This window comes from Halolactibacillus halophilus (assembly GCF_900115605.1).
GTDB lineage: Bacteria > Bacillota > Bacilli > Bacillales > Amphibacillaceae > Halolactibacillus > Halolactibacillus halophilus.
Genome location: NZ_FOXC01000020.1, coordinates 1 through 48,355, shown reverse-complemented (window position 1 = coordinate 48,355; position 48,355 = coordinate 1). Strand labels below are relative to the sequence as shown.

The 48,355-nt window shown below is 39.7% G+C and carries 39 protein-coding genes; 29 read left to right on the top strand and 10 right to left on the bottom strand.

The features are described from left to right. Positions 1–914, bottom strand: a 914-nt coding sequence (locus tag BM098_RS08215; protein WP_143423393.1) for an IS200/IS605 family accessory protein TnpB-related protein, incomplete at its 3' end; no start/stop codon positions are given. Between the two features lie 562 nt (positions 915–1,476). On the opposite strand from BM098_RS08215, the gene BM098_RS08210 reads away from it, so the two are divergent. From BM098_RS08210 to BM098_RS08190, 5 genes are all read left to right on the top strand, one after another. Further along, positions 1,477–2,811 carry an ABC transporter substrate-binding protein gene (locus tag BM098_RS08210; RefSeq protein ID WP_089832254.1) on the top strand — a complete coding sequence of 445 codons (1,335 nt, stop codon included), beginning with the start codon at positions 1,477–1,479 and terminating at the stop codon, positions 2,809–2,811. A gap of 71 nt (positions 2,812–2,882) precedes the next feature. Continuing rightward, entirely contained in the window at positions 2,883–3,776 is an 894-nt protein-coding gene (locus BM098_RS08205; RefSeq protein WP_089832263.1) for a carbohydrate ABC transporter permease, read from the top strand. Positions 3,777–3,781: 5 nt separating this feature from the next. Then, on the top strand, positions 3,782–4,627 hold the full coding sequence (locus BM098_RS08200; protein WP_089832253.1) for a carbohydrate ABC transporter permease: 846 nt from the start codon (positions 3,782–3,784) through the stop codon (positions 4,625–4,627). A 55-nt stretch (positions 4,628–4,682) separates the two neighbouring features. Next, positions 4,683–5,330, top strand: a complete 648-nt coding sequence (locus tag BM098_RS08195) for a YesL family protein (protein WP_089832251.1) — start codon at positions 4,683–4,685, stop codon at positions 5,328–5,330. Positions 5,331–5,424: 94 nt separating this feature from the next. After that, positions 5,425–8,193, top strand: a complete 2,769-nt coding sequence (locus tag BM098_RS08190; protein WP_089832249.1) for a glycoside hydrolase family 3 protein — start codon at positions 5,425–5,427, stop codon at positions 8,191–8,193. A 61-nt stretch (positions 8,194–8,254) separates the two neighbouring features. Here the strand turns inward: BM098_RS08190 and BM098_RS08185 are convergent, their stop codons facing one another. From BM098_RS08185 to ppc, 3 genes are all read right to left on the bottom strand, one after another. Continuing rightward, positions 8,255–9,259, bottom strand: coding sequence for an EAL domain-containing protein (locus tag BM098_RS08185; protein ID WP_089832248.1), 1,005 nt, complete (start codon positions 9,257–9,259; stop codon positions 8,255–8,257). A gap of 186 nt (positions 9,260–9,445) precedes the next feature. Further along, positions 9,446–11,311 carry a PTS fructose transporter subunit IIABC gene (locus BM098_RS08180; protein WP_089832246.1) on the bottom strand — a complete coding sequence of 622 codons (1,866 nt, stop codon included), beginning with the start codon at positions 11,309–11,311 and terminating at the stop codon, positions 9,446–9,448. Positions 11,312–11,707: 396 nt separating this feature from the next. After that, positions 11,708–14,461 carry a phosphoenolpyruvate carboxylase gene (gene ppc / locus BM098_RS08175; RefSeq protein ID WP_089832244.1) on the bottom strand — a complete coding sequence of 918 codons (2,754 nt, stop codon included), beginning with the start codon at positions 14,459–14,461 and terminating at the stop codon, positions 11,708–11,710. Between the two features lie 779 nt (positions 14,462–15,240). Here ppc and glpK point away from each other — a divergent pair. Next, positions 15,241–16,743, top strand: coding sequence for a glycerol kinase GlpK (gene glpK / locus BM098_RS08170; protein ID WP_089832242.1), 1,503 nt, complete (start codon positions 15,241–15,243; stop codon positions 16,741–16,743). Positions 16,744–16,818: 75 nt separating this feature from the next. On the opposite strand, the gene BM098_RS08165 is transcribed toward glpK, so the two are convergent. Next, positions 16,819–17,712 (bottom strand): aldo/keto reductase, encoded by an 894-nt coding sequence (locus BM098_RS08165; RefSeq protein WP_089832240.1) that lies wholly within the window; start codon positions 17,710–17,712, stop codon positions 16,819–16,821. 337 nt (positions 17,713–18,049) lie between these two features. Here BM098_RS08165 and BM098_RS08160 point away from each other — a divergent pair, with 337 nt between their 5' ends. From BM098_RS08160 to BM098_RS08150, 3 genes are all read left to right on the top strand, one after another. Further along, positions 18,050–18,232, top strand: a complete 183-nt coding sequence (locus BM098_RS08160) for a cold-shock protein (protein WP_062321466.1) — start codon at positions 18,050–18,052, stop codon at positions 18,230–18,232. A gap of 181 nt (positions 18,233–18,413) precedes the next feature. Further along, positions 18,414–19,175 carry a SurA N-terminal domain-containing protein gene (locus BM098_RS08155; protein ID WP_089832238.1) on the top strand — a complete coding sequence of 254 codons (762 nt, stop codon included), beginning with the start codon at positions 18,414–18,416 and terminating at the stop codon, positions 19,173–19,175. 224 nt (positions 19,176–19,399) lie between these two features. Next, positions 19,400–20,161 (top strand): SurA N-terminal domain-containing protein, encoded by a 762-nt coding sequence (locus BM098_RS08150; RefSeq protein WP_159430150.1) that lies wholly within the window; start codon positions 19,400–19,402, stop codon positions 20,159–20,161. A 121-nt stretch (positions 20,162–20,282) separates the two neighbouring features. Here the strand turns inward: BM098_RS08150 and BM098_RS08145 are convergent, their stop codons facing one another. The 3 genes from BM098_RS08145 to BM098_RS08135 all read right to left on the bottom strand — a co-directional run bounded on the left by BM098_RS08145 (position 20,283) and on the right by BM098_RS08135 (position 24,093). Continuing rightward, the gene (locus tag BM098_RS08145; RefSeq protein ID WP_089832234.1) at positions 20,283–21,320 is read right to left on the bottom strand and encodes an FUSC family protein; all 1,038 of its coding nucleotides are present in this window, start codon (positions 21,318–21,320) and stop codon (positions 20,283–20,285) included. Between the two features lie 131 nt (positions 21,321–21,451). Further along, positions 21,452–23,494: a penicillin-binding transpeptidase domain-containing protein gene (locus BM098_RS08140; protein ID WP_089832232.1), complete on the bottom strand. Its 2,043-nt coding sequence runs from the start codon at positions 23,492–23,494 to the stop codon at positions 21,452–21,454. A 5-nt stretch (positions 23,495–23,499) separates the two neighbouring features. Then, a complete protein-coding gene (locus BM098_RS08135; RefSeq protein WP_089832230.1) occupies positions 23,500–24,093 on the bottom strand; it encodes a class D sortase in 594 nt (197 codons plus the stop codon). A 178-nt stretch (positions 24,094–24,271) separates the two neighbouring features. On the opposite strand from BM098_RS08135, the gene BM098_RS08130 reads away from it, so the two are divergent. Then, complete coding sequence (locus BM098_RS08130) at positions 24,272–24,784, top strand: VanZ family protein (RefSeq protein WP_234987455.1); 513 nt, start codon at positions 24,272–24,274, stop codon at positions 24,782–24,784. 27 nt (positions 24,785–24,811) lie between these two features. Here the strand turns inward: BM098_RS08130 and BM098_RS08125 are convergent, their stop codons facing one another. Continuing rightward, positions 24,812–25,444 (bottom strand): YigZ family protein, encoded by a 633-nt coding sequence (locus tag BM098_RS08125; RefSeq protein WP_089832228.1) that lies wholly within the window; start codon positions 25,442–25,444, stop codon positions 24,812–24,814. Between the two features lie 383 nt (positions 25,445–25,827). Here BM098_RS08125 and BM098_RS08120 point away from each other — a divergent pair, with 383 nt between their 5' ends. The 19 genes from BM098_RS08120 (at position 25,828) to BM098_RS08030 (ending at position 46,922) form a co-directional block, all read left to right on the top strand. Beyond that, positions 25,828–26,991 carry a sensor histidine kinase gene (locus BM098_RS08120; RefSeq protein ID WP_089832226.1) on the top strand — a complete coding sequence of 388 codons (1,164 nt, stop codon included), beginning with the start codon at positions 25,828–25,830 and terminating at the stop codon, positions 26,989–26,991. A gap of 262 nt (positions 26,992–27,253) precedes the next feature. Further along, positions 27,254–27,928, top strand: a complete 675-nt coding sequence (locus BM098_RS08115; protein WP_089832224.1) for a response regulator — start codon at positions 27,254–27,256, stop codon at positions 27,926–27,928. Positions 27,929–28,273: 345 nt separating this feature from the next. Beyond that, the gene (locus BM098_RS08110; protein WP_089832222.1) at positions 28,274–29,116 is read left to right on the top strand and encodes a DegV family protein; all 843 of its coding nucleotides are present in this window, start codon (positions 28,274–28,276) and stop codon (positions 29,114–29,116) included. Positions 29,117–29,313: 197 nt separating this feature from the next. Beyond that, positions 29,314–30,864, top strand: coding sequence for a helicase-related protein (locus BM098_RS08105; protein WP_143423392.1), 1,551 nt, complete (start codon positions 29,314–29,316; stop codon positions 30,862–30,864). Next, positions 30,861–31,532 (top strand): ComF family protein, encoded by a 672-nt coding sequence (locus tag BM098_RS08100; RefSeq protein WP_143423391.1) that lies wholly within the window; start codon positions 30,861–30,863, stop codon positions 31,530–31,532. Before BM098_RS08105 ends, BM098_RS08100 begins: the two co-directional genes overlap by 4 nt. 156 nt (positions 31,533–31,688) lie before the next feature. Further along, positions 31,689–32,129: a TIGR03826 family flagellar region protein gene (locus BM098_RS08095; protein ID WP_089832218.1), complete on the top strand. Its 441-nt coding sequence runs from the start codon at positions 31,689–31,691 to the stop codon at positions 32,127–32,129. 175 nt (positions 32,130–32,304) lie between these two features. After that, entirely contained in the window at positions 32,305–32,565 is a 261-nt protein-coding gene (flgM, locus tag BM098_RS08090; protein WP_089832216.1) for a flagellar biosynthesis anti-sigma factor FlgM, read from the top strand. 156 nt (positions 32,566–32,721) lie between these two features. Next, positions 32,722–33,213 (top strand): flagellar protein FlgN, encoded by a 492-nt coding sequence (locus BM098_RS08085; RefSeq protein ID WP_089832214.1) that lies wholly within the window; start codon positions 32,722–32,724, stop codon positions 33,211–33,213. Positions 33,214–33,224: 11 nt separating this feature from the next. Next, positions 33,225–35,174, top strand: a complete 1,950-nt coding sequence (flgK, locus tag BM098_RS13725; protein ID WP_234987454.1) for a flagellar hook-associated protein FlgK — start codon at positions 33,225–33,227, stop codon at positions 35,172–35,174. Positions 35,175–35,182: 8 nt separating this feature from the next. Continuing rightward, complete coding sequence (gene flgL / locus BM098_RS08075) at positions 35,183–36,070, top strand: flagellar hook-associated protein FlgL (protein ID WP_089832212.1); 888 nt, start codon at positions 35,183–35,185, stop codon at positions 36,068–36,070. A gap of 208 nt (positions 36,071–36,278) precedes the next feature. Beyond that, positions 36,279–36,866 carry a DUF6470 family protein gene (locus BM098_RS08070; protein ID WP_089832210.1) on the top strand — a complete coding sequence of 196 codons (588 nt, stop codon included), beginning with the start codon at positions 36,279–36,281 and terminating at the stop codon, positions 36,864–36,866. 331 nt (positions 36,867–37,197) lie between these two features. Further along, on the top strand, positions 37,198–37,641 hold the full coding sequence (gene fliW, locus BM098_RS08065; RefSeq protein WP_089832208.1) for a flagellar assembly protein FliW: 444 nt from the start codon (positions 37,198–37,200) through the stop codon (positions 37,639–37,641). Beyond that, a complete protein-coding gene (csrA, locus tag BM098_RS08060; protein WP_089832206.1) occupies positions 37,642–37,860 on the top strand; it encodes a carbon storage regulator CsrA in 219 nt (72 codons plus the stop codon). A 158-nt stretch (positions 37,861–38,018) separates the two neighbouring features. Continuing rightward, entirely contained in the window at positions 38,019–39,167 is a 1,149-nt protein-coding gene (locus BM098_RS08055; RefSeq protein WP_089832204.1) for a flagellin N-terminal helical domain-containing protein, read from the top strand. Between the two features lie 578 nt (positions 39,168–39,745). After that, a complete protein-coding gene (locus tag BM098_RS08050; protein ID WP_089832202.1) occupies positions 39,746–40,084 on the top strand; it encodes a DUF8042 domain-containing protein in 339 nt (112 codons plus the stop codon). Between the two features lie 312 nt (positions 40,085–40,396). Further along, on the top strand, positions 40,397–43,735 hold the full coding sequence (locus BM098_RS13720; protein ID WP_261766437.1) for a flagellin N-terminal helical domain-containing protein: 3,339 nt from the start codon (positions 40,397–40,399) through the stop codon (positions 43,733–43,735). A 138-nt stretch (positions 43,736–43,873) separates the two neighbouring features. After that, positions 43,874–44,689 carry a flagellin N-terminal helical domain-containing protein gene (locus BM098_RS08040; RefSeq protein WP_089832198.1) on the top strand — a complete coding sequence of 272 codons (816 nt, stop codon included), beginning with the start codon at positions 43,874–43,876 and terminating at the stop codon, positions 44,687–44,689. Between the two features lie 88 nt (positions 44,690–44,777). Continuing rightward, the gene (locus tag BM098_RS08035; protein WP_089832197.1) at positions 44,778–44,945 is read left to right on the top strand and encodes a YjfB family protein; all 168 of its coding nucleotides are present in this window, start codon (positions 44,778–44,780) and stop codon (positions 44,943–44,945) included. Between the two features lie 285 nt (positions 44,946–45,230). Beyond that, positions 45,231–46,922 carry a methyl-accepting chemotaxis protein gene (locus BM098_RS08030; protein WP_089832196.1) on the top strand — a complete coding sequence of 564 codons (1,692 nt, stop codon included), beginning with the start codon at positions 45,231–45,233 and terminating at the stop codon, positions 46,920–46,922. Positions 46,923–47,083: 161 nt separating this feature from the next. Here the strand turns inward: BM098_RS08030 and BM098_RS08025 are convergent, their stop codons facing one another. Further along, a complete protein-coding gene (locus BM098_RS08025) occupies positions 47,084–48,001 on the bottom strand; it encodes a diacylglycerol/lipid kinase family protein (protein ID WP_159430149.1) in 918 nt (305 codons plus the stop codon). Positions 48,002–48,355: the final 354 nt, after the last annotated feature.

Below are 48,355 nucleotides of genomic sequence, written 5' to 3'. Positions count from 1 at the left end.
GCAATGACATAAGCGGCTGCCATGTGAATGGACACACCGAGTCGCTTCATATATTTCATCTTGCCAATTTGACTGGTATAAGCAGGGTTAACAACGTAGACAGCCACCCCCATTTTTTCGGTTCTTGACTTGATCGCTAGGATCATTTTTTGATAAGCAAACTGACTCATTTGGCGATTGGCTTTCCTATTCCCATAAGGACGCGACACTTTGGACCGCGTCGTATCCAAGTTTTCAATCGCGAGTGGCTTATGATGTTTAACAGCATAGTCAACGAGGGCAATAACCTCTGCTTCGATGATTTTCGCCCTCTGTCCACTGGTTTTACCCTCTAAGTTAAACGGAAGGGTAAAAGCATCCACACATTGACCTATGGCGTTGATATTGGCGACGGCGATATGATTCACATTCAAATCAACACCAACCATACCCGTTGATGTTGAGGTATTCAAATAGGGTGAAACCGGTACATCAATTAAGCATTTAACGATATAGTAGTCACCATGGTCCTCAAGCGACCATCCCATCGGCTTCCCATATTTCAACTTATCTTTCAGGTTCATTTGTGTCTGAATGGCATGATTGACATGATCTTGACCATAAGGAAAAACAACGTCAGAGAGATGAATGACACATTGGTCGATCGCTTTAAAGGTAAGGGTATGCGTCTCTGGGTGATAATGAAAGACAAAGTTACCTGATTTGGCATCTTTCCGTCCTGAAATAGTCATCTTACCGTAACGCGCCGCTGTCCAATCTTTTTGCCAACGCTTTTGCCAACGCTTAAGGTTCGCGTAATACGCCTTTTGTGTTAACCGGCCGCGCGCAAGTTTTTTACTCCCAAAACACACACCTGCCACTTTGCTTGCCAGTTGTGTCTGTTGTTTTTCATATCGATCTTTCTTAAAGTTCAACTCACCCTCTCTTTATTTTTGACGGTCATTGTTAGTACTCTAATTATATCACGCGGAATATATGTTTGTTACTTCAAAAATATTCAAAACAAGCGATTCATCACCCACCTAGTGCTGACGCACTTGAGGAAGGTGTCTTCTCGCTCTAAAGCGATAAAGTCTAATTTTAAAAAATGAAAAATAGTATTGACTTATAGTGTAAAATGGGTTATCTTTAACTGGAAAGCGCTTTCGTTTTAAAAATCCACAAAGTAATATTTATTATTATGGTTTCATCGTACTAAACGTTAGAAAAAAGAAACATGCACTGTTTATACAGCGGTCTCGCCTTACATAAGTCATGTAATTCGTGCGAACCATGTTGTGAGGGTTATTCATTTTGATGACGCTAGTATTTTATCAGATTATGTATTACCGGTGCGTTATGTAAAGCGGTTTAGGTACAAGTGTGCTATTTATTTAGCAACGTTATCTGATGAGTGTTGATTTAAAAGTGTATATATTTTTTGTTTGTATCGAAAGCGCTTTATTAATTAAAAACTAAGAAATGGGTGAAGCATGTATGAAAAAGGTGTTTGCATTATTAATGATGGCGTTATTAACATTGGGATTAGCTGCTTGTGGTGATTCTGAATCAGGAGGAGGCGATGGTGCATCGTCTGGTAAGAAGACATTAACGGTTTGGTCCTTTACTGATGAATTAGAACCAGCGATTGAAACATTTAAAGAAAAGTTCGATGTTGAGGTTGAATTAACGATTGTGCCAATTGAAGATTATCCAACACGTCTTCGTCCGGTACTTGAAAGTGGACAAGGGGCACCCGATATCTTCACCGGTGAGCTTGCGTTTATCAAGGACTGGATTGAACAAGGCTACTGGGAAACATTAAACCAAGAACCTTATAATGTTGATGACATTGAAGATGATTACATTGATTATGTGTTTGAACTTGGACGTAATTCAAACGGAGAAGTAAAAGCACTGTCATGGCAAACAACACCAGGTGGTATTTTCTACCGTCGTAGCATTGCCCAGGAAGTATTTGGAACAGATGACCTAGCTGAAATTGGGGAAATGTTCTCAACGCGTGAATCAATGTTAGAAGCAGGCGATCAGTTGAAAGAGGCTGGTTACCGTTTATTCCCTGACGAAGGTGCCATACGTTGGTTTGCGCAGGGTCAAGACCCACAACCATGGGTAAATGAAGACAATGAATTAAATATGACAGAAGGTCGCTTAAATTACTTTGATTATGCGAAAGAACTACGTGAAAAAGATTTAACAGCATTTGCGCCAGAATGGTCACCTTCATGGTTTGCTGCGATGGACGGACCAATCAACTATAACGCTGGTTGGGATGAGGTTGCAGAAGAAGCTGAAACAGAAGTTGAAGTATTTAGCTATGCATTACCTACATGGGGCTTACACAGTGTGTTAAAGGAAAATGTTGAAGAAACAGCTGGTGACTGGGCAGTTACAAGTGGTCCGAATCCATACTACTGGGGTGGAACTTGGTTAGGTATGTACTCTCAATCTGAAAACAAAGATCTTGCATGGGAATTCATTAAAATGATGACGCATGATGAAGAATTCTTAACGGATTGGGCAATGGAAACAGGTGATGTGTTATCATACCTCCCTGTCACAGACAAAATTAAAGATGAATTTAGTGAAGACTTCTTAGATGGTCAAAACAATTACACCTTCTTCTTAGAAGAAGCTCAAAAAATAAATCCAGATACTGTAACACGTTATGATCAACAACTGGATAGTATGTTTGGTACGGTTGTGTCAGAGTATGTTGAAGGTGTTAAAACAAAGGATGAAGCAATTGCAGAATTCTATAATTTAGTTAATAGCTCATACCCAGATATCATCACACCAGACGAACAATAAATAAGGATTGGACTCGTCTAGGGAGTAAGATACTTACTCCCTGACGTTTTTTTAAGAAGGGAGAGCACATGATGCAAAGCAAATTAAACAAGTACGGTTATCTTTTTATCTTGCCATTTTTCGCAGTATTTCTTACCTTTACTGTCTACCCGATTGTACTAACATTTTACTATAGTTTCACAAGTTACAGTGGCTTCGGTGATGCGGCTTTTATTGGAATGGAAAACTATCAACGCTTAATAAGTGATGATTATTTCTGGGAGGCTTTTTATAATACAATCTACATATGGGGAATTAACTTTGGGTTCCAGTTAGGCATTGCCTTACTGCTAGCCTTATTATTCTCTGATATTCGCCTTAAAATGAAAGGTTTAAGCTTTTTTAGAGCCGCCTTTTATTTACCCAACTTAATCACGATAGCCTCTGTCGCGTTACTCTTTGGTATCTTGCTCGGTTGGCATCACGGAACGATTAACCACTTATTACTTGACTTAGGTTTGATTAATGAACCAATCAATTGGTTAAACAATCCAACAACAGCACGATGGTCTGTTGCTTTAATCGGAGCATGGATGTGGTTTGGTAATACATTTATTATTCTAATGGCCGGAATTTCTGGTATTTCAAATGATTACTTTGAAGCAGCGTTGATTGATGGTGCTAATCGCCTCCAAATGTTTACAAAGATTACCTTGCCATTATTAAAACCAATTATGTTATATGTGTTAATTACATCATTAATTGGTGGCTTACAAATCTTTGATTTACCGATGTTACTGACCGATGGTCGCGGGTCACCACAAGGGTCACTGAATACAATGGTCTTGTATTTATACAATCAAGCCTTTAAATTTAATAATTACGGCTATGCCGCTGCCATTGCTTATGGGTTATTTATTATCACAGTGTGTTTCTCACTGATCACCTTTAAAGCGATGTACCGAAAAAGTGTGAAGGGAGAATAAATGATATGCGATCAGAAAAAAGCAATAAACAAAAAATAACTAAAGGTTTCTTCTACTTTTTACTCGCACTGCTCGTCGTGATTAGTTTTATTCCGTTTTATATGATGATAGTTAATGCGACGCGTTCAAATAGTGATATTTTAAAAGAAGGTTTTACGTTGATTCCCGGTACAGCTATTGCAGATAATTATAATGTGTTACTTGAATATATGAATCTTTGGCGCGGGTTTTTAAACAGTTTAATCGTTGCCGTCGCAGTAACGGTCCTAAGTTCTTACTTCTCAGCGCTAACAGCGTTTGGTTTTGCGATTTATAAATTTAAAGGATCTAACTTTTTATTTGTAATGATTCTCGTCTTAATGATGGTACCAGGTCAACTTGGCTTAATTGGTTTTTATGATATTATGCGTACGTTTAACTTACTTGATAGTTACGTTCCGTTAATTGTTCCATCGATTGCCTCGACCTTTACTGTGTTTTTCTTAAGACAATTCTTGTCTAGTGTCTTGCATAGCTCATTGATTGAAGCAGCTAGAATTGATGGGGCAGGGGAGTTCAAGATTTTTCACAAGATTGGAATTCCGATGATGATGCCAGCCATCTCAACAATGGCGATTTTCGCTTTCATCGGGTCATGGAATAACTATATTTTACCACTCGTTGTTTTATTCAGTCCGGAAAAATATACCTTACCGGTTATGATGGGGGCTCTACGAGGGTCACAAGTTGCTCAGAATTTAGGGGCAATGTACTTAGGTATTGCTATTTCGGTTGTACCGATTATGATTGCTTTTGTATTTTTATCAAAATATATTATCAGCAGTATTTCAGCTGGTGCTGTAAAAGAATAATCATGCAGGTGATATAATTCTTATCAATTTAAAGTAGAAAAAAGAAAAGAAGGTGATGGCTATTTCAACCCGTGGTTTTTATCTGAAACTCTATTACGGATTAGATCAATTTATGAAGCTCGCATACGTGAATTTTCTTGCAATCGTCTTTACGTTATTAGGTTTTGGTATTTTCGGAATCTTTCCGGCGTTTCTTGCCACTTTAACGGTCGTGAGAAAATGGTTATTAAAAGATGGGACGTTCCCGATTTTTACGGTCTTTTTTAAAACCTATAAGCAGAGCTTTCTAACAGCTAATCTAGCAGGGGTAGTCTTTAGCTTAATTGCCTTCTTTTTGTATATGAACTACCAGTTGATTGCACAGGCATCCGGGGCTTTACAACTGGTTGGCGGCATCACTTTGGGTCTGTATAGTCTACTATTTAGCGCAACTGTGTTGTATTTTTTCCCAGTTGTAGCACATTTTGAACATCGCTTTTTACAATATTTTAAACAGGCGTTTTTGTTGGGGATAGCGAATATTCATTTTGTCTTGCTTTTGATGGTGATGATCTACGGTCTATATCATCTGTTTGTCATGATGCCAGCGCTGGTATCACTGTTCTTTCCGGTGTTACTAAGTCTCATCATCATGGCGATGACTTTGCTATCGTTTAGTCAGATGAAAAAAAGGCGAGCACGCCTTATGAATCAACAAACTTGAAGCATCAACAAATAATGAACGCAGCTAACGATTTTGAGTGATTTAGATTACTCAAAGTCGTTCTGTTTTGTCTAAGACAAGGGAGGAACAAATAATGACACAATCAATAAGTAATCAAGAGCATTTTATCACATTAAGTCGTCAAGCAGCGGCTGAAGGTGCGGTACTAATAAAGAATGATGCTAACGTGTTGCCACTAAAACCACAGACCAAGATTGCTGTATTTGGACGCAGTCAATTTGATTTTTATCGCAGCGGGACAGGTTCAGGTGGTAGTGTAAACGTCCGCTATTCGGTCAATTTAGTTGATGGTTTAACTAAAAAAAATGTCATTCTTAATGAAAGGTTAAAAGAAACTTATGAAAAATGGCTACAAGACCATCCGTTTGATAACGGTGGTGGGGGTTGGGCAATGGAACCATGGTTCCAAGAAGAAATGTCTATCACCCCAGCCTTAGTCGCTGAAGCAAAACTGGAATCAGATGTTGCAATCGTTGTGATTGGTCGGACGGCGGGAGAAGACAAAGATAACCTTGACCAACCAGGAAGTTATCAACTGACAAAAGATGAGGAAACAATGCTTGATTTGGTTAGTCAAACGTTTGATCAAGTTGTTGTTGTATTAAATGTCTCGAATATTATTGATATGTCTTGGCTTGAATTATCTAGTTTTGGTGAACGCATCAACAGTGTTGTCTACGTCTGGCAAGGTGGTATGGAAGGGGGAAATGCGGCGAGTGATATTCTTGTTGGGGATGAGACACCGAGTGGAAAATTGACCGATACGATTGCTTATCGGTTACATGATTATCCTGCCGCTAAAAATTATGGCGGAGAGGAAAAAAACCACTATGAAGAAGATATTTATGTTGGTTACCGCTATTTTGAAACGTTTTGTCCGGAGAATGTTTTATTCCCGTTTGGCTATGGTTTATCCTATACGACCTTTGACTATACGATCCAATCAGCCGAAATAAAACGAAACTGTCCGTCTGAACTGATTGAAGTCACAGTTAAGGTTACTAATACAGGTGCGACCTATAGTGGGAAAGAAGTAATTCAGCTATATATGGAAGCCCCACAAGGTCAATTAGGTAAACCGGTATATAGCTTAATCGGCTTTAATAAAACAAAAAAATTAGCACCAGGTGAAACAGAAATTATAACGCTTCACGTGCCAATTGAACAACTCGCCTCGTATGATGAGGTCGGTCTAACCGGTGAGAAAGCAAGCTTCGTGTTAGAAGAAGGTGAATACCGATTCCATATCGGAACAGATGTAAAAACAATCAAACCGGTCTTATTTAATGAAAAAAGCGAGGTATTCATAAAGCATACGGTCATTGATCGCTTAGAGGAAGCGGCACGTCCGGTGGAAGCGCTTATGCGAATGAAGCCGGGTGAAAAACGAGGCGACGGCACATACCAACTTGTGTATGAGCCGGTACCAATGCGTACGATTGACCTTGACGAACGAATCAACACCCGTCTACCAAAAGAAATCGCTGCACCAAAAACGCGCTACACACTACAAGACGTTGCTAATGCACAGATTGACATGGATACGTTTATCGGTCAATTGACTAATGACCAACTCGCTACGATTGTAAGAGGGGAAGGTATGAGTAGCCCGTATGTTACCCCAGGGACCGCATCAGCATTTGGGGGTGTTGGTGATGATTTACTTCATTATGGCGTACCAATTGCTTGTACTGCTGATGGCCCGTCTGGACTTAGAATGGAAAGCGGCGTGCATTCAACTCAAGTACCAATTGGAACGGCACTTAGTGCGACATGGAACATCGACTTAATCGAAGCGCTTTATACGTGTGAAGGGATTGAAATGTATGATAACCAAGTCGATTTACTGCTTGGACCTGGAATGAATATTCGCCGTCATCCACTAAATGGCCGGAATTTTGAATATTTTTCAGAGGACCCACTTGTGACAGGTGCCTTTGCGGCTGCGGTCACAAAAGGAATTAAAAAAGCAGGTGTTGAAGCGACACTGAAACACTTTGCCTGTAACAACCAAGAAAAACACCGTCACAATGTTGATGCGGTTGTATCTGAACGCGCACTTAGAGAGATCTATTTAAAAGGATTTGAGATGGCCGTCAAAGATGGACAAGCACGTGCGGTTATGACGGCGTACAATCCTATCAACGGACACTGGGCAGCTTCGCATTATGACTTAGTTACCACGATACTACGGCGTGAATGGGGCTTTAACGGGATCGTGATGACAGATTGGTGGGCGAAGATGAATGACTGTGTTACGGGCGGAGAAGCAAAAACAACACAGACAAATCATATGGTCCGCTCAGGAAATGATGTCTATATGGTCGTAAATAATTATGGTGCAGACATTAATTCAGCAGGAGACAATACGCTTCAGTCGTTAGAAGACAATACATTAACCCGAGCTGAACTTCAACAAGCGGCCAAGCGTATTATTCAACTGTTAATGACACTACCAGTATTTAAGCGAAAACAAACGATTACTGAACAAGCCGTTATTGTCACACCTCAAGAACATGAATCGATTGGAGCTAAATCACTCGACTTACCTCTTGACTTTCAAACGACAAATGAACAACGTATTCAAGTTGAAGCACCAGGTGAGTACCGGATTATTGTAACGCTTATGTCACCACAATCCAATTTAGCTCAAAGTGCATGTCGATTGATGATAAATAATCAGTATGTAACGACAATTCAAACGAATGGAACGGATTCTCATGTGATCAAACAAAAGCTCGTTAAAGTTGCGTTAGATAAAGGTACGTATTCAATTACGCTTCAAGATAAGGGTGAGATGCTACACATTCATACGCTACAGTTTCAGCGTTTGAATCAATAACCGAATTAAGAGGATAAAAACAATCGTGCCCCTGACATAGTCCTGTCAGGGGCACGATTGTTTAAAGCGCAACTATATCAATTGAAGATTTTATAAGTGGTTCACTTTCTGGTTTACCAAATAAGTAACCTTGAAACAAATCAAAGCCGGCTTGTTTTAACCAGTGAAACTCTTCAATAGTTTCAACACCTTCTGCCAGTGCCATTGCACCGAACGCATCGCGTAAATTTAAAATTTCTTTTGCGACGCGCTGCTTTTCAACGTCCGTATCAACGTCACGTACAAACGCCAAATCAAGCTTAATGTAAGGGGGCTTGAGTTCTTTTAAAAAGTTAAGCGTATTGTAACCACTGCCGACATCATCAAGTGCATACTGAAAGCCGTGGTCTTGATAATATTTAAGGATTGACTGCAAGTGATCGGTGTCTTTTACTTGTTCAGTCTCAACGACTTCAAATACAAACCGCTTACTATCAATCTCAAGCGCATGAGCAAGGTCGGTCGTTGTTTTTAAACAAAATTCCGGTGAATAAATCGCTGTCGGAATGAAGTTAATAAATGCTCTTTGATTCGGTAATAACCGCTTCACTTGGCGTACCGCGTGAATTCGACAAATCCGGTCTAAGGCGAAAGTGCGCCCCCTCATTTTAGCAGCGGGAAACATCACATCAGGGAAGATGCGGTTGCCGTCTTTATCAACGAACCGAGACAACATCTCATACGCAAAAATCTCACCATCTGGCTTAATGATTGGTTGAAAATGCATCCGAATGTAGGGCTCAAATAATAGATCATCAACCCAAGAGGCGTCTTGATAATCTTTAAAATCAGCAAGCGGTAACCAATCATAGTTATTGATTTGAAATTCAACATCGGTTGTTAAATCCATCGCCTCAAGAAAATCGACCAATTCGCGTGCGCCTTGTTCATGGGTCGTTAAGCGGTGGTCATGAATGTTCATTGGAAAATCCCGTTGGGTAAGGTGTTTATGAATGAAGTTAAGGATCGTGTCATTAAGTGAAAAGGTAATGTTTTGTCCGGCAATCGTACAATGGGGACAGGGCATAAAAGTGTCCTCCTTTAATATATTCGATAAATATTACTAGACTTATTGTACCATAGTTGCGTAACACCTGTATAAAATATGTATAAAAATAGCACATAACCATCAAGTTACGTGCTTTAATCGTGAGAAAAAAAGAACGCAACAGTTGATTAACTGTTGCGCATTGATTAAATTAATGTATAAGCGCTAGGACTTAATTGGTTTTTTTAACATACCGAGCATCATCGCCGAGATGACAGACCCAATTAAGATTGAAACAATATACATAACCGCACTACCTTCGACAAGTGGAATAACGAAGATCCCACCGTGTGGTGCTGGAAGACCTATCTCAAAGAACATTGATAGCGCACCAGCGATACTAGAACCAACAACGAGTGATGGAATGACGCGTCCTGGGTCAGCGGCAGCAAATGGAATCGCGCCTTCGGTGATAAAGCTGGCGCCCATAATAATGTTAGATACACCAGCATCACGTTCTTCTTTAGTGAAGCGGTTCTTAAAGACAAATGTTGCGAGTGCAATCCCGAGTGGCGGCACCATACCGCCTGCCATAATCGCCGCGTGTGGGGTTAAGAAGCCTTCAGCGATCATCGCAATACCAAATGTATAGGCAGCTTTATTGATGGGACCACCCATATCTACAGCCATCATCCCACCAAGAATTAAACCGAGTAAAACTGCATTACCTGTTCCAAGGGATTGTAACCATTCACCAAGGGCTGTATTAAAAGCACCAACTGGTTTTTCAACGACGAAGAACATAATCATCCCGGTTGTGAAAATACCGAGTAACGGGTAAATCAGAATCGTTTTAATCCCGTCAAGTGACTGTGGCAGATTGGCAAACATTTTCTTTAAAAGAACGACAATGTAACCTGCCATAAAACCGGCAATTAATCCACCAAGGAAACCACTCGTTCCTTGCGCAGCCATAAAGCCACCGACCATACCAGGCGCAAGTCCCGGCCGGTCAGCGATACTCATCGCTATAAACCCAGCAAGAACAGGGATCATCAGACCAAAGGCGTTCCCGCCACCGATGGTATTTAAGGCTTGAGCGAATTGATTATATGTTTCATTTCCCTCCACATGTGATTCAATCCCAAACATAAAGCCAAGGGCGATTAAAATCCCGCCCCCAACGACAAACGGTAACATATGACTAACACCGTTCATTAAGTGTCGATAAAAGGCATTCTTTTGTTTGCCTGATGCAGCCGTACTTGAGCTTTCCCCACTACCATGGTAAATGGGTGCATCGTTTTTTAGCGCTTTAGTAATAAGTTCTTTAGGACGACGAATCCCGTCAGTCACACCTGCTTGAATCAAGACTTTCCCGTTAAATCGCTCTCTATCAACATTCGTATCTGAGGCGATAATAATCGCATCTGCTGAGGCGATGTCTTCATCAGTTAAGACGTTTTTTGCACCACCCGACCCACGTGTTTCAACTTTAATATCTACACCTAGTTCTTTAGCTTTTGCTTTTAAAGCATCAGCTGCCATATACGTATGAGCAATCCCGGTTGGACAACCGGTCACCGCTAGTACCCGTTTACTCGAGGTTGTCATTTCTATCTCACCTTCCTCGCGTTCAGCTTCTTTTTGATCAATTAACTGTAAGACAGCATCTTTTGATGTTGCTTGTAATAACGCCGCCCGGAAACTTTCATCCATCAACATACTAGAAAGACGTGCTAATGTATCAAGGTGCTCATTGTTAGCACCAACAGGTGCCGCGATCATAAAGAATAAGTGACTGTCTTTTCCGTCAAGAGCGTTGTAATCGATACCAGATTGACTACGACCAAACGCAATGGCCGGTGTTTTTACCGCTGTTGACTTTGCGTGTGGAATGGCAATACCATCACCAATTCCAGTTGATGTGTGCGCTTCGCGCGCTTCAATATCTGATCTAAACTGATGCTTGTCACTGATTTTCCCTCCTGAGAATAATACCTCAACAAGTTGATCAATGGCCGTTCCTTTTGATGTGGCCGACATGTGCAACTGGATTGTGTCTCTGGTTAACAATTCAGTGATTTTCATGTTTTTCCCCCTCCTAATAAGTGAATGATTGATAATAAAAATAAAAGAAAAAGTGCTTATTTGTTACTATAGTTTCATCATAACTGAAACGCTTTCAGAAATCAATCATTTTCTATCATTTTATCTCAAAATAAATCAAATAGAATCAAAAATGCTTATATTACGATAGATTTCAATCAGGTTTTAGGTTGATAAAAAGTGATAGAGGTGAGGAATAAGGAAAAGAAAATCAGGGAGCTAGGGGTCTGTCGTAACTAGAAAGAGAAAACGTGGAAAAAGAAATGATAGGAGGGGGGCATAACAGAAAGTGAATGATTTGACTGAATATGAATGATTTTGGTAAAAAGCAATAAAAAAGCCTCCGCGTAAACCGCGGAGACATGATGAGTATAATAATCAACCAGTATTACGTAAACCAGCCGCAATACCATTAATGGTGAGTAAGACTTCACCAAGAAGTTCGCTAAACTCTTCTGAGTCTTCTTCAACTTGACGCAGGCGATTGACAAGTTGGACTTGTATTAAGTTGAGCGGGTCAACAAGTGGGTTGCGTAAGCGCACTGATTCTTTAATGTTTGGCTGGTGGTCCATTAAATCATCTTGTTGGGCAATTTGTAACACAACGGCTTTTGTTTTCTTATGTTCTTCACGGATATCGTTAAATATTCTTACCGCCATGTCTTGGTCATCAATCATATCGGTATATGCATCAGCAATATCCAGATCTGCTTTTGTTAATGCCATCTGTAAGTTGTTGATGGTCGCACGGAAGAACGGCCATTGTTGGTACATTTCGCGCAACAGTTGAATGTTGCCTGTTTCATCTAAGTACGCTTGTAAGCCGGTACCAGCTGCGTACCACGCTGGAATAAGCTGACGTGATTGCGTCCAAGCAAATACCCACGGGATGGCACGTAAATCTTCAAATCGGTTACTGCCTTTACGCTTCATTGGGCGAGAACCAATATTTAAGGCACCAAGTTCGTTTAAAGGTGTCCCTTGGTTAAAGTAAGATAAGAATTGATCATCGTTAAAGACAAGGTCTTGATATTTCTTCAGTGATACGTCAGAAATATAGCCCATCGCATCTTTCGCTTCATCAGATGGCATCTCACGATGCTTTTCTGTTTGTTTAATGCCGGCGATTGACGTCAGTAAGACACTGGTCGCTTGTTCGAGTGAACGATAGGCGATATCAGGAATTAAGTAACGCGAAGACAAGACTTCCCCTTGTTCAGTGATCTTCACCCCGTCACCAAGTGTAATCGGTGGTTGTGATAAGAGACTAGAATATAAAGGACCGCCCCCACGACCGAGAGAACCACCACGTCCGTGGAAGAACTTCAGTTTCACCCCGTAGCTCGATGCGGTTGAGTGAATATCTTCCTGAGCTTTGTATAGTTCCCAGTTAGCGGTTAAGTTCCCGCCATCTTTTGAACCATCGGAATAGCCTAACATAATTTCTTGTGAGTCGCCGCGCGCTTCAATGTGCTTACGGTATAACGGAATATCAAACAAACGCTTAATGATTGAAGGCCCATTCTTTAAGTCATCGATTGTTTCAAGAAGCGGTGCCACGTGTAGACGACTCTTTACATGTCCATCTGGATACACACGATAAAGTCCGACTTCTTTGGCGAGAACAAGGACTTCTAACAAATCACTTACAGCCTCTGCCATACTGATTAAGTAGACTTCGATTGCTCGCTCACCAAAAGTATCTTTAGCAAGTTTAATTGTTCTAAACGTCTCAATCATCTCTTGTGAGGCGTCTGAAAACTCATCATAAATGGAGATGAGTGGACGCGGGTCTTGGAGGACTTTAATTAAGACATGTTGTTTTTCGCCCTCAGATAAAGATTTATAATCAGTACTGATACCAACTTGACGCAAGATTTCAGTGATTGTCGCTTCATGTTCTCCGCTGTGATTACGCACATCGAGTGTGGCTAAATGGAAACCAAACAGCTGTACTTGACGGATGGTGTGACGTAATATCTTGATAGGGTTACTCTTTGGTTGATGATTCTCGAGTGAATCCTGAATGAGCAATAAGTCTTCTGTTAATGCATGAGCGTCCATGTATGCTCCTGGTTGGTCTTCTGATGTGAGCCGTAATCGGCGCATGACCATCCCGAGTTTGACGCGGTATGCTTCATCGGCTTTATGCCAGCCACGGTAGTTTAGCTCAGCTTTATCTTTTTCAATTGAGGTCAATAAAGCTTCGCTCACGTCAACTTTTTTCGATGACTGTGACAGTTTTTCTTTTAACTTATCAATTGATTCCATGTACTTGGTTAATACTAAAGCACGTTGTTCTTTTAATGTTTTATAAGTGATTTTCGCGGTCACGTTTGGGTTACCATCACGGTCGCCACCAATCCAAGAACCAAAGCGTAAGAAAGCAGGAACGTGGAAGCGGTGCGAGTACTTTTCATAAAGCAAGTCTTCTAAGTCTTGGTGCAAGACAGGTAAGACGTTAAAGAGAACTTTATCGAAGAAATATAAGCCGTTAGAGACTTCTTTCATAACGGATGGTTTCTTCTCCCGAATCTCTGCTGTTTGCCAAAGAATCGTCATCTCTGTTTCAATTTCCTCTTGAATGACTTTCTTATCATAGCGTGTATAAGAAAATTCCCATTGTTTTAAGAGATCAGCAATTCGTTGGTGAATCCGCAACATCGTTCGACGGGTCGCTTCGGTTGGGTGAGCGGTAATGACGAGTTCAAGTGACAAGTCTTCGAGTGCTTTTTCAACTTGGTCAATCGTAATGTCATGATTAAATAGTTCATTCACACCAGCTTCTAAAGAACGTGGTTGGATGATTGTATCATCTTCCATTTGGTACTCTCTACGACGTCTGATGCGGTAGTTTTGTTCAGCAATGTTATAAAGTTGAAGGTTAACACTGAAAGCACGAATCACTTTGTTTCTAAGTTCAGGTGCAAGTTTCATAATTTCTTGATTGAGTTGATCAAAGTTACTTGGAGAGGCTTCATCTCTGAGTGCTTTTGATAGCTTGCGGAAATATTTCACCGTCTCTAGTAATTCTTCTCCACCTTCATTAAACAACACAGTATCAAGAATATCGTTTAAATAGACGACGTCTTGATTCAACGTGGTGTTTCCTCCGGATTGTTGTTGATGCATTGAATCACTTCCTTTCAAGAGTTTATATTGTCATCACATTGGTGATCAACGAAGCCCATATTAATTCTTCTTGTGAATTGTTAACCTCACAGCTTTATATGGTAACTATATTCTATCATACCATAAGTTTTTTGAAAAAATAACTGAAAAGTATGTAAATTCTTTCGGGTTAAACCGCTATCATATCGTATTAAGATGAAAAATAAACATATTATAACCAAATGATACATAATAGAGAATGAATAGTACAAAATATATTAACGAAAAGGGCGACGGCCTGTGGATATAGTCACATTGACTTTCTGTCAATGGCGGAAATGACTGATTAAACCGCTATTTAATTGGCAGATGGCACAAAAAAAGTAAATTAAAAAAGTTTTTTTAAAAAACTATTGATAACGCTTACAATATTGGTTATGATAGTCTTGTAGCAAGCGAGCTGCATCCCTTCGCAAGTATTGGCCTGTACATCAAAGGAAATCAGTTATGATTTCCTTTGATGTACAGGTATTTTTTTGTTTAAAATTAATAAAAACAAGTAAAAGAGAAGTGAAGATGCTCGTATTTGAGGGGGATGTACCGAAAGATAAAGTGTATATTTAGTGAACAATCCTCACCTAGCATTCTTACTTAACATTCTCACGAATGGTTAAGGAAGGTGTTTTCTCACTCTAAATGCTAAACAACCAAGCGAGTCTCGACAGAAAACACGATGAAAATACGGTATACTAGGAGGAGTCACAGTCATTCACGTTTATGAACAAGAAAGGAAGAGAACGATGAAACCTTATATATTATCGATTGATCAAGGCACGACAAGTACGCGCGCGTTTTTAGTCAACCAAGACGGAGAAATCGTCGCAAAAAGTCAGCGAGAGTTTGAACAGTTCTTCCCAGAACCCGGTTGGGTTGAACATGATGCTAATGAGATTTGGACGTCGGTGTTAGCTTGTATGGCTGAAGTCCTTCGGATAGGTGATGTTAATGCACGTGAGATTGATTCGATTGGGATCACGAATCAACGTGAGACGACAGTCATTTGGGAGAAAAAGACCGGGCGACCTGTTCATAAAGCGATTGTTTGGCAATCACGCCAAACCGAAGCGATTTGTGAGGACTTGCGCCAACAGGGACTTGGAACAATGATTAAACAAAAGACCGGACTTTTAATTGATCCGTATTTCTCTGGGACAAAAGTGAAATGGATCTTAGACCAAGTCGACCCAGACCGTACCCAGGCGAAAGCAGGAAAATTTATGTTTGGGACAATTGATGCGTGGTTGATTTATAAATTAACCGGTGGCAAGATTCATAAGACTGATGTCACGAATGCCTCGCGGACAATGCTTTATAACATTCATACGCTCGACTGGGATAAAGAATTATTGGATGTATTCGGGGTACCGGAGAATATGTTGCCAGAAGTCGGTGACACATCAGGCCATTTTGGGACGACGGTTAGTCACCATTTCTTCGGTTACAATGTGCCGATTTCAGCATCTGCTGGTGACCAACAAGCAGCACTGTTCGGTCAGGCCTGTTTCCATAAAGGGATGGTAAAGAACACTTACGGGACGGGCTGTTTTATGTTGATGCCAACAGGCGATGACGCGATTGAGTCAGATTCTGGCCTTCTGACAACGATTGCCTGGGGACTGAATGGTCAAGTCACTTATGCGCTTGAGGGCAGTATCTTTGTCGGGGGAAGTGCGATTGGCTGGTTAAGAGACGGTCTTAGAATGATTGAAGCAACAAGTGATAGTGAAACGTACGCAACCCGCGTCACCTCAACGGATGGGGTTTATGTTGTTCCTGCTTTTGTGGGTCTTGGAACACCTTATTGGGATAGTGATGCAAGAGGAGCAATGTTTGGTCTGACACGCGGGACGACGAAAGAACATGTCATTCGGGCCACGCTTGAAGCAATTTGTTACCAAACAAAAGATGTCCTTGATACGATGATGAAAGATGCCGGGGTGATGTTACATACACTGCGTGTCGATGGCGGGGCAGTGAAGAATAACTTTTTAATGCAGTTTCAAAGTGATCTTATGAATGCCCCGGTGGAACGACCTGTTAACAATGAAACAACAGCGCTTGGAGCGGCTTATTTAGCCGGTCTATCGACGGGTTTCTTTAAAGATAAAGACACAATTAAAGCTCGCTGGAAACAAGACAGAGCCTTTCAACCACAAATGGAGACAGTTGAGCGGGAAAAACTCTATCACGGTTGGCAAAAAGCGGTGGAAGCTACACGGGTATTTAAAGTGGACGAGAGCTAGTCGCGATGATGAAATAGAAAAGCACATAACAACCCGCAACACATCAATGTGCTGCGGGTTTTATGTGCTTAGTTATTAATCAAGTAAGTTTACGGCACGTGCATTTTTACGAACTTGCTCTGGATTTTTACATCCTGGAATCACGCTTGTAACGACATCATTTTTCAAGCACCAACTTAGCGCCCATGTGGCCATATCTGTCCCTTCCGGCACTTCTTCCTTTAAGATCCGTTCAACTTCAACTAACTTTTGACGGGTGTCTTCTTTGTCATGACGTGAGCGGACATCATTTGCGTTAAATGTATCACCTGGTGAATATTTACCGGTTAAGTAGCCACTTGCGAGTGGCACTCGTGCTAAAACACCGAGATCGTCTTGCTCCGCAACTGGAAAAATCGTTTCTTCAACTTCGCGTGTTAACCGGTTATAAATCAGTTGCAAGGCTTCTGCGCCGATGGATTTTGCCTTCTTCGCATGATCGACACTTGGATCGTTTTGCATTGACAGACCGATGTGTTTAATCTTTCCCCGTTCTTTTTGTTTATCTAACATGGTCCATAAGTCGTCATTATCAAATTCATGTACTTTAAATGAGTGCGATTGATACAAATCAATATAATCTGTCTGTAGCGACAGTAATGAATCATCTAATTGTTTTAATACCTCGTCTGCACTTACGTGCCGGGTCCGTTCAAAGTTGTCATGGAAATGATGACCGAACTTAGTCGCCACGACCCAATCTTCACGATTATGACGTTTTAAGTAATCACCAATAAAACGTTCAGATAAATGATCGCCATAACATTCAGCAGTATCGATTAAATTAATCCCCTCTTCATGTGCCGTCGTTAAAATGGCATCGACTTCTTGTTGGGTAAAGTCTTTCCCCCATTCCCCGCCAAATTGCCATGTACCGACACCAATAACGGATAAATCAAGAGATGTGCTACCTAATTTACGATATTTCATTGTAAGTCTCCTCTCCAAAATCTGTTCACAGTAAGTGTAATGAAAAATAAGGTTAGATGCAAAAAAAATACACCCAATAACGTGATTGGGTGCCAATAAGGGGGACAATCTAATTTGAAAAATACGCTACTTCACTTGACAAGTAACCACAGTTAGGTCGAAAAGGAAGTATCTATTCCAAAATTGTAACCGTTTTCATTATATGATATCACCATGGTTTTTTCATCAATCAAAAGATCTATTTATTTAGTATTTATTGGAATGTGAGAATCTTCTTTTGAAATAATCTGAAAAGAAGCGTATAATTAAAGTTAAACCCAAGAAAGGGGAAGTGTAAATGGCATACTATAACAACCGTCGTGAACCAGTCGAACAAGTAGAAACAAAAGTCTGGTCATGTACAAATGATGATTGTCAAGGTTTCATGCGTCTCGATTATAGCTTTGATGAAAAACCAACATGTCCATTATGTGGATCAGAAATGAAAGAGGATACGAGAACGTTACCGAAACTCTCATAGCTTCTTCCGTTTAATCGTACTTATTTTTATATTTTATGGGGCAGGTCACGTTGTGGCCTGTTTTCTTTTTTATCTCTGAATTTAAGTGAATCGCTTGCTAAAGAGGATGTAAACGTGTTCTAATGGAAAAAGTGATGTGAAAATAAGTCATCATGAATTTAATTAAAGGAATGGTAAATAGATGTTAAAGAAACGGTTGCGTATACTTTTTGGTCTCATCGTATTTAGTTTGTTACTCGTCGCATGTAGTGACGATGAACCAGAAGAAAACACAGCATCAGATGAATCAGAGTCACCCATTGAAGAAACAGATAGTGAAACAGATATAGACACGACTGAACGTGAACCATTAGAAGTGACTATTTCTGATGATGAAACCGTCGATGCTTCTTCTGTCGTACTTGTGATCAATGGTGAAGAAGTAACAGGTGAGACGTATAATGACACGTATTTTAATACGAAACGTTATATGATGCAAAACAGTCAAGATGTAAGTGATCCAGACTTAATCAAACAACAAACGTTAACAACACTTAAAAGTTACACACTATTAAAGCAAGATGCAGAAGTGCGTGGTATTGAGGTGACCGACCAAGATGTAACGGATGCGCTTGAAGATACAAAGGCACAGTTTGAATCTGAAGAAGCATACAAAACAGCACTGACACAACTTGCGTATACTGAAGAAAGCTTCAAACGGTCGCTTAAAGAACAATTGCTACAACAAATGTATATGGATGAAGTGATTGAAACAGAAGATGTATCAGAAGAAGAGATCAATGAGTTTTATGGTTTACTTGAAGAACAATTAGATGAGACCCCGGCGCTTGATGAGGTTCGCGATCAAATTGTCATGCAGATTGAACAAAGTAAATTACAACAAGCATTTCTCGCCCAAATTGAAAAGCTCACTGAAGCAGCTGAGATTGAAGAAAATCTATAAATAATCATGAGCACCTTATGAAGGATTCCTTCATAAGGTGCTTTTTAGTCTAATGAATCATGTTGACTTATAAGACGATAAGTAACAGTGACGTAACAGTCAGATGTAAAAAGTGTGTATTTATCAGTTGAATGGTTGAATCACATCGAGGATCTATGTTGTAATGGGTCACATAGACAAACGTGAGTGATGCTCACAATTAAAACAAAAGGATGGTTATTCATATGAAAAAGACAGTACAATTGCTTGTAGGATTAATATTAACAACAACACTCTTAGTGGCATGCGGTAATCAAGCAACAGAAGAACAGGCAGATGAACCAACAGGTGAAACTGAATCATCAGCTGAATCAGAAGCTAAGACAGAGGATGCAGCTGAAGCAACAGCGGGACTTGATTTAGACGTAACGGAAGCAGAAACATACGAAGAAGACAAAGTTGTCTTAGAAGTGAATGGTGAAGAAATTTCAGGTAAAGCCTATAATACGGCTTATGTTGATACGAAACGTTACTTACTACAAAATAATCAAGATGTATCTGATTCAGACATGTTAAAACAACAAACGATACAGACACTACAGAGTAATACCTTAGTTAGACAAGATGCAGAGTCAATGGGGATTAAAGTGACAGAGGAAGACGTAGCGACGGCTTTAGAAGAAACAAAAAGTCAATTTGAAACAGAAGAAGCGTATCAACAGGCACTTGAACAGTTAGCTTATACAGAAACAGGCTTTAAAGCGTCACTTCAAACGCAACTTCTGCAACAACAATACCTTGAAGAAGCAATTGATGTTGAAGAAGTGACTGACGCAGAAGTCGAAGAATATTATAATCAAATGAAAGAACAGTCAGATGACATTCCAGCACTTGAAGATGTCAGAGACCAAATTGTTACTCAGCTCGAACAATCAAAAGTCCAACAAGCTTTCCAACAGAAAGTGACAGCTTTAACGGAAGAAGCAGATATTAACGAAAATATTTAAGTCATGTATGACCATTGATGAGTGATATCAGAAAGAAACAAAGACAAAAGACAACCGAACCCAGTGGAGGGTTGAGGTTGTCTTTTTTTACTGCCCTATAAAATTCCGCTGATAGAGCGATTTAGTTACCGGTTAGGGCATCTTCAGCCTTTTCTAAGGTGAAGTAATAGACCATTAACTCCGTTAATTGAATCAATTCATACAATACGACTGTTTCGGCATGTAGGTACTCAACAAGGGTTACTTCACGCTTAGCACTTTGACTAAAGGTATGGTTCAATGTTTTTAAGTGATGCTTAAGACAATCAAGTTCAAAGTGATCAGGATCATTTAATACCATACTTAGTTCATCGACGATGGTTGTGATTTGTTGATGAGTCGCCTCATCCCACTCTAAGTTAGTGTGCAAGGGCATTGTTAAATTCCCAATATGATAATGCATCCGTTTAACCATATGTAATTGTTTGACTTCAATATCAATGTTGGCTTTCTTTTTATATAGCTGAGTATGATAGCGTGATTCTTTTTGTTGATTTATTATAAGTGATTCAACTTTTAGTAAATGCTCTTGAAAGGTATCAAAGACTTTTTTTGATTTGGCTTGAATGTTTTCTAGTTCACGGTGACGTAGACTGTCTGAAAAGACGGCTAAGTCAATACTAGCGAGTTTTAATACCTCATCCATCTTCGTGTTAATTTGTTTTAAATAATTAGGGGGGAAGACAATAAAATTGACAAGTGTGGAAACAGACAAGCCAATGGTCGTTGTCAGTAACCGGACAAAAAAGGCATCGACAGGACTCCCCTCAATGACGTAGACCATGGCGACAGACGTTAACGTGGCAACAAGCAGTCCATCAAATAACTTTAATTTGTAGCACGTTACAATTGTAAATAAGGTCGCAAAGGCATAGGAGAAAGGTGATATTTGAAAGAAATGAAAAAATGTCGCCGCATAAAAAGAACCAATCGCCGATGCGGGGAACCGAATCAAGCCTTTCTTGAGGGAATCTTGCACTGTCGGTTCAATCGTCACAATCGCTGTCATGACCGCAAAAACAGCTGGAATGTCAAGCCACTGACAAACATAAGCAGTGACGAAGACGGCTAAGCCTGTTTTTAACATACGACGTCCCATCAAACTTTTTAAAAACTGCATCGCTATTCACCTCCTGGTGTAAATTTTCTATTATATCCATCATAGTAAAAAACTTTAAAGATAGGAAAAGGTCATCTGAAGCGTCATACATGGAGAGAAAGCCTACCGATAAACGGGAAGCTTTCTCTTTTTTAGTTTATAAGCGCTTCAAAGGCTTGTCTGACTTTTTCAGCAGGATAGCGACTGCCGCCTTTTGATTCAACGCCCTCGACCATCATTGCCATCAAATAACGCGCGTCATCGTCATAACCGACAAACCAACCGTTTTCTTGTTGATTGTCTGAGGTTGCTGATTGTTTTAACTCGGCAGTCCCTGTCTTTCCACTTAAGGTCACTTGACTAGACTTTGCCACGGTTGCGGTCCCGTTTTGTACAACATCAGATAACGCTTGTCTTAAAGATGCGACATCTGATTCAGTGATGATTTGTTCACTTAAAACACTTGAGGTAGCATCTTTTAGTAGGACCGGTGTCATCATATTCCCATTATGAAACAGTGGGGTATACATCATTGCTAAGTGATGACTACTGACGAGAACTTGACCTTGGCCGTAACCGGTATCGGCGAGTAAAACATCGTTATCAATGGTGTTATCGGTTGCGACTTGACTTTGTCTGATCGGATAATTGACGGTATAGGCTTCGTTATTAAAACCGAGTAACTGACTCGTCTGTAGAAAGTCACTTGCGCCGATATTTAATGCTTGTCTTGCGAAATAGATGTTATCACTTCTAACTAAGGCATCGTGTAAGTCAACCGGTCCATCACTGAGAGATACCCGTCTGACTTCGTAATTTCCAAACGATGGTTGATTATAGGTGTAACCATCGATCTCGAGCGTGTCCGCCGGCGTAAAGGCACCGGTGTTTAAACCAATCATCGCCGTCACCGGCTTAAAAACAGAGCCTGGACTATAGGTGCTTTGGAATCTGTTTAACAGCGGCGTTAGCGGATTATTCGTGAGCTCATCATAGACGTCTTGTGACATGCCTTCGGTAAATAAAGTTGGGTCAAACGACGGGTAAGAGACGAGTGCTAACGTTTCAGCTGTATTTGGGTCAATTGCCGCCGCATGACCTGCATCTCCGTCAACAAATTGATTGAATAATGCCGCTTGGACCTTGCGGTCAATGGTGAGATGAAGATCTTCGCCGTCTACTGGCGCTTGTTCGATAATCCCAGTCCGGTTGCCGTCTTTTTCAACGACAAACAAAACGCCTTCCTCACCACGGAGCTGTTGTTCAAACACATATTCGAGCCCGCGTTTACCAATCATATCACCATCTGAGTAAATCCCCTCAGAATCATTGTCTAAATCTTCCGCCGTCACGGTCCCAACATAACCGACAAGGTGACTCATTGTCGCGCCTTCTGGATAGACCCGGCCGTAACTGGCTGTTGATAAGACACTAGGAATATCGTTTAATTGTGTCAATGTCTCTTCTTCTGTCACGGAAATACGCTTGAGTGGGATGAATAATCCGTCTTCTACCCACGACTGTGATAAAGTAGACTCAATTTGTGCTGCCGTCATATCGAGTGCTTTACTAATAAATTCGATTTCAGTCGCCCGGTTGACAAACCGACCGGTATCGACACCAATTTCACGCATTTCACCGTTAACGGCCAGTGCTTCGCCGTTACGGTCAAAGATATTGCCGCGGATGGGTTCAGTTACGCTCTGTTTAATTTCTCCACCACCTGCAAGCGGTGGAATGATGAGGCCTTCATCCCACACGACCTGATAGTCGGTGACTTGTTCGATCTCATCAATCGTTTCTATAACAGGAGAAAGCATAATGTCTGTGTCAAACTGATACTCACCAGCAGTGGTATCCTGAGTCACCGTTACCGTATACGTGTAACTATTCGTATCGACTGTGTCATTCTCACTGTCACGTATCAGTTCAGGTGCTGCTTTAATATCGACAGAAACGTTTGTCGTACCGAGTGAGTCATAAGTCGTTTCATATTTGTCAGTAAAGTCAGTAAGTGAGACAACGGCGTCATCACTGATGGTGACTTGTGTCTGCATAGTGTTAAAGTCAAGTGTTTCCCAGGCGTCAATATAAGTAATTAAATGCTCTGTCGGGTCAAGTGGTTCAATGGTATCTTCAGAACAAGCGATTAAACTAACAAGGCTGATTAATACTAGTGCGATCACTTTTTTCATTGGCTTCACTCCTCTACCTGGTTGACGGGTTTGGCATACAGAATGTAACGGTCAGGCGCATCTCCGATATAACCAAACGGGTAACATGTTGAAATGACTAATTCTTCTTCTTTTAATTGAGGCTGAATAATTGTACGGTCATCAGCAGCTACAATTTTACTCGAGACCATTTCATAATCGAAGGTGCCGTAAGGCAACTCGACTGAGATAATATCACCGACTTCCACTTCACCTAGGCGAGTAAAGACGGTATCACGATGGCCAGAGAAAAGAATTTGACTATTATCTCCGGGGTATTTCGTTGATGCGTAATGTCCGACACCTTTTTCTAACTCTTCAGGATCTGTGCCTTCAATAATCGGGATCGATGCTTCAATCTTATCAATCCCGATTAAGCCAACCGTCTCGCCTGTTTCAGGGGCGAAGGAATGGCGTAAGACCTCACGGTCTTCTATCGGTGTTTCTCTTGATTTAGCCAGTAATTCATGGGCTTCACTTGTTGCTTGTCGTTCTTTTTGAATCGAGGATACATATTGAAATGCCCCAACACCAAATAAAATAAGTCCAGTCACTAACACGAGCCAAGCAAATTTTCTCAAAATAAATCCATCTCCTTTATTTTACTCACCGTCTGTGAGTCACATATGTTAAAATATCGACAGATGTTTACCGTCACCCTATTTCAGTGACAAATCTAGTCATCCTACCATTAGTATAGCAAATATCTTCCCGTCACTGCACAAAAGGTGCTAAAAAATATTGAAAGCAGGTGCATTGATGTTACATCAATACCAAAAAACGCGTCTTAAACAACTTCTAATTTGGTCACTTCCAGTTATCTGGATGGGACTTATTTTCTTATTTTCCGCTACGCCTTATGAACGTCAAGACTTAAAGCCCGCACTAACCGCCCGCTTTGACTTATCCGTAGTAGAACCCTTGGTCGATTGGGTCAACTTTACGTATCACAACTCAGAAATCAGTGTCGCGAGTCTCGGGATTGAAAGCTTTGTCGAGTTTTTCATCCGTAAGGGGGCACACGTATTTGTCTTCTTTATTTTAACGCTATTATTTATTCATGCATTCAAAAAGACAACGCGTTTAGACTGTCAACGGTTGCTTCTTTTCAGCTACTTAATGTCAGTGGTTTATGCCGGTTTTGATGAGTGGCATCAAAGTTTAACACCCAACCGTACCCCTTACATTGGGGATGTGTTGTTAGATAGTGTCGGTAGTTTTTTGGCGGTGTTAGGCATCGTCATCATCGCCTTTTTACGACAGCGGCGCTAGTTCTATACAAGCCTATACTTGAAAGCTTTAGACAGGTACTTCAATATAGGCTTGTGTTGTTTCAGATATATCAGCTTGGTCACTTGTTAAATTTACGAGCCAGTTTTTACAGGTATCAACCTTATCGGTTTCGACCGCTAAATGAACAGTGACTTTTTCTAAGTAATCAATTGATTCTAGTAGATACGTCGTTTGCCGCACCTCATTTTCTAGTTTACCGAGAAGGGGATAATCAATCATGACCTCAAGCTTTTGGACTTGTTTACGGCAAACGAGACCGGCTGCATCAATCGCTTCCCTAGCACTTGTGGAGTATGCCCGAATCAGTCCACCTGCCCCAAGTTTAATGCCACCAAAATACCGGGTCACGACGATACACGTATCTTTTAATGCCCGTTTTTTAATCACTTCTAACATCGGTACCCCGGCTGTACCAGACGGCTCACCGTCATCTAGCGCTTTTTGAATTTGATCGTGTTCACCGATCATATAAGCAGCACAGTTATGGTTGGCTTGAGGGTGAGCTTTTTTTATATCATTAATAAAATCTTTTGCTTGTTGTTCTGTTTCACAGCGCTTGGCATGGGCGATAAAGCGTGATTTTTGAATCTCGATTTCTGTTTGTCCATACTGTTTAATTGTATAATATTTTTTTAACATGTTGTCACCTCACACCTTATTATACAAAGAGTAACGGTTAAGGTAAACCTCGGCTATATATTTAATAGTTAGACGAATGCTGTAACAAATAGCCATAAGCTATTAGAATGAGAGTTACTGACCTTGCGACACATCCGTTTCTCAAGTATTACTTCTTGTCATTCTATTTCCGTTATACAAGTTTAAAGCAAGTTGTGAAAGGTAATTATTAATAGAAGAAAGTCGCTTAAGTTGAGATACCTTTACCTTTATAATAGGCGAGGCCCACCTCGCGTGGTACAATAGCAACAGAAGCTGTCTTGTCTAGGACTGCGATACAAAACAAGGCGAAGACGAATCAGGTCTGACCTTATAAAAAATGAAGATTTGGGGAGTTTAGTGAAATGGCAAACAAACAACATAAACAACACAAATATCCAGGTGCGAATTTAAACGACCTCGACACTATTATTGATGAAATGGTCGAAGCTGTCCATAATAGTAAAGATGAAATTTACAATATAACAGAACAAGCCCGTGTGGAATATGAAACGTTAACCGAAAAAATTGCCCGGTTACGCATAGAGATTGAGGAAATCATCTCAGAGAATGACTTATTAGAGCGTAAAGAACGGGTCTCAAGGCAACGTCTTGCCACCGTTAGTGAGAACTTTAGTATGTATTCAGAAAAAGAAATCCAAAAAGTGTATGAAACAGCGCATAACTTTCAAGTTGAATACCGTATGAAACAAGAGCGTGAACAGACGCTTAGAAAAGAACGAGACGACATTGAACGCCGGTTGCGCTCAATCGATGATACAATCGAACGCGCGGAATCATTGGTCGGTAAAGTGTCGATTGTACTGAATTATTTAACGGATGATTTTAAAGAAATCACCTCACTCATTGAAGATGCAAAAGAAAAACAAATGTTTGGACTGAAGATTATTGAAGCCCAGGAAGAAGAGCGGCGCCGGATTTCGCGCGAAATCCATGATGGTCCGGCTCAAATGATGGCGAATGTCTTAATTCGGGCTGATATTGTCGACCGGACTTACCGCGAACGCAGTCCAGAAGAAGCGCTCGTTGAAATTAAATCAATGCGTAAGATGGTCCGTGAGTCATTGTATGAGGTTCGGCGAATTATTTATAACCTCCGTCCAATGGCCCTTGACGACTTAGGAATTGTACCAACGATTAGAAAATATCTACAAACCTTAAGTGACTATCACGATTTGGTGATTCACTTTCATGAACAGTCAAACCATGAACGACTAGAAGAGAAATATGAGGTTGCTATTTTCAGACTGACACAAGAAGCCGTTCAAAATGCGATTAAACATGCCGAAGCATCAGTGATCGATGTGAAACTCGTCGTTTCAAAAACGCGCGTCAATGTATCAGTTAAAGATGATGGTAAAGGATTTATCCTTTATGAAACTAAAAGTCAGTCCTTCGGACTGATTGGCATGCGTGAGCGGGTCGATATGTTGGATGGAACACTTGAACTGACGTCAAATCCAGGAAAAGGTACGCATGTTTTTATTAATATTCCTTTAAAAGATTAAGTCATTTTCATTAAAATTAGATTAAAACCAACTAAAGGTATAGGTATTTTCTAAGATTTCTAGTATAATAAGTGTATTGTTTAGTATAAATGAATGAAACTTTTTTAACTATTTATGCGACATATAATGTGATGTGTAGTTTTCATCACTGTTCTGTCAATAAAATCAGTACGTTAGTCGGAAGTTGTGTTAGAATAGTACAACCACGTCAAACCAAATATTAACTAATGAGTAAAACACGCATTATTAGGAGGACAAAACTATGAGTACAAAAATCGTATTAATTGATGATCACGTCTTATTTAGAGAAGGTATTCGCCGTATTTTAGATTTTGAAAATGATTTTGAGGTTGTCGCAGAAGGTAGCGATGGTGAGAACGCGATGAGTTTGGTTGATACGTATCAGCCAGATGTTGTGTTAATGGATATCAACATGGAACGCGTCAATGGTGTTGAAGCAACGAAACAATTAGTGGATAAGTATCCGCAATTAAAAGTAATTATTCTCTCAATCCATGACGATGAAAATTATGTGACCCATGCCTTAAAGTCAGGAGCCCAAGGATACTTACTTAAAGACATGGACTCAGAATCACTTGTTCAAGCGATTAAGGTTGTTTCAGACGGTGGAGCTTACTTGCATCCAAAAGTCACCCATAACTTAGTCAAAGAATTTAAACGGATGAGTGAAGAAGAACATAAAGGTTTCCAACAAGTTGAATACCGTAAACCGCTGCACCTACTCACGCGTCGTGAGTGTGAAGTTCTACAACTCTTAGCTGACGGTAAGAGTAACCGCGGTATTTCTGAAGCGCTGTTCATCAGTGAAAAAACAGTCAAGAACCACGTCAGCAATATTTTACAAAAGATGAATGTGAATGACCGGACCCAAGCGGTTGTCACTGCCATTAAAAATGGTTGGGTAGAAGTTTTATAGTTTTAAACAAACATAACCACCAAGTAAAAAGAAGCATAGCCTCTTAATACTTGGTGGTTATTTATGTCTTAAATATAAAGGGCTTTCTAAACCTAAGGATTTGGGGTTTCTATTTGCCGGGAAAACCGTTAGAATAGAAAGGAGTTTCTTTTTAGTTAGTTTGATGCTCGGAAAAAAATCAGTTGATACTTGAGTGATGTGTGTCTAATGACAGATACACTAACGGCAGACGAATCAACTATAAAGAAGATCTTGAAATAGAAGCAAACCGTCGCTATTTACAACGGATAAACAAGTTACCCAATAATAAAAACAACTAAGTTAGTGATAGAGAGGTTCGATAATATGACAGTCGCAATAATTACAGACAGTACCGCCTATATCCCAAAAGAAATAAGAGAAGAATACAACATCCAAATGATTCCCCTAACCGTTACCTTTAATGGTGCCTCGTACCAAGAAGAAGTTGACTTAACCGCTACTGACTTCTATGAGAAAGTAAGAGAAGAAAGGGTATTACCAAAAACGTCACAACCCGCAATTGGTTTAATGGTTGATTTACTTGAACAGTTAAAACAAGATTACGATGCGGTTGTCTCAATTCACTTATCAAGTGGAATCAGTGGGACGTATCAATCGATGCAGACGGCAGGAACGATGGTAGACGGTCTTGATACATATGCCTTTGATTCAGAAGTCAGTTGTATGGCGCAAGGTTTTTATGTGTTAGAAGCTGCCAAACTGGCACAAAAGAATGCTTCACCAGCAGCCATCCTTGAGCGGTTAAATACAGTGAAAGAGTCCTTAAGGGCCTATTTCGTCGTCGATGATTTAAATCATTTACATCGTGGTGGGCGCTTAAATGGGGCTCAGGCACTTGTCGGAAGTGTCCTCCAAGTGAAACCGATCTTACATTTCTCTGAGACAAAAATTGTCCCATTTGAAAAAATCCGGACCCAGAAAAAGGCTTTTAAACGCCTGATTGAATTAATTGATGAAGATGCAAGTACGGGCGCGCCGATTCGTGCGACCGTGATTCATGCGAATTGCCCAGAAACGGCTGAACAATTGATGCGTGAACTAAAAGAACGCTATAATAATGTTGAATTAACGTTAAGCTACTTCGGTCCCGTGATTGGTACGCACCTCGGAGAAGGCTCGATTGGACTTGGTTGGTATAAACTCTAACGTCAGCATGATGCTTTGACGTACTAAAAATAATTCTAAGTAAAAAATAATCCGTTTTTAACTGTTGCCGGCGAAAATACTAAAAATAGCCTGAATTTATTTTGAATATGTAAAAAACACTCACACCCGCGTGCTCCCTGGCACGCGGGTGTTTTCGTTACAATAGAGCTATCTTTTAGTAGAGGGAGAGAACGGATATGTTAAAACAGCTCGACCAATCGATTCGCATGGTTAATCACTACATCAATCAACAATGGCTAACGGTAAAAAAGTCAGTCATCACCTCATCAAAGCGCATCCAGTCATTAACTAAACAAGGCCCTACGTTAGTAAAAGAAAGCAACGCGAAAAAATCATTAATAGCTAAGCAAACAGACAAGGTTAAAACAACCTTAAAACAATTAGAAGCGATAGAGGATACTTATTTACTACTTGACGGGTTATTAGTCACACATGAACAGCTAGGGATACTTAAAAAGCAACGGCCAGATTTGAATCAAGTTATTGATATAAGGGCACTACCAGCGATCACAAAGACACGTGGTTTTATGCAATGTGCACGTTGCTTAAATACAGACCGTGCTTTGTTTCTTCCGTTTCCTTGCGGGAAATGTCATAAAACCGATTGGTACTGTTTAAACTGCCTCAAGTACGGACGACTCGCCTCGTGTCAAACATTGTTTCATCTCACTATACAACATCATCAAACGAAACCTCTACAGACTGGTTTCCAGTTTACCTCTACATTAACACCGCATCAAGAGCGTGCAAGTGACCAGTTAGTGAACGCCATTCAAACAAACGAACGCCATTTACTTATCCACGCCGTATGCGGGGCCGGGAAAACAGAGATGTTGTTTCGCGGGATTAATCAAGCGCTTTTAACAGGTAAGCGTGTTTGTGTCGCAACGCCAAGGCAAGACGTTATTAAAGAACTCCTCCCAAGGTTTCAAGCAGTCTTTACAGATGTGCCGATCATTTGTCAGTACGGTGGCAGTGATGATAATCATAAAAGGGCATGGCTCACTCTCTGTACGACCCATCAACTTATCCGCTACAAGTTAGCGTTTGATGTGTTGATCATTGATGAAGTGGATGCCTTTCCTTATCATAATGATCAACATTTAATCAAACAAGCTGCCCGCGCCCTAAAAGACACTGGCACGTTTATTTATCTTTCAGCGACACCGAGGCCAGCACTTGTGAAAAAACGTTACCCAACATGTTTTGTGCCGGTCCGCTATCACGGTCACCCGCTACCTGTTCCTCGCCCGTATTTTACGAGCTTTAAACATACCCCGCTCCCAAAAAACGTAAGAGAAGCCATTACTAACGAGCGGGAAAATAATCGTCAGCTGCTGATTTTTGTCGCAACGATTAAACAAGCAGAGGCACTGTTGCCTCATGTACAAGCGGCGTATCCAACTCTCACCATTGAAGCGGTACATGCTAGAAGTGAGAAGAGAAAAGCTTTAATTGATGAGTTCCGGCTGCGAACGATTGATATTTTGATTACGACAACCATTTTAGAACGCGGGGTTACTTTTCCCTCTGTCGATGTATTTGTCCTTCAGGCTGACCATGATGTGTTTGATGAAGCCGCACTTGTCCAAATTGCAGGTCGGGCTGGTAGAAGCAAAGATGACCCAACGGGCTCGGTACAGTTTTACTTTGAGACCTATACAAAAGCGATACGCAAGTCGATTAAGTCGATTAATAAGATGAACGTTTTAGGTGAACGGTTATGAAATGCCTAATTTGTTTAACCGATATGAACCAAGCCATCAGTTGGCAGTCGCTTGGAAAAAGACAACGATATGGTTACTGCGCTGACTGTGAACCGAAGCTTAAATTAATAACGGGACCAGTCTGTCCGGACTGCGGCCGACACGTGTCAACGGGTGCGATGTGTCATGACTGCAAGGAACGAAGAGGGAAAAGTCTGTCTTACAACCGGTCGTTGTATCATTATGATGGGGCTTCTAAAGCATTACTTACTTTATGTAAATATCGGTATCACTACCACGCATTGACCCCGCTAAAGCGAGAGATCAATCAAGGTTTTTTACAGCATTACGGTAAATTAAAACAAGCCACACTTGTCCCAGTGCCGGTATCAACCAAACGGATGGAAGAGCGGTTATTTAATCAGGCAGCTTTAATTGCTTCACTGATTAACCGGCCGGCGTTATCTTTATTAGACAAACACCATACCGGTAAACAAGCGCTTAAAACGAGACAAGAACGATTAGACTTAGCTAATCCGTTTTATTTAACAGAAGGTAAGTCGCTGCCCAAAGGACCGATTGTCCTGATTGATGATGTGTATACGACGGGTACGACCATTCATCATGCCGCTAATGTCCTAAAAACAGCAGGAATAAGTGAGATTTATAGTTTCACTTTGGCACGATAGTCTTATTTAATAATGCTAAGTTGTTGCCGATATAATAAGTAAGATAAAATAAAGTTAACCTGAATGTGATTTCTATAATGAAATAGGTAAGCAAGTTGAAGAGATTTTAAGTAAGCTAAGTGATGAATATGAAGAAGGAATAAATGAGGTGACACTATGGCAGATTTAGCGAACTGTAGCCGTTGTGGCAATTTATTTGTCAAAACAACGCGTGATATATGTCAAGATTGTTTTAATGAAGAAGAAAAACAATTTGAAATTGTCTATAACTTTATGAAAAAGCGTGTCAATCGACAGGCGACGATTCCAGAGATTGTTGAAGCAACGGGTGTGAAAGAAGATTTAATCATTAAATTCGTAAAAGAGAAGCGTCTCCGCACCGCTCAGTTTCCGAATTTGACCTATCCATGTGATCGCTGCGGGAAAGACATCACAGAAGGCCGGCTATGTCAAGCGTGTTCAAATGATCTCTCAGGTGGCTTAAAACATGAACATGATATTGAACAAGTCAAGAAATTGAATGAAGAGCGTGAAAAAGAAAAAGCCAACCAAACCTATGTGGCGGTAGATAAAGGAAGAAATAAGCGTAGACTCTAAACATTTTTTAGTTGATACCGATAACAGGAATAACATTTATTTTTCGTAAGGACTTCACAAGCGTCCATGAAGTAAGAAATGTTAAAACACAATCTTACAGCATGAATGTAGAAATGTTCTAAACATCGATGATCGACTATATAGTTAAAAAGAAAGTAGGAGAGGAGGAGACAAAATGAAAATAAACATCAATCGACTTGTAAATAATAATCCGTATAAGACCCAGCAACAAAAACAGGCGGATTTAAAACATGAGAAAACAGCTAAAACCGATAAAGTTGAAATATCTCCAAAAGCGAAGGAAATGCAAGCGTCAAATCCGGTTCAAAAAGAACGGCTAGAAAAAGTGAACCAAATCAAGCGTCAGGTAGAAACAGGTACGTATGAAGTGAAACCAGACCAAGTCGCAAAGAAAATGCGTGGGTTCTTCCAGTAGAAAACGATAAGGTACGCTTGGTACCTTTCGTTTTTTAGTGTCTTAAATCTTTAAAATAACGGTAGCACCTAAGATAAATGGATTAGACGTTTCTTAACGTGCTTTTTATACGAATCATTGATAAAATAAAGAAAAGCCGTAAAAGGAGGCATTTCTGTGCTCGTTCAAGCTTTACTGAAGACGATGACAACATTAGTTGATTTACATGAAAGCTTATTATCAGTGGCAGTCGAAAAAACGACGCGACTTAAAGCAAACAATATTGAAAGCTTCAATCAATTATTAAAGATTGAACAAAAACATGTCCAAGCGTTAGAACAATTAGAAAAAGTACGCTTAAAAGAAGCGAAAGACCTTGCGGTCTCACTTAACTTAAAAGACACGGCATCGGTGACCACCATTCTTGATGCCTTACCAAACGATACAGAAAAAAAGGCGCTTGAAGAAAAAGCAACGACGTTGCTTGCCTTTATCGTCGATATTAAACGACAAGAAGATTTGAATCGTCAATTACTGAAACAGTCACTACAATTTGTCCAGCTTCAAATGGACTTACTTGAGCCATCGGTTGAATCATTAACCTATGGAAACAAGAAAGCCAATGATGACCCGACATCAAAACGTTCAGTATTTGATTCAAAAGCTTAGGAGGATCTTACATGGTATCAACCTTTAATGGATTAGAAATGGCCAAGCGCGCACTCAGTGCCCAACAAGCGGCTATGTATACAACATCACACAATATCTCTAATGCGAACACAGAAGGTTATACGCGTCAGCGCGTTAACTTTGAAGCCATTAACGGCCTCACATCAAGCCGAGAGCCAGGCGGTATTATTGATACCATCGGTAATGGTGTGGAACCAGGTTCTGTCGAAAGAATTAGAGAACAATTCTTAGATGTACAGTTCCGCAAGGAGAATGCGAAAACACAATATTATAGCCAGCGCGCGGAAGCAGCGACACAAATGGAAGCGATTCTGAACGAACCGTCAGAAGAGGGCTTATCACATATCTTCGATCAATTCTGGAATTCACTACAAGATTTATCGGTCAACCCAGAAGATTCAGGCGCACGCTCAGTTGTCGCCCAACGTGCTCAAGCTGTAGCTGATACGTTCCAATATACCGCAAGCTCACTAGAATCTGTCCGTGATGATTTACGGAATGAAATGAATGTGAAACAAACAGAATTCAACTCGTTACTTAACCAAATCAATCAGCTCAACCGACAAATCGGTGAGATTGAACCTCACGGCCATGTCGCCAATGATTTATATGATGAGCGTGACCGTTTACTCGATCAGCTATCATCAATTGCCGATATTTCGGTCTCATACGAAAAGAGTTCTGGTATGCCAAGTGATATAGCTATGGGGAAAGCGACCGTCAAACTGACAGGTAAATTCATTGATGCGTCTAATAATGAAGTTGATGTCACTTTAGTTAATGGTAGCGATTATAGTGTAAACCACTTATACGTTAACACTGAAGGTGATGCAACAGATAATCCAAACAGTAATGTTAAGTCGTTTCATTTTTATAATCCGGAAAAGGTATCGGGGACTGATGAAGCTGGGGAATTGACAGATCCTAACGGAATAAAAATTGCTGCTGAAAACTTTAAAGTAACGGGCCAATTAAAAGGTTTAATGGAGATGCATGGTTATCAAACAACGGGTGATCCTGATGAAGCGGGTACTTATATCGACATGTTAAATAATTTGGATAACATGGCAGAAGCTTTTGTTGAAAAATTTAATGACACACATGCGAATGGTTATGATTTAGAAGGAGAAGCAGGAACAGATACGTTCTTTGAGATTGATACTAATGCGACGCGTCCTTCTTTAACTATGACAGTAAATAGAGATATACTAGATAACCATGATAAAATTGCCGCAAGTTCTGCTCCGAATGCCAGTGGTGATGGCTTAAATGCTGTCAAACTTGCGGGGAGTTATACAGATTATTTGACCGAAGCAAGTTTAGACAATACAAATACCGTATTTACTTCAGATGACTTACCTATTGGAGAATACACGATCGATCAACCAGTTGATGGAAGTGCTAGCTACTGGTCGAATAGTAATATTACGCTTGGTACGGATGTGATTAGTAAAATAGATAGTGTGATTTTAGATGCATCTAATAACGTTATAGCTGTTTCAAATGATGGTAAAAGCTTTTATTCGGTTAATGATGTTGATTTAAAATCGCCTTTAGATGGTGGAACATTTGAAAGTAATATTTTGCAAGGTAATGCTCAACCCATTATGACAGCTGAAAATAATGTCACAAATGGTGAAACGCTTAAAATTGAAGCAGGAGAATTAGGGAGTAAAACGTCAGTCAAAAGTTACTTTGAGGGAATGATAGGTGAACTTGGTGTTCTTGCACAAGAATCCTATCGTATGGAGGCGAACTCTGGTACACTTCGCCAACAAGTATCCGATAACAGAGACTCTGTAAGTAAAGTCTCACTTGATGAAGAAATGACAAACTTAATCAAGTTCCAGCATGCGTATAACGCCGCAGCACGTAGTATGACAACAATAGATGAAACGCTAGACCGGATTATAAATAATATGGGACTCGTAGGAAGGTAGTGAGATAAATGCGTGTAACACAAAGTATGTTATCAAACAATATGTTGCGTAACTTATCAAGTAGCTATACATCGATGAATAAGTATATGGATCAATTAACAACCGGTAAAAAGATTAATCGTCCATCGGACGATCCTGTTATTGCGATGAAAGGGATGCGCTATCGTACTGAAGTAAGCAACGTTGAACAATTCCAGCGTAATATCACCGAAATGCATACATGGATGGATACATCCGATGATACGTTAGGTGAAACAACAGAGATATTAAATCGTCTACGTGATTTAACCGTACAGGCGAGTAACGGGACATATGAAGAAAATCAACGTGGCGCCATCGCAAAAGAAGTGGATCAATTAAAACAACAACTCGTAGAAGTGGCAAATACAAAAGTAAATAATAAATATATCTTTAATGGTACTCAAACAACAGAAAAGCCCATTGACGTTGGAGAAAACGGTGAACTTTCATTTAATACGAATACTTTTAAACCTGTTATGTTAGAAGTAACATCAGGCACACAACTTCAGGCAAACGTTAATCCAACGGATGTTTTTGGTAAAGATTTATTTGATGACGTTGAAAAGATTTCTGAAATGCTGAAAGATGGTACGGCCTTTGAAGACTTTGATGCAAATATTAGTGTGATAGATGGTCATATTGATAATACTGTAAGTGAACGTGCAGATTTAGGTGCAAGGATGAACCGGGTTGAACTTATTGAAACACGACTCGAAGGGCAACAAATCACGGCACGCGATATGATGTCTCAAAATGAAGATGCAGAAATAGAAGAAGTGATTATGAATCTCACGTCACAAGAAGCGATTCACCGTGCGGCACTTAGTGCAGGGTCACGTGTTATTCAACCAACATTACTAGATTTTCTAAGATAATATCAAGAGTCTTACCCTATCAAGGTAGGGCTCTTTATTTATTAAAACGGGCTACTTAGAATGGTAAGGAATGTCTATAAATGATTAGACCGTTACTTAATCTCTAGAAGAACCAGATAGGTATATGACACATACACAGAATAATTAGCGATCATTCTCGATAAGTTAGACCAAATTAGACAGTTAAAAAGAAAAAGAGGTGTAGAAAATGCGCTTACCTCAGATTAGAATAGACCAACAATTTGCGCGTATTGGGATCAGTATGGAAGATGCTAAGGTACAAATGTCTCAACCAGAAGCGGACCTTTCTATTAAACAACCACAAGCTGATGTTAATATAGAAACGAGGCCGGGTAGACTGTCGATTGACCAATCACAAGCGTTCCATGATTTAGGACAGTATCCAGTAAAAGAAGCCATACGTTTAGAAGCTTTAGAAGGAAAGAAACTTGTCGCTGAAGGCACACGTCGTCGCAGGCGAGAAGGTGATCAATTAATGAAAATTGAAAACGGAGGCGATCCGATTAAACAACAAGCAAAAACGCGGATGCCAAGAGAGTATCGCCCCTTTAATATTGGTGTGATTCCTTCTTATAATTCAGTGAAAATCAATTATGAACCAGCTGATGTTAATGTGGATATTCAAGCAAATAAACCAGTGATTCAGTCACAAGCAAATCCTGTTCAACGTCAGGTGACACCAGCAAACTTTGATGTGTATTTAGATCAACAAAACTATATCGACATTTCATTTGAAAATGTTGGACCAGAATCACAAATGAATTTAGATGCTTAAAAATGAAGCGTCAACGTTAAATGATTCAATAAATCATCACGCAATATGCATTTAAAGACCGAAGGTCTGTCTTTAACACTAAAATTGATCTTTGGTCAACATTGGTTTTAAATATTGTAATACAATGAACGCTAGAAAGTGTTGTTCTCTGTAAAATAAGATTGTAAATCAAGTAATCTAGCAACAACTTTAGAACTACAGATGCATTATTTTAAATAAGGCGTTTTACAGTGTTAACTCGCGATAATAAGCTCGTTAACGAGTAGTGGTAGATACAAGGAAAAGCAATACAATGGTTATAGCATAAAAAATGAAAGTAGGTGTCGTCCTGTTGAAGATAAAAACAAAGTATTTTGATGAAGTTGAAATTAATGAAGAGGATATTATAACTTTTCAAAACGGCTTACCAGGATTTTTAGAAGAAAAGCAATTTGTATTGATGAATTTAGAAGAGACAGTCTTTCAAGTACTGCAGTCGGTAACGACTAAAGCATTAGCTTTTATTGTAGTGAATCCATTTGGTTTTAAATCTGACTACAGTTTTGAATTAGATGACCAAGTGGTGGAACAGTTAAAGATTGAATCAAGCGATGACGTATCGATTCTATCGATTGTGACATTAAGGGATACACTAGCAGCATCAACAGCGAATTTAAAAGCGCCACTTGTGATTAATGTCAAAGAAAAAGAAGGCAAGCAGTATATTATTCAAAAGACCGATGACTCCACAAAGGAATATATTTTTAAAACGGTTAATCAAAAGGAGGACAAGTAAATGTTAGTCCTCAGCCGTAAACCGAGTGAACGCATTCAAATTGGTGATGATATTGAGATTAAAGTTATTTCCGTTGATGGTGATCAAGTAAAGCTAGGTATTGCTGCGCCTAAATCCATTGATGTACATCGTTATGAAGTGTATGAAGCAATTATTAAAGAAAACAATCAAGCAGCATCAAGTAAAGAGGATGTCTTGAGTGTTCTTAAAAATCTTTAGAAAAAAGTTTAGAAAACCATTAAACATTAGTTAACTATCTCCGATAATAGTATTAGAGGCTGATAGAGCTTTAAGAGACGGCCGCTTTTAATGCGAGTCAGCCACAAAATTCTTCCACATGGACGTGGGAATAAAACAAACTCAAGGAGGAAACAAACATGATTATTAACAATAATATTCCTGCATTGAACACATACCGTCAATTAGGTATCAACCAAAACTCAATGCAAAAATCAATGGAGAAATTATCTTCAGGTCTACGTATTAACAAAGCAGGGGACGATGCAGCAGGTCTTGCGATTTCTGAAAAAATGCGTGGTCAAATCCGTGGTTTAGATCAAGCATCTCGTAATGCTTCAGATGGTATTTCATTAATCCAAACTGCTGAAGGTGCTTTAGATGAAACTCACAACATCTTGCAACGTATGCGTGAACTTTCAGTTCAATCATCTAACGATACAAACACTGCCTCGGATAGAGCCGAAATTCAAAAAGAGATCGATCAATTAACAGATGAGATTGACAGAATTGCAAACACTACTGAATTCAATACTCAAAAATTACTAGATGGTAGTAAAGCTGGACTACAGGATGAAATAAACGGCAAAGTCAATGTTGAAAATAATAGTTCTATTTCGAATTTAACTGCTGCAGCTGCTGATGCTAAAGCATTAGATAAAACTGGTACAATTATAATTACCAGAACTGATAGTGCAGACGGTGATCAAAATGATTTTGAAATCGGAGATCCGAATTCAACAGGTGTTAGTTTAACAGATACTACTACGCTTACTGGATTTGGTAGTGACTTAACTCTATCTGATTTAACTGGAATGAAGGTGGGAGAATCTATTACCATTAGTGTATCTAAGTATGAAGCAGCGCAAACAGATGCTTCAAAATCATTGACTGCACAAATTGGAGCAAATAGTGGTCAAACTATAGATATTGGAATTGACAACATGAATGCTTCTAACTTAGGAGTTCGTAATGGTGATTCGTCATCAATTAATATAGAATCAGCAGAAAAAGCAACAGCTGCAATTACTACTATTAATAATGCTATTGAGAAAGTTTCATCACAAAGATCTAATTTAGGTTCTGTGCAAAACCGATTAGAACACACAATTTCTAACCTTGACAACTCTTCTGAGAACTTATCAGCTGCGGAATCTCGTATCCGTGACGTTGATATGGCGGAAGAAATGATGGAAATGACGCGCGCAAACATCCTTTCTCAAGCATCTCAAAGTATGTTAGCTCAAGCAAACAGTGCCCCTCAGTCAGTTTTACAACTACTAGGGTAACTATTTGACCGGGCGTCTTACTTAGTAATGAGTAAGATGATCACTGGGTGAATTGCTGGAACTTCCTTAGAGCTCTTTTAACCACAGCGGAACTGGAAACAGTAGACGTCACGGTTTGAAAATAAAAGAGATTGGATAATCAGCAGCCAAGCTCCTGTTTCGAAAGAATGGAGAAGGTTCAACGACTAGAACAGACCATCTAAGGCGAGTAAGCTATGGTGATGAAGTTCGTAGGGCAAGTGAAAGTACTTGTTCGAAGTGCCCAGCTCCTATTAAGTAATAGGATGAAGATATAGTCTAACCAATGATTGAAAGACATTGAGGCAGTGCAAGCCAACCAACAACCACAATCAGTACTACAATTATTAGGTTAATTGATAGTTGATTTATTGAAAAGATCCTGGCAGTGATGCTGGGGTCTTTTCTATTTACATAAACGATGCTAGTAAATTCATCATTTAGAAAAATGCATTTTTACACAAGTTAAATGCTTAGTAATTTATAACTTAAAATATTTGTTAGTGTTAAGCGGTATAAAGGTATTAGATTGCTAGATACTATTCGAGAGGGTGAATAGAATGACTGAATCAAGACTAAATCTAGTGTATGAATTACTAGAAACAATGATTGATGCGACAAACTATGTACATAATCAAATCGCTGATGGTGATTTATTGGTGGCTATGGTAGTGATGGAAGATATTATCTCAGGATTTGTAACTATTGAAGAAACACTGTTCACGTTAAAATTAAAAGATTTTAATCGCGTTGAACAACAAATGAAATCTATTAAAGTGTCTTTGGAAAAGATTGTGTTGAGTTTTGAATCAAATGAATATCAACAAGTTGCTTCTGTCATTAACCACTCTATGCTGAAGCAATTAACGGATTTACAGAAGCAATTGAAAGATGGATAACGTTACTTTTCTTTATTGAAAGGTTAGTGGGGTACCAGGTGATTATTAGTGTGATAAATATTTTTACAAGGTTTATATGCTTGATAGCAAGTGCTTAACATTTTAATGTGTTAAGTACTTTTTGGTGTAGCGAAAGTATCTGAAAACATAGATTGAGATAACTATTTGTGTTTTTAAGTAATATTACAGTTTATGTCGATATAATAGGAAATATCTATAAAATATCAAACATAGGTGGAAATGAGAATGCAGATATCTAATCAATTACTGATGAATAATAAGTTAAAACAAACACAAAAGAAGTAACAGAATATCTTTGAAAAACTAGGGGCGGGTAAACGTATAAATAAAGCAGCTGATGATGCGGCTGGATTAGCCATCTCTGAAAAAATGCGGGCTCAGATCCGTGGATTACAACAAGCGGAGCGCAATGCTCAAAATGCAATTTCACTCGTCGATGTGGCAGAAGGTGGGATGCAGGAAATTAGCGCTAGTTTACAACGCATGCGTGAACTTTCTGTTCAGGCGGCAACGGATACTTTATCTACATCTGACCGGAAAACAATTGATGAAGAAGTTGCTCAACTAAAAGAAGGCATTCGAGATGTTGTTAAACATACTGAATTCAACACGCAAAAAGTTTTAGCCAATGAAGAATTAAAAGCATCAGAAATTGAATCCAGGCACGAACAAAAAGTCATTGATTTAAATACGAATACATCAACACAAACGGTTCAATCACAGACGTTTCCTTATAAGGAAGATGCCGCGATTTCACCATCAACGAGTTATGTCAATAAGAATAATAGAAGTCTATCAGAGACATTAAATATAACGGATAGTCACTCGGAAAGTGGTTCAACCGTTGCCGAGTACGAGCCGCGCTATTCTGATGACGGTACTGCGATTGTCTTTAAAAGTACCCGGACCAACACAGATTATCAAGTACCTGTAGATGGTCTTGCAGATCCCACAGCGGTAACAAATCCAGATGTTATGTCTTTTCGTTCTGTTTCACCAGATGGAAACTTACGCTTAAAAGAGACAGAAGACGGTTTAGTCGTTGAGAAAAAATCAGGTTATAATACTTGGGAAGTTGTCAGTAATGTAATTGAGGATTATAATACCAATCTTTCTAATAGTAAAGGGTATACGTTTAAAGATACGGATGATGCTGGTAATATTGATTTCCTTTATGCTGATAAAACTGGCAACATTAAAGAAGTCACGTTAGACGCCTTAACGGGTGATGTTGTTAATCAAAGAAGCATCATTGTGACGACGGATAATCTAAACATTCCGAGTAATAGCCAAACAATCACCCTTTCAAGTGCCCCGCAACGCTATCGTATGAATGAAACAACTGCCTCGCTTATTGTTACAAAACATAATGATGCGGGCAGTCGTGAACTAACATACTGGGACAAAGCAGGCACTGAACCTAGCGATGGTTATTATACAGTAACTGGTGCAACAGTCGAATTCTTTGGTGATGCGGTAATTGGTGCTGAAGATGGAGATGATGCTACTGATTATTATCAATTTGATTATGCTTCTAGTCCGGCGGTGGCGCTTGATGATTATCATGTGAAGCTTCCAAATAATACAGAACACTATCATTTAGATGGTACGGATGGTCCTAGAAGTTTAAAGGTAGTGATAGGCAGTCGGGTAGTAGAACAAGCAGACTACTTGAATACACAACCAAGTGACCATACGACAAGTGGTGTTTATTATAACGAACCAGACAATCGCTTAGAGTTTTATAGTGACATGAGACCGAGTGGTGATGAAGAGGTGTCGATTGATTATATCGTTGATGCTACGAATGATGATGCCTTCAGTCATCCATTTGTTTCCGGACTTGATACATATAATATTAAATCAGCTGATTCAACTCTGAATCGTCCTTTCAGAGTATTTGTCGGTGGTAATGAAATCAAGTATTCAGATACTAATGGTTTTACTTATGATAGAGATACTGGGATGATTTTAATTCATGGCGCTAGTCGCCCGGATGTATCTAGCGGTGAAGAAGTGACGATTGACTATGTTAGTGATTTAACGGCCGATGATACCACAGAAGATGTCTATGGCATAAAAATGCCAGCCGATACGTTACCAGAAGCTTATCATCTTGATGAAGCTGACGGTCTGCCAGCGTCGATTGCGGTTTACCGCAATACAACAAGTGGTGAGGAACGGATTACGTACTCTGATACGAATGGGTTTCAATATGACAAAAATAACAAAATCATTAAACTATTCGGTGATGCTAGGCCAGACGCAGGAGATACTTATTCGCTTCGCTTCGTTGAAGATTCTCTTAACGCACAAGAAGTAAATGATATCGTAGAAGTCAGACTGTCATCTGTGCCAGAAGAGTATGATATATCTGGTGATGGTGATTTAAATAGTGTTGCGGTTAAGGTAGGGTTTAGAGATATTGCCTATGATGAATCGAAAACAAACGGATATTACTATGATGAAAATCGTCAGACGCTTCAACTTTATGGAGACGCTCGTCCGTCTTCAGATGAATCAATATCGATTGAGTATATTTATGAGCCATCAGCCGCAACAAGACTAAATGATACCTATGATGTGACGGTTTCACCCGCTCCCCCTAGCTATGGTTTAGTTGATCAAACCGAGCCTAAGAGTGTGCGTGTATATTTGGACGGGTCAGAAATAGAATATGATAGTAACCATGGTTTCACTTATGATGAAGAGACAGGTCGCGTATCATTACATGGAGATGCCAGATTAAACGCTGAAACAACCATCGGCGAACTAAATGTGCGTACGGTTGATCCAAATCAGTTAGAAGTAGCTTATCTTAAAAACGAACGGGTGCACCGTGTATTTCTAAATGATACCGAATTGAAACCAGCACCACCAACTGGGTACATCGCAAAAGATGGCATCGTCACTGTATCAGATGATTTACGACCAGATGCAGCGGAATCATCCTACACAATAAAAGTTGAATCAATTGATCAACCTACAAGTATGCCTTTAGATGATACTGGTCTTTTATTTGATCCATATGAAGATATATTTAAATCTTCAGAAATGGTGAAAGCCGATATTTTAAAGCCAACGGTGAAAGTTACGCTAAATGGAGAAGAAGTTAACCAAACACTTTATGAGGTACAAGGAAGTGAGCTTGTTTTCAAGCAGCCACTTGAACTTGAACCACCGTCGAATACGCTAGATGTTGATTATGATGTTGAACATGCATTAGCATATGAAGAAAATGCTTATACAATGCAAGTAGGGGCAAATACTGGAGATTATTTAGATGTGAAAATTGATTCATTTAATAATTTGTTGTTAAAAATTAAAGGTATAGATGTTTTAAACAGAGAAAGAGCTGATCAAACGATAGCTTTGCTTGATCAACATATTCAATATACCTCAGGTGAACGTAGCCGTATTGGTGCGATGCGGAATCGATTAGAACACATTGTAAATATTAACGGTAACTCTTCTGAAAATCTAACAGCCTCTGAAAGTGGGATTCGAGATGCTGATGTTGCAAAACAGATGATGGATTTAACAAAAGTTAATATTTTATCTCAAGCTCAAGTAACTATACAAGCTCAAAGTCAAACGATGAGTCGAACGGTATTAAAATTACTTGAATGAAATACCGTGTATTAAAAGAGGCACAAAACTACATGTGGGGTTTTGTGCTTCTTTATGTCTATTTAGATAGATAGTGATTAATAATAGTTACCTTTAGCCGATATAAATATAAAGAAGGAGTAAAGGAGAAGAAGCACGATGCGAATCGGAACGAATACGATGGCGTTATTTGCCTACCGGCAAATGGGCATACATCAGAATCAAATGATGACAGCGATGATGCGCCTTTCTTCAGGGAAGCGAATTAATAGTGCCAAAGATGACCCGGCAGGCCTGGCCATTTCTGAACGCATGCGTGCGCAAATCCGCGGGTTAAACCAAGCTGCGCGTAATGCCCAGGACGGCGTTTCTCTGATTCAAACAGCTGAAGGTGGTCTAAATGAGAGTCATGCAATTTTACAACGGATGCGTGAACTAACGGTTCAAGCAGGTAATGACACGTTGACAGGTAGTGATCGATTGAAATTACAAGATGAGTTCGACGAACTCATTAATGGTTTGAATGATATCGGAAAAAGTACTGAATTTAACACCCAATCACTATTAGACGACTCATTTAAAGATAAAAAGCTACAAATTGGCGCAAACAGTGGTCAGTTTATGGAGATTTCGATTAATGATATGACCAGTGATTCCTTAAGTTTAACTGATTTAAGTTTAAGCTCTCATGAAGAGGCAGGAGAGACGCTATCCGTCCTTGATACCGCGATAGAATCAGTTTCCCGTGAACGCTCACGTCTTGGGGCGATGGAAAATCGATTAGGCCATACCATCAGTAATCTAGATAACCAAGCCTTTAATTTAACAAATGCTGAGTCGCGGATTCGTGATGCTGATATGGCGAAAGAAATGATGAATATGGTCAAACATAATATTTTAAATCAAGCCGCTCAAATGATGCTTGTGATGAGTATGAGCCAGCCACAAAGTATTTTGCAATTGTTAAATAGTTAATAGAAGTATGGTAGAATGAAAGTAGATATAGATAAGATACAGTAATAGGTAGTCATGAAAGGAGCGATGCCTTATCGATGTTGCCGCAATGTCTATTTTAATGTCCCAACAACAAGTAAAAAGTGATATGTCAATTCAATTAATGTCAAAGACAATGGAGTTAGCTGAATCAAGTTCTGACTCGATGACTGAGATGTTAGAAACAGCGACTGTACCACATCCTGATTTAGGAAATCACATTGATCTAAAAGCTTAACTATAAGCACTTTATCTCATATTCTTTTGAGGTAAAGTGCTTAATTATTACATACATATTGAAAACGCTTAATGTATTACCAACTGTAAGTTTTAAGAGACAATCCTAATATTTCTGTCTAATAAAGTTAGTACTTTTTATAATCATTGCTGTTAAAAAGCTTGAATTTACCGGGGGAAACGTCGATATAATAATTAAAGTGTTTAGAGATATCAATTTAGTTAATTTATACAAATTAAAGAGATAGAAACAAGGGGTACAAATCAGACAAAGGAGTGGGTTGTTTTGAAAAAGCGCGGATTAAAAAGTTTAAAAGGGAAAATTTTGATTGGTTTTCTCGTCGTTGTAGGTTTAAGTGTGTTACTGAGTGGGTTTATGATTGTGATGATGCAACTCAGCAATACGAAAACCGAAAATATGATTGAAGATGAATTGCCAAATTTAGTTATTGATGAACATTTAGCATTAAATATGCAAGAACGAACAAGCTTACTGAGTTCATATTTATTATATGATGATGAGGTCTACCGTGAAGCATTTGAGTCTGGATTAGAAGAAACCTTTGCGCTAGAAGAAGAAGCTCTGGCGCTTAGTGACTCAGAAGAATTGGATCGCTTAATTAATCTAAAAATCGAATGGGGCCAACGGACCGACCAAGTGATGGCCATGGTTGATGCCGGAAACATCCCACAAGCACGGATGTTTTTAGAAAATGAAGTTCAACCACTTTCGACAGAACTCATTAACGGTTTTAAAGCTCTTGCGGCTGGTCGTGAGGAAACGATTGAATCAATGGGAGAAGACGTCATTTCAATGGGAACTATCATGATTATGTCTTCAGGTGCTGCGGTTATTGTGATTATTGTGTTAGCACTCGTCATTGCCTTTGTGATGGCAGGGTCAATTACGAAGCCGATTAAGAAAGTCACCGAACGTATGCATCTACTTAGTCAAGGTAAATTAAATCATGAACCATTAGAGTCACGTCTTCGTGATGAGTCAGGTCAATTGATGGATGCGACCAATGAACTGAATCGTCAAATGAACTTACTTATTAGTCAATTAGAAGACGTTTCAACGACCGTCGGTCGTCACAGTGATGGCTTATCACAGTCAGCCGTTGAAGTGAGTAGTGGGGCAGACCAAATTGCGATTACAATGGGTGAACTTGCGGATGGTTCAGAATCACAAGCAAGCCACGCATCAGAGTTATCTGAAGGGATGCATGTCTTAAATACCGAAATGACAACGGCTCTTGAACAAGGACAAGGGGCACATGGCGAAACAGCGAACGTGTTAGCACTAACAAAAGAAGGACAGTCGCTAATGAAAGCGTCAGTTGAAGCCATGAGAAATATTGACCGGGTGATTAACGGTTCAGTTACACGTGTTGAAGAATTAAACAACAATGCACAAAGTATTTCGAAGATGGTCAGTGTGATTGAAGATATCGCTGAACAAACGAACCTTTTAGCCTTAAACGCTTCTATTGAAGCTGCCCGTGCGGGTGAACATGGTAAAGGCTTTAGTGTTGTTGCTGATGAAGTAAGAAAACTTGCTGAACAAGTTGCTACGTCAGTAAAAGATATTACTGGTACGGTTGATACAATCCAAACATCATCGATTCAAGTTAACAACGACCTAAAAGAAGGTTACGGGGTCGTAAAATCTGGTACAGAAAAGATCAATCAAACCAATGCGACATTTAATCAAATTGATACAGCTGTCGGAAGCACCGCAACAAGTATTGATCAGATTGTCTCATCACTGAATCATGTCTCAAGTGAAACGGCGCGTTTATTAACAGCTGTCGAAGAAGTGGCGTCTATTTCAGAAGAGTCAGCTGCGGGTGTAGAAGAGACAAGTGCGTCAGTGGAAGAAATGAACGGGTCGATGCAAACCATTGCCGATGGGGCCAAGGACTTAACAAATCTCGTCGATGATCTAAAACAAATTGTGTCGCGTTTTGAGGTTTAGTCTCCTCTTTTTCGTTATGAATCATTTTCAATTAATACAACAGCGTTTATAACGCGTTGATATTAAAAAGCTGTAAGTCTCAGCGAACCATTCAAAACAGGCGCGTGTCCGGTAACCGGTACACGCGCCTGTTTTGCTGGTATGAATAAGCTTCTTTTTAGTTAGCGCTTATTTTGAAGGTTTTGAAACAAAGACGTCTCACCGGTAATCATTGTGATATGTTTCGGCAGTACTTTTAATGTGACAGGTGTTACGCCACCGTCTTCACCGTCACAATCAATCTGTTGAGGTGGTGTTGTTTTAATATCAAGTGTTGATGTTCGAAAATACTCTATCCCTTCTAACTGTTTGGGGTCAGGTGTGATATTGGCTTTGACGATATCAAATAATGATCGAGCTGAGACATTCTTAATGATCAACACATCAAAAGCCCCGTCTGTCATATCAGCCTGATTGAAAAAGGCACGTACACCACCGGTGTACTGACCATTTCCAACCATCACCATCATGGCGTTGCCTTCATACGTATGATTATCACCTTTAACAGTGACCGAGAACGGCTCCTCAGGCGCATTTAATGTTTGTAAGCTATTTAAATAATAACTAAACCGTCCAAATGTCTGTTTTGATTCTGACGCACTGACCGCTTGCTTAGTCTCTGTCACAAGACCAATGCCAAAGAAATTGAGGAAGTAGCGATCGTTAAACTGCCCGACATCAATTTGTTTCGTTTGTTGATTGATGATTGTTTCAGCAGCCTTCACAGGATTTATTGGCATATTAAGTGTACGGGCAAAGTCATTCGCTGTCCCGCCAGGAATAATCGCAAATGTGGGTGGTTCGCTTAGTGTGAGTAGATGTTGGAGCACGTGATGTACTGTTCCATCCCCGCCATAGGCGATGACAACCTCACTTGCTTTAAAGTGAGAAGTGATTGTTTTATTTGATGCCTTAGCTAAATTTAATTCCATCACTGAAAAAGTATCACGTTCAAGGGTAGCGGTGATAGCATTTAGTAAGTCGCGGTCGACTTGACCGGCCTCTTCATGAAAACATAAGGTAATCGTGTGGTCTGTCATTGTTACCCTCCTCATTAGCAGTAGTTATCGTAATGTTGATAGCTATATAGGTTCTCTTAAAGATGTTCCCATTCGAAGGAATTTTAAACCCTTTGGTTATGCTATAAAGACTAATCTACAGTGAAAAGAAGAAAAAAGTTGTTAAGGCCATGTCATTAAGTTATACCATATGTAGAAATGGCAGTGGAATGATTATCACTCGGCACTAACTTTTAAAAAGAGTTAGTGCTTGTCACTACTTAAGGAATAGAAACGAGTTTGGTATGTCAACACAAAACTGTACAATTTTTTTAAGGAGTGCAACTCGGACTATCGCTTCTTAGTATTTTAAATGCTTACATTAACACTGCAAAC

What these genes read in the sequence shown, in the direction of transcription:
- BM098_RS08210 (WP_089832254.1), top strand. Translation starts at nt 1,477, where the DNA reads ATGAAAAAGGTGTTTGCATTATTAATGATGGCGTTATTAACATTGGGA.
- BM098_RS08205 (WP_089832263.1), top strand. Translation starts at nt 2,883, where the DNA reads ATGCAAAGCAAATTAAACAAGTACGGTTATCTTTTTATCTTGCCATTT.
- BM098_RS08200 (WP_089832253.1), top strand. Translation starts at nt 3,782, where the DNA reads ATGCGATCAGAAAAAAGCAATAAACAAAAAATAACTAAAGGTTTCTTC.
- BM098_RS08195 (WP_089832251.1), top strand. Translation starts at nt 4,683, where the DNA reads ATGGCTATTTCAACCCGTGGTTTTTATCTGAAACTCTATTACGGATTA.
- BM098_RS08190 (WP_089832249.1), top strand. Translation starts at nt 5,425, where the DNA reads ATGACACAATCAATAAGTAATCAAGAGCATTTTATCACATTAAGTCGT.
- BM098_RS08185 (WP_089832248.1), bottom strand. Translation starts at nt 9,259, where the DNA reads ATGCCCTGTCCCCATTGTACGATTGCCGGACAAAACATTACCTTTTCA.
- BM098_RS08180 (WP_089832246.1), bottom strand. Translation starts at nt 11,311, where the DNA reads ATGAAAATCACTGAATTGTTAACCAGAGACACAATCCAGTTGCACATG.
- ppc (WP_089832244.1), bottom strand. Translation starts at nt 14,461, where the DNA reads ATGCATCAACAACAATCCGGAGGAAACACCACGTTGAATCAAGACGTC.
- glpK (WP_089832242.1), top strand. Translation starts at nt 15,241, where the DNA reads ATGAAACCTTATATATTATCGATTGATCAAGGCACGACAAGTACGCGC.
- BM098_RS08165 (WP_089832240.1), bottom strand. Translation starts at nt 17,712, where the DNA reads ATGAAATATCGTAAATTAGGTAGCACATCTCTTGATTTATCCGTTATT.
- BM098_RS08160 (WP_062321466.1), top strand. Translation starts at nt 18,050, where the DNA reads ATGGCATACTATAACAACCGTCGTGAACCAGTCGAACAAGTAGAAACA.
- BM098_RS08155 (WP_089832238.1), top strand. Translation starts at nt 18,414, where the DNA reads ATGTTAAAGAAACGGTTGCGTATACTTTTTGGTCTCATCGTATTTAGT.
- BM098_RS08150 (WP_159430150.1), top strand. Translation starts at nt 19,400, where the DNA reads ATGAAAAAGACAGTACAATTGCTTGTAGGATTAATATTAACAACAACA.
- BM098_RS08145 (WP_089832234.1), bottom strand. Translation starts at nt 21,320, where the DNA reads ATGCAGTTTTTAAAAAGTTTGATGGGACGTCGTATGTTAAAAACAGGC.
- BM098_RS08140 (WP_089832232.1), bottom strand. Translation starts at nt 23,494, where the DNA reads ATGAAAAAAGTGATCGCACTAGTATTAATCAGCCTTGTTAGTTTAATC.
- BM098_RS08130 (WP_234987455.1), top strand. Translation starts at nt 24,272, where the DNA reads ATGTTACATCAATACCAAAAAACGCGTCTTAAACAACTTCTAATTTGG.
- BM098_RS08125 (WP_089832228.1), bottom strand. Translation starts at nt 25,444, where the DNA reads ATGTTAAAAAAATATTATACAATTAAACAGTATGGACAAACAGAAATC.
- BM098_RS08120 (WP_089832226.1), top strand. Translation starts at nt 25,828, where the DNA reads ATGGCAAACAAACAACATAAACAACACAAATATCCAGGTGCGAATTTA.
- BM098_RS08115 (WP_089832224.1), top strand. Translation starts at nt 27,254, where the DNA reads ATGAGTACAAAAATCGTATTAATTGATGATCACGTCTTATTTAGAGAA.
- BM098_RS08110 (WP_089832222.1), top strand. Translation starts at nt 28,274, where the DNA reads ATGACAGTCGCAATAATTACAGACAGTACCGCCTATATCCCAAAAGAA.
- BM098_RS08105 (WP_143423392.1), top strand. Translation starts at nt 29,314, where the DNA reads ATGTTAAAACAGCTCGACCAATCGATTCGCATGGTTAATCACTACATC.
- BM098_RS08100 (WP_143423391.1), top strand. Translation starts at nt 30,861, where the DNA reads ATGAAATGCCTAATTTGTTTAACCGATATGAACCAAGCCATCAGTTGG.
- BM098_RS08095 (WP_089832218.1), top strand. Translation starts at nt 31,689, where the DNA reads ATGGCAGATTTAGCGAACTGTAGCCGTTGTGGCAATTTATTTGTCAAA.
- flgM (WP_089832216.1), top strand. Translation starts at nt 32,305, where the DNA reads ATGAAAATAAACATCAATCGACTTGTAAATAATAATCCGTATAAGACC.
- flgK (WP_234987454.1), top strand. Translation starts at nt 33,225, where the DNA reads ATGGTATCAACCTTTAATGGATTAGAAATGGCCAAGCGCGCACTCAGT.
- flgL (WP_089832212.1), top strand. Translation starts at nt 35,183, where the DNA reads ATGCGTGTAACACAAAGTATGTTATCAAACAATATGTTGCGTAACTTA.
- BM098_RS08070 (WP_089832210.1), top strand. Translation starts at nt 36,279, where the DNA reads ATGCGCTTACCTCAGATTAGAATAGACCAACAATTTGCGCGTATTGGG.
- csrA (WP_089832206.1), top strand. Translation starts at nt 37,642, where the DNA reads ATGTTAGTCCTCAGCCGTAAACCGAGTGAACGCATTCAAATTGGTGAT.
- BM098_RS08055 (WP_089832204.1), top strand. Translation starts at nt 38,019, where the DNA reads ATGATTATTAACAATAATATTCCTGCATTGAACACATACCGTCAATTA.
- BM098_RS08050 (WP_089832202.1), top strand. Translation starts at nt 39,746, where the DNA reads ATGACTGAATCAAGACTAAATCTAGTGTATGAATTACTAGAAACAATG.
- BM098_RS08040 (WP_089832198.1), top strand. Translation starts at nt 43,874, where the DNA reads ATGCGAATCGGAACGAATACGATGGCGTTATTTGCCTACCGGCAAATG.
- BM098_RS08035 (WP_089832197.1), top strand. Translation starts at nt 44,778, where the DNA reads ATGTCTATTTTAATGTCCCAACAACAAGTAAAAAGTGATATGTCAATT.
- BM098_RS08025 (WP_159430149.1), bottom strand. Translation starts at nt 48,001, where the DNA reads ATGACAGACCACACGATTACCTTATGTTTTCATGAAGAGGCCGGTCAA.